Origin of the sequence: Rhabdonatronobacter sediminivivens (assembly GCF_013415485.1) — a bacterium.
GTDB classification, from domain to species: Bacteria; Pseudomonadota; Alphaproteobacteria; order Rhodobacterales; family Rhodobacteraceae; genus Rhabdonatronobacter; species Rhabdonatronobacter sediminivivens.
Genome location: NZ_JACBXS010000026.1, coordinates 1 through 53,291, shown reverse-complemented (window position 1 = coordinate 53,291; position 53,291 = coordinate 1). Strand labels below are relative to the sequence as shown.

General features: G+C 67.0%; 47 protein-coding genes, 3 tRNA genes, 1 pseudogene and 1 riboswitch. Of the genes and pseudogenes, 28 read left to right on the top strand and 23 right to left on the bottom strand.

Annotated features, from left to right (window positions below; translation table 11 throughout):
• Positions 1-485: 485 nt before the first annotated feature.
• Together HUK65_RS12780 and HUK65_RS12775 are read right to left on the bottom strand one after the other, a co-directional pair.
• Positions 486-776, bottom strand: coding sequence for an HU family DNA-binding protein (locus tag HUK65_RS12780; protein WP_179906659.1), 291 nt, complete (start codon positions 774-776; stop codon positions 486-488).
• 147 nt (positions 777-923) lie between these two features.
• Positions 924-2,405, bottom strand: coding sequence for an AMP nucleosidase (locus tag HUK65_RS12775; protein ID WP_179906658.1), 1,482 nt, complete (start codon positions 2,403-2,405; stop codon positions 924-926).
• A gap of 127 nt (positions 2,406-2,532) precedes the next feature.
• On the opposite strand from HUK65_RS12775, the gene HUK65_RS12770 reads away from it, so the two are divergent.
• The 3 genes from HUK65_RS12770 (at position 2,533) to HUK65_RS12760 (ending at position 5,026) form a co-directional block, all read left to right on the top strand.
• The gene (locus tag HUK65_RS12770; protein WP_179906657.1) at positions 2,533-3,411 is read left to right on the top strand and encodes a DMT family transporter; all 879 of its coding nucleotides are present in this window, start codon (positions 2,533-2,535) and stop codon (positions 3,409-3,411) included.
• A 70-nt stretch (positions 3,412-3,481) separates the two neighbouring features.
• Positions 3,482-4,792: an adenylosuccinate lyase gene (purB, locus tag HUK65_RS12765; RefSeq protein ID WP_179906656.1), complete on the top strand. Its 1,311-nt coding sequence runs from the start codon at positions 3,482-3,484 to the stop codon at positions 4,790-4,792.
• A gap of 63 nt (positions 4,793-4,855) precedes the next feature.
• Complete coding sequence (locus tag HUK65_RS12760) at positions 4,856-5,026, top strand: hypothetical protein (RefSeq protein ID WP_179906655.1); 171 nt, start codon at positions 4,856-4,858, stop codon at positions 5,024-5,026.
• A 182-nt stretch (positions 5,027-5,208) separates the two neighbouring features.
• Here HUK65_RS12760 and HUK65_RS12755 read toward each other — a convergent pair whose 3' ends face one another.
• Positions 5,209-5,664: a DUF1499 domain-containing protein gene (locus HUK65_RS12755; RefSeq protein ID WP_179906654.1), complete on the bottom strand. Its 456-nt coding sequence runs from the start codon at positions 5,662-5,664 to the stop codon at positions 5,209-5,211.
• The gene (gene speB / locus HUK65_RS12750) at positions 5,661-6,629 is read right to left on the bottom strand and encodes an agmatinase (protein WP_179906653.1); all 969 of its coding nucleotides are present in this window, start codon (positions 6,627-6,629) and stop codon (positions 5,661-5,663) included. Before speB ends, HUK65_RS12755 begins: the two co-directional genes overlap by 4 nt.
• A gap of 75 nt (positions 6,630-6,704) precedes the next feature.
• On the opposite strand from speB, the gene HUK65_RS12745 reads away from it, so the two are divergent.
• From HUK65_RS12745 to HUK65_RS12695, 11 genes are all read left to right on the top strand, one after another.
• Complete coding sequence (locus HUK65_RS12745) at positions 6,705-8,036, top strand: NAD(P)/FAD-dependent oxidoreductase (RefSeq protein WP_179906652.1); 1,332 nt, start codon at positions 6,705-6,707, stop codon at positions 8,034-8,036.
• 222 nt (positions 8,037-8,258) lie between these two features.
• Positions 8,259-8,361: riboswitch (TPP riboswitch) on the top strand.
• Positions 8,362-8,417: 56 nt separating this feature from the next.
• Positions 8,418-9,236 carry a bifunctional hydroxymethylpyrimidine kinase/phosphomethylpyrimidine kinase gene (gene thiD / locus HUK65_RS12740; RefSeq protein WP_179906651.1) on the top strand — a complete coding sequence of 273 codons (819 nt, stop codon included), beginning with the start codon at positions 8,418-8,420 and terminating at the stop codon, positions 9,234-9,236.
• A complete protein-coding gene (locus HUK65_RS12735; protein WP_179906650.1) occupies positions 9,229-10,197 on the top strand; it encodes an FAD-dependent oxidoreductase in 969 nt (322 codons plus the stop codon). The genes thiD and HUK65_RS12735 overlap by 8 nt, the downstream gene beginning before the upstream one ends.
• Positions 10,187-10,384 (top strand): sulfur carrier protein ThiS, encoded by a 198-nt coding sequence (gene thiS, locus HUK65_RS12730; RefSeq protein WP_179906649.1) that lies wholly within the window; start codon positions 10,187-10,189, stop codon positions 10,382-10,384. The genes HUK65_RS12735 and thiS overlap by 11 nt, the downstream gene beginning before the upstream one ends.
• Positions 10,385-10,387: 3 nt before the next feature.
• Entirely contained in the window at positions 10,388-11,149 is a 762-nt protein-coding gene (locus tag HUK65_RS12725; RefSeq protein WP_179906648.1) for a thiazole synthase, read from the top strand.
• A complete protein-coding gene (locus HUK65_RS12720; RefSeq protein ID WP_179906647.1) occupies positions 11,146-11,742 on the top strand; it encodes a thiamine phosphate synthase in 597 nt (198 codons plus the stop codon). Before HUK65_RS12725 ends, HUK65_RS12720 begins: the two co-directional genes overlap by 4 nt.
• Positions 11,739-12,692, top strand: a complete 954-nt coding sequence (locus tag HUK65_RS12715; protein ID WP_179906646.1) for a HesA/MoeB/ThiF family protein — start codon at positions 11,739-11,741, stop codon at positions 12,690-12,692. Before HUK65_RS12720 ends, HUK65_RS12715 begins: the two co-directional genes overlap by 4 nt.
• A gap of 12 nt (positions 12,693-12,704) precedes the next feature.
• Positions 12,705-13,652, top strand: coding sequence for an ABC transporter substrate-binding protein (locus tag HUK65_RS12710; protein WP_179906645.1), 948 nt, complete (start codon positions 12,705-12,707; stop codon positions 13,650-13,652).
• The gene (locus HUK65_RS12705; protein WP_179906644.1) at positions 13,649-14,323 is read left to right on the top strand and encodes a TenA family protein; all 675 of its coding nucleotides are present in this window, start codon (positions 13,649-13,651) and stop codon (positions 14,321-14,323) included. The genes HUK65_RS12710 and HUK65_RS12705 overlap by 4 nt, the downstream gene beginning before the upstream one ends.
• Positions 14,320-15,054, top strand: a complete 735-nt coding sequence (locus HUK65_RS12700; RefSeq protein ID WP_179906643.1) for an ABC transporter ATP-binding protein — start codon at positions 14,320-14,322, stop codon at positions 15,052-15,054. The genes HUK65_RS12705 and HUK65_RS12700 overlap by 4 nt, the downstream gene beginning before the upstream one ends.
• A complete protein-coding gene (locus HUK65_RS12695) occupies positions 15,051-15,782 on the top strand; it encodes an ABC transporter permease (protein WP_179906642.1) in 732 nt (243 codons plus the stop codon). The genes HUK65_RS12700 and HUK65_RS12695 overlap by 4 nt, the downstream gene beginning before the upstream one ends.
• A 128-nt stretch (positions 15,783-15,910) precedes the next feature.
• On the opposite strand, the gene clpB is transcribed toward HUK65_RS12695, so the two are convergent.
• The 6 genes from clpB to HUK65_RS12660 all read right to left on the bottom strand — a co-directional run bounded on the left by clpB (position 15,911) and on the right by HUK65_RS12660 (position 25,355).
• Positions 15,911-18,532 (bottom strand): ATP-dependent chaperone ClpB, encoded by a 2,622-nt coding sequence (clpB, locus tag HUK65_RS12690; protein WP_179906641.1) that lies wholly within the window; start codon positions 18,530-18,532, stop codon positions 15,911-15,913.
• A gap of 221 nt (positions 18,533-18,753) precedes the next feature.
• Positions 18,754-19,842, bottom strand: coding sequence for an ABC transporter ATP-binding protein (locus tag HUK65_RS12685; protein WP_179906640.1), 1,089 nt, complete (start codon positions 19,840-19,842; stop codon positions 18,754-18,756).
• Between the two features lie 20 nt (positions 19,843-19,862).
• Entirely contained in the window at positions 19,863-21,515 is a 1,653-nt protein-coding gene (locus HUK65_RS12680; RefSeq protein ID WP_179906639.1) for an alpha-glucosidase family protein, read from the bottom strand.
• Positions 21,516-21,529: 14 nt separating this feature from the next.
• Positions 21,530-22,684, bottom strand: a complete 1,155-nt coding sequence (locus HUK65_RS12675; RefSeq protein ID WP_179906638.1) for a carbohydrate ABC transporter permease — start codon at positions 22,682-22,684, stop codon at positions 21,530-21,532.
• 15 nt (positions 22,685-22,699) lie between these two features.
• Positions 22,700-23,881 carry a carbohydrate ABC transporter permease gene (locus tag HUK65_RS12670; RefSeq protein ID WP_235442129.1) on the bottom strand — a complete coding sequence of 394 codons (1,182 nt, stop codon included), beginning with the start codon at positions 23,879-23,881 and terminating at the stop codon, positions 22,700-22,702.
• Between the two features lie 118 nt (positions 23,882-23,999).
• Complete coding sequence (locus tag HUK65_RS12660; RefSeq protein WP_179906637.1) at positions 24,000-25,355, bottom strand: ABC transporter substrate-binding protein; 1,356 nt, start codon at positions 25,353-25,355, stop codon at positions 24,000-24,002.
• Between the two features lie 276 nt (positions 25,356-25,631).
• Here HUK65_RS12660 and HUK65_RS12655 point away from each other — a divergent pair, with 276 nt between their 5' ends.
• The 5 genes from HUK65_RS12655 to HUK65_RS12635 are packed head-to-tail and all read left to right on the top strand — an operon-like array spanning position 25,632 to position 31,653.
• Positions 25,632-26,675 (top strand): substrate-binding domain-containing protein, encoded by a 1,044-nt coding sequence (locus tag HUK65_RS12655; protein ID WP_179906661.1) that lies wholly within the window; start codon positions 25,632-25,634, stop codon positions 26,673-26,675.
• An 8-nt stretch (positions 26,676-26,683) separates the two neighbouring features.
• Positions 26,684-28,000, top strand: a complete 1,317-nt coding sequence (locus tag HUK65_RS12650; protein ID WP_179906660.1) for a GH1 family beta-glucosidase — start codon at positions 26,684-26,686, stop codon at positions 27,998-28,000.
• A gap of 18 nt (positions 28,001-28,018) precedes the next feature.
• Positions 28,019-28,996: a glucokinase gene (locus HUK65_RS12645; protein ID WP_179906636.1), complete on the top strand. Its 978-nt coding sequence runs from the start codon at positions 28,019-28,021 to the stop codon at positions 28,994-28,996.
• 51 nt (positions 28,997-29,047) lie between these two features.
• Entirely contained in the window at positions 29,048-30,280 is a 1,233-nt protein-coding gene (locus tag HUK65_RS12640) for a hypothetical protein (protein ID WP_179906635.1), read from the top strand.
• On the top strand, positions 30,277-31,653 hold the full coding sequence (locus HUK65_RS12635; RefSeq protein WP_179906634.1) for a cytochrome P450: 1,377 nt from the start codon (positions 30,277-30,279) through the stop codon (positions 31,651-31,653). The genes HUK65_RS12640 and HUK65_RS12635 overlap by 4 nt, the downstream gene beginning before the upstream one ends.
• On the opposite strand, the gene mtaB is transcribed toward HUK65_RS12635, so the two are convergent.
• The gene (gene mtaB / locus HUK65_RS12630) at positions 31,642-32,895 is read right to left on the bottom strand and encodes a tRNA (N(6)-L-threonylcarbamoyladenosine(37)-C(2))-methylthiotransferase MtaB (RefSeq protein WP_179906633.1); all 1,254 of its coding nucleotides are present in this window, start codon (positions 32,893-32,895) and stop codon (positions 31,642-31,644) included. The two genes, HUK65_RS12635 and mtaB, sit on opposite strands and share 12 nt — an antisense overlap.
• Positions 32,892-33,722, bottom strand: coding sequence for a diaminopimelate epimerase (dapF, locus tag HUK65_RS12625; protein WP_179906632.1), 831 nt, complete (start codon positions 33,720-33,722; stop codon positions 32,892-32,894). The genes mtaB and dapF overlap by 4 nt, the downstream gene beginning before the upstream one ends.
• A 113-nt stretch (positions 33,723-33,835) precedes the next feature.
• Between dapF and HUK65_RS12620 the strand changes: the two genes are divergently transcribed.
• The 4 genes from HUK65_RS12620 to HUK65_RS12605 all read left to right on the top strand — a co-directional run bounded on the left by HUK65_RS12620 (position 33,836) and on the right by HUK65_RS12605 (position 36,827).
• Positions 33,836-33,910 (top strand) — tRNA-Lys (locus HUK65_RS12620).
• 112 nt (positions 33,911-34,022) lie between these two features.
• Complete coding sequence (coaBC, locus tag HUK65_RS12615) at positions 34,023-35,213, top strand: bifunctional phosphopantothenoylcysteine decarboxylase/phosphopantothenate--cysteine ligase CoaBC (protein WP_179906631.1); 1,191 nt, start codon at positions 34,023-34,025, stop codon at positions 35,211-35,213.
• Positions 35,210-35,674 carry a dUTP diphosphatase gene (gene dut / locus HUK65_RS12610; protein ID WP_179906630.1) on the top strand — a complete coding sequence of 155 codons (465 nt, stop codon included), beginning with the start codon at positions 35,210-35,212 and terminating at the stop codon, positions 35,672-35,674. The genes coaBC and dut overlap by 4 nt, the downstream gene beginning before the upstream one ends.
• A gap of 13 nt (positions 35,675-35,687) precedes the next feature.
• The gene (locus HUK65_RS12605; RefSeq protein WP_179906629.1) at positions 35,688-36,827 is read left to right on the top strand and encodes a HesA/MoeB/ThiF family protein; all 1,140 of its coding nucleotides are present in this window, start codon (positions 35,688-35,690) and stop codon (positions 36,825-36,827) included.
• Positions 36,828-37,111: 284 nt separating this feature from the next.
• On the opposite strand, the gene HUK65_RS12600 is transcribed toward HUK65_RS12605, so the two are convergent.
• The 5 genes from HUK65_RS12600 to tsaD form a co-directional block, all read right to left on the bottom strand.
• The gene (locus tag HUK65_RS12600) at positions 37,112-37,879 is read right to left on the bottom strand and encodes a hypothetical protein (protein ID WP_179906628.1); all 768 of its coding nucleotides are present in this window, start codon (positions 37,877-37,879) and stop codon (positions 37,112-37,114) included.
• A 134-nt stretch (positions 37,880-38,013) separates the two neighbouring features.
• Positions 38,014-38,442, bottom strand: coding sequence for an EVE domain-containing protein (locus HUK65_RS12595; protein WP_179906627.1), 429 nt, complete (start codon positions 38,440-38,442; stop codon positions 38,014-38,016).
• The gene (locus HUK65_RS12590; RefSeq protein WP_179906626.1) at positions 38,442-38,717 is read right to left on the bottom strand and encodes a YciI family protein; all 276 of its coding nucleotides are present in this window, start codon (positions 38,715-38,717) and stop codon (positions 38,442-38,444) included. Before HUK65_RS12590 ends, HUK65_RS12595 begins: the two co-directional genes overlap by 1 nt.
• Before the next feature lies 1 nt (position 38,718).
• Positions 38,719-39,678, bottom strand: coding sequence for an NAD(P)H-dependent glycerol-3-phosphate dehydrogenase (locus HUK65_RS12585; RefSeq protein WP_179906625.1), 960 nt, complete (start codon positions 39,676-39,678; stop codon positions 38,719-38,721).
• Positions 39,675-40,766, bottom strand: a complete 1,092-nt coding sequence (tsaD, locus tag HUK65_RS12580; RefSeq protein WP_179906624.1) for a tRNA (adenosine(37)-N6)-threonylcarbamoyltransferase complex transferase subunit TsaD — start codon at positions 40,764-40,766, stop codon at positions 39,675-39,677. Before tsaD ends, HUK65_RS12585 begins: the two co-directional genes overlap by 4 nt.
• Before the next feature lie 85 nt (positions 40,767-40,851).
• Between tsaD and HUK65_RS12575 the strand changes: the two genes are divergently transcribed.
• From HUK65_RS12575 to HUK65_RS12560, 4 genes are all read left to right on the top strand, one after another.
• On the top strand, positions 40,852-41,604 hold the full coding sequence (locus tag HUK65_RS12575; RefSeq protein WP_179906623.1) for a uroporphyrinogen-III synthase: 753 nt from the start codon (positions 40,852-40,854) through the stop codon (positions 41,602-41,604).
• A gap of 59 nt (positions 41,605-41,663) precedes the next feature.
• Positions 41,664-43,508 (top strand): hypothetical protein, encoded by a 1,845-nt coding sequence (locus tag HUK65_RS12570; protein ID WP_179906622.1) that lies wholly within the window; start codon positions 41,664-41,666, stop codon positions 43,506-43,508.
• A gap of 10 nt (positions 43,509-43,518) precedes the next feature.
• Entirely contained in the window at positions 43,519-44,994 is a 1,476-nt protein-coding gene (locus HUK65_RS12565; RefSeq protein WP_179906621.1) for a heme biosynthesis protein HemY, read from the top strand.
• A 210-nt stretch (positions 44,995-45,204) separates the two neighbouring features.
• Positions 45,205-45,280, top strand: a tRNA-Thr gene (locus HUK65_RS12560).
• A gap of 522 nt (positions 45,281-45,802) precedes the next feature.
• Here the strand turns inward: HUK65_RS12560 and HUK65_RS12555 are convergent.
• The 4 genes from HUK65_RS12555 to HUK65_RS12540 form a co-directional block, all read right to left on the bottom strand.
• Positions 45,803-46,336, bottom strand: coding sequence for an ImmA/IrrE family metallo-endopeptidase (locus HUK65_RS12555; protein WP_179906620.1), 534 nt, complete (start codon positions 46,334-46,336; stop codon positions 45,803-45,805).
• A gap of 35 nt (positions 46,337-46,371) precedes the next feature.
• Entirely contained in the window at positions 46,372-50,022 is a 3,651-nt protein-coding gene (locus tag HUK65_RS12550) for a vitamin B12-dependent ribonucleotide reductase (protein ID WP_179906619.1), read from the bottom strand.
• A gap of 501 nt (positions 50,023-50,523) precedes the next feature.
• Complete coding sequence (fabD, locus tag HUK65_RS12545) at positions 50,524-51,474, bottom strand: ACP S-malonyltransferase (RefSeq protein ID WP_179906618.1); 951 nt, start codon at positions 51,472-51,474, stop codon at positions 50,524-50,526.
• Positions 51,475-51,595: 121 nt separating this feature from the next.
• Entirely contained in the window at positions 51,596-52,459 is an 864-nt protein-coding gene (locus tag HUK65_RS12540; RefSeq protein WP_179906617.1) for a hypothetical protein, read from the bottom strand.
• Positions 52,460-52,579: 120 nt separating this feature from the next.
• On the opposite strand from HUK65_RS12540, the gene HUK65_RS12535 reads away from it, so the two are divergent.
• Positions 52,580-52,669 (top strand) — tRNA-Ser (locus HUK65_RS12535).
• Positions 52,670-52,805: 136 nt separating this feature from the next.
• On the opposite strand, the gene HUK65_RS12530 is transcribed toward HUK65_RS12535, so the two are convergent.
• The gene (locus HUK65_RS12530) at positions 52,806-53,027 is read right to left on the bottom strand and encodes a hypothetical protein (RefSeq protein ID WP_179906616.1); all 222 of its coding nucleotides are present in this window, start codon (positions 53,025-53,027) and stop codon (positions 52,806-52,808) included.
• Positions 53,027-53,291: pseudogene (locus HUK65_RS12525) on the bottom strand (hypothetical protein); the annotation flags it as partial. The gene HUK65_RS12530 and the pseudogene HUK65_RS12525, both read right to left, overlap by 1 nt.

Genomic DNA, 53,291 nt, shown 5'->3' with positions numbered 1-53,291 from the left:
GCCCTTGATTCCGCGCCGGGGAGCGACCGCTCAGGGCTCCAATCCGTCACAGGGCACCTTGTGTCAGGTGGCGAACACTAGCGTTCAGGCAAGGGGCCGGCAAGCTGTTCCTTGGCGCGCGTTCCACAAGCCCTATCCCGGGCCACCAGCGCGGGACGCTTTGCGTCCAACAGGCAGCGATCTGGACGGAGACGGTTTTTTCCTTCCCGCGCGACGTCGCGCGGAATGGGGCTGCGGTGCGGTAATCCCGGGCGAAATCTAAAGCGCTTTCTGTCGGCCAAATCCGAACAGGACCAAGGCCATGCAGTTCCGGCAGCGTTATCGCCGTGCGGGAGAGGGCGGCGAGGCGCGGCGGACTGGCGCCCTGCATTTCGCACCAGGGCCGCTCCGCTTGGGGGCGCTCCGACGCCAATCTGCGGCGCGCGCGGCATCACCGCCCCCAGAGCGCCGGCGGACCCGCAGGTCCGCCGCGCCCCACACCCGGGTCACTCGTTCACGCTGTCCTTCAGCGCCTTGGCGATGGTCATCTTGACGGCCTTGTCGGCGGGCTTGGTCATGGTCTCGCCGGTGGCGGGGTTGCGGACCTGACGCTCGGGGCGGGCGCGGCAGGCGATCTTGCCGATGCCGGGCAGGGTCACGGCGCCGCCGTTGGACACCTCTTCGGTGATGATGTCGGTGATCGCGTCCAGCGCGGCCGAAGCGGTCTTCTTCTCGGTGCCCATCTTCTCGGCGATGGCGGCGACAAGCTGGGTCTTGGTCATCGGTCTGGGGTTCATTCTGTCTCTCCTGGTTGCATCACGCCTTTTTGTCCGGCGTGTTTCATTGCCGCGCGCATCTAGCGACAAGTTGCAGCGGGGCACAATCGCCCAAGCGGCGCTTTTCGGCGATTTCCACAGGAAATGATGCAAAAAAACGCCGCTACCCTACAGAAAGGCAGTCTCGTCAAAGCTGCGCAGCTTGCGGCTGTGGATGCGTTCCAGCGGCATTTCGCGCAACAGTTCCATGGCGCGAATCCCGATCTGCAGGTGCCGCGCCACCTGGGTCTTGTAGAACGCACTGGCCATGCCGGGCAGCTTCAACTCACCGTGCAGCGGCTTGTCGGACACGCACAGAAGCGTCCCATAGGGCACGCGAAAGCGGAACCCGTTGGCGGCGATGGTGGCACTTTCCATGTCCAGCGCGATGGCGCGCGACTGTGACAGCCGCTGCACCGGGCCGGACTGGTCGCGCAATTCCCAGTTGCGGTTGTCGATGGTGGCCACGGTGCCGGTGCGCATGATCTTCTTCAGCTCATAGCCTTCCAGCTGCGTGACCTGCGCCACCGCATCCTGCAGCGCGATCTGGATTTCCGCCAGCGCAGGGATCGGCACCCAGACCGGCAGGTCCGCGTCCAGCACGTTATCCTCGCGCAGATAGGCATGGGCCAGGACGAAATCGCCCAGGGATTGCGAGTTCCTGAGCCCCGCGCAATGGCCCACCATCAGCCAAGCATGGGGGCGCAGCACGGCGATATGGTCGGTCGCCGTCTTGGCGTTCGACGGCCCCACCCCGATATTGACCAGCGTGATCCCCGCATTGCGCCCACGTTTGAGGTGATAGGTCGGCATCTGCGGCAACCGCGCGACACCCGGCAGGGGCGCGTCGGCCTCGGTGATGACCTGATCGCCCGGGCCGACGAATTCGGTATAGCCGCTGTCAGGGTCGGCCAGGGCGGCGCGGGCAAAAGCCTCGAACTCATCCACATAGAACTGATAGTTGGTGAACAGGATGTGATTCTGGAAATGCTCGGCGCTGGTGGCCGTGTAATGGGCCAGCCGCGCCAGCGAATAATCCACCCGCTGCGCCGTGAACGCCGCCAGCGGGGTGGAGCCATCGGTGTTGCGCACGCCCTCGCCGTTGACGATGTCATCATTGGTGGTGGCCAGATCCGGCACGTCGAAGATATCGCGCAGGCTGAGCGTCATCTCGCCGTTTTCAGGCAGGGCCACATCGCCGCGCCCGGCCATGGCGAAATGGATGGGGATCGGCACGGTGGAGCCCTGCACCACCACGGGGACCGAGTGATTCTGCATCAGAAGCCCGATCTGCTGTTCCAGGTAATTGCGGAACAGGTCAGGCCGGGTGATCGTCGCCGCATAGGTGCCGGGCTGGGCCACATGGCCAAAGGCCAGCCGCGAATCGGCCTGGTCATAGCGCGTGGTGGTGATGCGAATTTCCGGGTAGAAGGCGCGGAACCGGGCCTGGGGCACCTCGCCGGCGACCACGGCATTGAAGCGCGCGATCAGAAAGGCCGTCGCCTCGGCATAAAGCGCGTTCAGATGCGCCACGGCGGCGGCGGCATCGGTAAAGCTGCGCGGTTCGGAGGCGGGCGGGGTGACGATGTCAAAGGCGTTGGTCTGGTCCATCTTTGCTCCGATCTTGCAGGCGCTGCACAGTGCCACCGAACCGCGCCCCAAGGCAAGCGCGGGCGGGGTCTGGTATCCCCCTGCTCCAGCGGCTATGGCAAGGGGCCGGAACGCATTGGGGGCAGGTTTGGATTTTCGCGCGATACTCATGGGGTTGGCCTTTGCGCTGATGTGGTCCTCGGCCTTTACCTCGGCGCGGATGATCGTGCTGGACGCCCCGCCCCTGACGGCGCTGGCGATCCGCTTCCTGATCTCGGGGGTGATCGGCATCGCCATTGCCCGCGCGCTGGGACAAAGCTGGGCGCTGACGCCGGCGCAATGGCGGGCAACGGCGCTGTTCGGGGTGTCGCAGAACGCCATGTATCTGGGGCTGAACTTCATGGCCATGCAGACGATCGAGGCCGGGCTGGCCGCGATCATCGCCTCTTCCATGCCGCTGATGGTGGCGGCGGCCAGTTGGGTGTTCCTGCGCGAACGCCTGCGCCCGCTGGCGATGGCGGGGCTGCTGGCGGGGTTTGCAGGGGTCAGCCTGATCATGGGAATGCGGCTGGGCGCGGGGGTGGATCTCTATGGCCTGACGCTCTGCGTGATCGGCGTACTGGCGCTGACGGTGGCAACGCTGTCGGTGCGCACGGCCTCGGCCACGGGCGGGAACCTGTTGATGGTGGTGGGGCTGCAGATGCTGATCGGCGCCGCCGCGCTGGCCGTCCCCGCCGTCCTGTTCGAAAGCTGGGAGGTCACCTGGACCCCGCGCCTGATCGCCGCCTTCACCTATACCACGCTTATCCCCGGGCTGGCCGCCACCTGGGTCTGGTTCCTGCTGGTCGCGCGCATCGGCGCCATCCGCGCGGCGACCTTCCACTTCCTCAACCCGTTCTTTGGCGTGGTCATCGCCGCGATCCTGCTGAACGAGGCTTTGGGCATCTATGACGTGATCGGCGTTCTGGTCATTATGGCGGGGATCCTGGCCGTGCAGATCGCCCGCCGCCCCCAACGCACGGGCTGAGCGCCTTGCAGCCCGCCCGCCCGGGCTTTATGACCGCCGCCAACCCCCGGCTGCCAGAGGACCCGCGCCCATGATCCCCCGCTATTCCCGCCCCGAGATGGTCGCCATCTGGTCGCCCGAGACCAAGTTCCGCATCTGGTATGAGATCGAGGCCCATGCCTGCGATGCCCAGGCTGCCCTTGGCGTGATCCCCGCCGACAGCGCCGCCGCCGTCTGGCGCGCGAAGGACGTGGAATTCGACGTGGCGCGGATCGACGCGATCGAGGCCGTGACCAAACATGACGTCATCGCCTTCCTGACCCACCTGGCCGAGATCATCGGCCATGAGGAAGCCCGCTTCGTCCATCAGGGCATGACCAGTTCCGACGTGCTGGACACCACCTTCAACATCCAGCTTGTCCGCGCCGCTGACCTGCTGCTGGCCGATCTGGACGCGCTGCTGGAGGCCCTGAAGCGCCGCGCGTTCGAGCATAAGGACACCATCCGCATCGGCCGCTCCCACGGCATCCACGCCGAACCCACCACCATGGGCCTGACCTTTGCCCGCTTTTACGCCGAAATGGCCCGCAACCGCACCCGGCTGGAGGCCGCCCGGGCCGAAGTCGCCACCGGCGCGATTTCCGGCGCCGTGGGCACCTTCGCCAATATCGACCCGTCGGTGGAGGCGCATGTCTGCGCCAAACTGGGCCTGAGCCCGGAGCCCATTTCCACCCAGGTCATCCCCCGCGACCGCCACGCCATGTTCTTTGCCACCCTCGGCGTGATCGCCTCCTCGGTCGAAAACATCGCCACCGAAATCCGCCACATGCAACGGACCGAGGTGCTGGAGGCCGAGGAGTTCTTCTCCAAGGGCCAGAAGGGCTCCAGCGCCATGCCGCACAAGCGCAACCCGGTGCTGACCGAAAACCTGACCGGGCTGGCACGGATCGTGCGCGGGATGGTGGTGCCGGCGCTGGAAAACGTGGCGCTCTGGCATGAGCGTGACATCTCGCACAGTTCCGTCGAACGCATGATCGGCCCCGACGCCACCGTGACGCTGGATTTCGCGCTGTCCCGCCTGACCGGCGTGATAGACAAGCTGGTGGTCTATCCGGACGCGATGATCGCCAACATGAACAAGTTCCGCGGGCTGATCCACTCGCAGCGGGTGCTGCTGGCGCTCACGCAAAAGGGCGTCTCGCGCGAGGATGCCTATACCCTGGTCCAGCGCAACGCCATGAAGGTCTGGGAAGAGGGCCGCGATTTCCAGGAGGAACTTCTGGCCGACCCTGACGTCCGCGCCGCCATGTCTGACGCCGAAATCGCCGCAAATTTCGACATTGCGCATCACACAAAGCATGTGGACACAATTTTCGAACGGGTTTTTGGGGGCAACGGGTAATTTTCTTCTGGACAGCCCCCGTCCTGTGCTATGTTCAACGCGGGAGCTAACGGAGGACTGACCATGAAGACCAAGGCAACCCTGGCTGCTCTGGCCCTTGCAATGACCCCCTCGCTGGCACTGGCATGGGGCGGCTGCGGCAGCATGACCCCGCAACAGACCGCCGCCGCCTGCAGCGACGGGCAGGTCTGGGACAGCGACACCAGCAGCTGCATCACCCCGCTCAGCAGCTAAGGCCGCACCACCGGATCTCAGGCCGCGCCCCACACCGGGCGCGGCCTTTTTCATGCCTGTTCTTCGCCGCACAGGTTGCCCCTGTCCGGCGCCCGCGCCGGACAGCGCCCCCGGGCCGCGCAGGGTGGGCGGGTGGGCGCGGCTCGGGGGCGCTTCCCCGGCCCCCCACACGCACCAGCCACTCAGAATATCGCGTCCAGCGCCGCCCTCCAGCGCTCCAGCCGCGCGCGGTTGACCCCCAGATCGGACCGCCCGAACCGCGCCCGCGCAAAGGCCGAAAAACTCGCCCCCTCGCCCACCGGCCCCACCTTGACCGAGGTATAATCCGGATACCCCATGATCGGCGTGCGGGTCACATAGGTCATATGCCCGCTCTCGACCGAGCCAGCCAGCAATTCCGCCCCATCGGCCCGCGCAATCCCGTCCAGGGTCTGCGCCAGAGCCTCGGGGGTGGTGTCATAGACCGGCGCGATCGCATCGCCCCCCACCAACCGGATCAGGTGGTAATTCGGCGTGCCTGGCCGCGCCACCAGGGTCGGATCCTCATGCCAGCGCGCCGGATCATGCGGCGCCAGCCGGATATAGCCCATTACCGCCACCACCACCCCCAGCGCCGCCAGAACCGCCAGCTTGATCATCCCCGCGCCTCCTTGCCCGCGCAATAAAGGCACAGCAGTTCCGTCGCCACATGCGCCCCCGCCACCGCCGTCGCCCCCGTCAGATCATAGGGCGGCGAGACCTCGACCACATCGCCCCCGGTCATCGCCAGCCCCCGCAACCCGCGCAACGTCACCGCCACCTGATTGGGCGTCAACCCGTTCCAGACCGGCGTGCCGGTGCCGGGCGCAAAGGCCGGGTCCAGCGCGTCGATGTCGAAACTGACATAGCAGGGACCCTCGCCCACGATCCTGCGCACCTTGGCCGCCACCGCCTCGGGGCCGTCGCGGTGCATCTCGAACGTGTCGATCACATTGACGCCCAGGTAATCCGGGCATTCCGTCCGGATGCCGATCTGGACCGAGCGTGCCGGGTCCACATAGCCCTGCTTCACCGCCTTGTACATCATGGTGCCATGGTCGATCCGCGCCATGTCATCATCTGCCCAGAGGTCCGAATGGGCATCGAACTGCACCACCGCCATGGGGCCGAACCGCGCCGCATGGGCGCGCAGGATCGGCAGGGTGATGTAATGATCGCCGCCCAGCACCAGCGACCCGGCGCCCGCGTCCAGAATGGTGGCGATATGGGCGCTCAGCGCATCCGGGAAGTCCTGCACGCGGGCATAATCGAAGGCCAGATCGCCATAATCCACGATCCGATGCGTGCTCAGCGGATCGAACCCCCAGCCATAGGGCGGGTCCGCCGCCTGCAGGGTCGAGGCCTCGCGGATCGCCCGCGGCCCAAAGCGCGTGCCGGTGCGATTCGTCACCGCCTGATCGAAACACACCCCCGTCACCGCCAGATCCACCCCGGCCAGATCCTTGCTGTAACTGCGGCGCAAGAAGCTGATCACCCCGCCAAAGGTGTTTTCATAGACCTGGCCACGGCGCACCGGCCCGCTCAGCGCCGCATCGACCTGGTGTTCCGCATCCTGCAATGCCATGGTGTTGCCTCCGGGGGATAATCACGCCAGAATATGATCAAATTCCTCCCCAAGGCAACCACTCCGGCCCGCAGCATGCCCAGACTCTATGAAGCCGAAGCCTATGACACCGCCCACTGGCCGGACAGCCATTGGCGTGCAACCGCGCCACCTGCGCCCGACTGCCCCGCGCTGACCAGCAGCGCCCGGGCCGATATCGCCATCATCGGCGCAGGCTACGCCGGGCTGAACGCCGCGCTGGAACTGGCCGAGGGGTTCGGGCGGGATGTCGCCGTGCTGGAGGCCGGACAGCCCGGCTGGGGCGCCTCGGGCCGCAATGGTGGGTTCGTTTGCGCGGGCAGCAGCAAGCTGTCGGACCGGGCCATCCGCGCCCGTGTCGGCGCCGCAGGCGCGCAGGCGTTCGCCGATTTCCAGGCGGCATCGGTCGCGCGCGTGGCGCATAACCTCACCCGCTACGGCATCGACGCCGACAAGGGCCCCGAGGGCGAGCTGGCCCTCGCCCATTCCCCCCGCGCCTGGACCCGGATGCAGGCCGCCCCCCTGGACCCCGGCGCGCGCCTCCTGCCCCCTGACGCGCTGCGCGAGGCCGGGCTCTACGCCCCCCGCTTCCATGGCGGCGTGCTGGAGCCGCTGGGCTTCTCCATTCATCCGCTGAAATACGCTCTGGGGCTGGCGCAGGCGGCACACTCGGCGGGTGTGCGGACATACGGCAACAGCGCCGTGCGGGACCTGACGCCCCAGGGCGACGGCTGGCTGCTGCGCACCGATCACGGCACCCTGCGGGCGGGCAAGGTGCTGATTGCCACCAATGGCTACACGGACGAACGCCTGCCGCCCTGGCTGGCGCGGCGGGTGCTGCCGGTGCTCTCGAACATCCTGGTCACACGCCCACTCAGCCCCGCCGAGCAATCCGCCCAGGGCTGGACCTCCCGCGTGATGGCCTATGACACCCGGCGGCTGCTGCATTACTTCCGCCTGCTGCCCTGCGGGCGATTCCTGTTCGGAGCGCGCGGGGGCTTTTCGGCCCGCCCGTCTGCGCTCAAGGAGTTTGAAGCGACTGCCCGGGCCGAGTTCGAAATCCTGTTCCCCGGTTTCGCCGCCGCCCGGACCGAACGCAGCTGGTCCGGGCTGGTGTGCCTCACCGGATCGCTGGCCCCCTATGCCGGGTCGGTGCCGGGGGCGGACGGGCTGCACGCGGCGCTGGGCTGGCATGGCAATGGCGTAGCCGCCGCATCCGAGGCCGGGCGCCGGATGGCCGCACTCATGGCCGAGGGCCGCCAGACCCTGCCCGCCCTGCTGCGCCAGGCCCCGCCGCGCATCCCGCTGCCCCGGCGCGCCATGCTGCGCGCGGGCATGGCGGTTTTGCGCGGGCTGGACGGCCCCGTCGCGCGGATCAAACAGGCCTGATTTCGGCGCAAGCCCTGCTGCACGCAACAGCCTGCGCAGGCTGCGGCGTTGTTCATTGCACCCACCGAAAGCCATTCGGAGCGCCCTGCCGCGCCGCCCATGAACTTTATTAATAGACATAATTTCAATATCTTAAATGACACACTTAACCCATCACATCACCGCATGGATTTCCTGCACACCCCCTCTTGCCCCGTCATTCAAACTGTGTATATCTCATACCAACGACCGTTGGGGTGTCCCGTCACGGGACTGAGAGGCCGCGCGCCAACCCATCGAACCTGATCCGGATGATACCGGCGTAGGGAACGGTGCGACCATGGGGAAAACCCCGCCGCAATCCGCCTCTCTGCGTCCGACAAGACGTCCAAGGAGGCGCCCATGACCCCCAAAGCCGCAACGCCCATCGCCCTGACCATAGCTGGGTCGGACTCCGGCGGCGGCGCTGGGATTCAGGCGGATCTCAAGGCGTTCTCCGCGCTCGGGGTCTATGGCGCCAGCGTCATCACCGCCCTGACCGCGCAGAACACCCGCGCCGTGACCCTGGTGGAACCCGCCAGCCCCGCCATGATCGCCGCCCAGATTGCCGCCGTTTTTGACGATCTGGACATCCGCGCCGCAAAGCTGGGCATGCTGGGCGGGGCCGAGGCGATCGAAACCGTCGCCAACGCGCTGCAAGGCCACGATCTGCCGCTGGTGCTGGACCCGGTGATGGTGGCGAAATCCGGCGACCGCCTGCTGCCGGCCGAGGCGCTGGACGCCCTTCGCACCCACCTGCTGCCTCGCGCCACCCTGCTCACCCCCAACCTCCCCGAGGCTGCCGACCTCCTTGGCACCTCCCCCGCCACGTCCGAGGATACCATGGCCGAGCAGGGCCGCGCGCTCTGCGACCTGGGCGCCGGGGCGGTGCTGATGAAGGGCGGGCACGCGCAGGGCGACACCTGCGTGGACCTGCTGATCACCGCCAACGAGATGCTGCGCCTGACCGCCCCGCGCCAGCGCACCCGCAACACCCATGGCACCGGCTGCACCCTCTCGGCTGCCATCGCCGCCGGGCTGGCCAAGGGCGCCCCCCTGCCAAAGGCCGTCACCACGGCCCATGACTACCTCCAGCGCGCCATCGCCGCCGCCGATACGCTGGGCGTCGGCACAGGCCACGGGCCGGTCCACCACTTCCACCAGGTCTGGCGCCATGGCTGATGTCACCGTCATCGGCGCCGGGGTGGCCGGGCTCTGGGCGGCCTGGGCCTGCGCGCAGGCGGGGCTCACCCCGCGCCTGCTCGACCGTACCGGCCCGCCCGGCCCGCATGGGTGTTCGTGGTGGGCGGGAGGCATGCTGGCCCCGTTCTGCGAGGGAGCGGTGGCCGAGCCCGCCATCGTCACCCACGGCCAGACCGCCGCCACCGCCTGGGCCGAAGTGACCGAGGTCACGCATCGCGGCTCTCTCGTGGTGGCGCTGGAGCGCGACCGGGGCGAGCTTGACCGCTTCGCCCGCCGCACCGAAGGGCATGAGACACTCACCAACACCGTGCAGGACCTGGAACCCGACCTACCCGGCCCGCGCAGCGCGCTCCACTTCCCCGCCGAATCCCACCTGGACCCGCGCCGCGCCCTGGCTGACCTTGTGGCCGCACTGGCCGAACGCGGCGTTGCCATCGAACGCACCAGCGCCACGCCCCAGGACATCGCGGGCCCGGTGATCGATGCGCGCGGCCTTGCCGCCGCCCTGCCCGGCCTGCGCGCCGTGCGCGGCGAGATGCTGGTCCTGCGCGCCCCTGATATCCACCTGACGCGCCCCATCCGCCTGCTGCACCCGCGCCACCCGCTGTATATCGTGCCACGCGCGGACAGCGTCTACATGCTGGGCGCCACCCAGATCGAAAGCGCCGACCGGCGCGGGGTCTCGGCCCGGGCGATTCTGGAACTGCTCAGCGCCGCCTATGCGCTGGACCCCCGCTTTGCCGAGGCCGAGGTGCTGGAAACCGGCGCCGACCTGCGCCCGGCCTTTGCCGACAATGTGCCGCGCGTGATCCGGCGCGGGCGGGTGCTGCACCTGAACGGATTGTTCCGCCACGGCTATCTGATGGCGCCCGCGCTGGCGCAGCAGGCCGTGGCCTGTCTGACCACCGGCCAGAAAGGGGACCTGGTCCATGAAGATTGACGTGAATGGAACGGCGCATGACGTCACCGCCACCACGGTGGCCGAGGCCCTCGCCGAACTGGGCTGGGCCGAGGCCCGCGTAGCCACCGCGCTGAACGGCGACTTCCTGCCAAAGGGCGCCCGCGCCACCACCCCGCTGGCCGAGGGCGACCGGCTGGAAATCCTCGCCCCCATGCAGGGGGGCTGAGCCATGCGCAGCTTCTACGGCGTCACGCTGTCCAGCCCGCTGATGCTGGGCACGGCGCAATACCCCTCGCCCGCCGTGCTTCAGGAGGCGTTCCGCGCCTCCGGCGCCTCGGTGGCCACGGTCTCCCTGCGGCGTGAGGGCGGACAGGGGCAGGCCTTCTGGGACATCATCCGCGCCCTGGGCGTGCATATCCTGCCCAACACCGCCGGGTGTCACAGCGCGCGCGAGGCGATCACCACCGCGCAGATGGCGCGCGAGTTGTTCGAAACCAACTGGATCAAGCTGGAGGTCATCGGCCATGCCGACACGCTCCAGCCCGATCCCTTCGGCCTGCTGGAGGCGACCGAGGCGCTGGCCGCCGACGGGTTCGAGGTCTTTCCCTACACCACCGAGGATCAGGTCCTCGCTGCCCGCCTGCTGGAGGCGGGCGCGCAGGTGCTCATGCCCTGGGGCGCGCCCATCGGGTCCGGGCTGGGGCTGAACAACCGCTACGGGCTGCGCACCCTGCGCGCCGCCTTCCCGGATGTGCCCATGGTGATCGATGCGGGCCTCGGCCTGCCCAGTCACGCGGCCGAGGCGCTGGAACTGGGCTTCGACGCCGTGCTGCTGAACACCGCCGTCGCACAAGCTGGGGACCCGGCGGCCATGGCCCGCGCCTTTGGCCTGGCCGCGCAGGCGGGCGCATTGGCGCGCGCAGCCGACCCCATGGCCCCGCGCGACATGGCCCAGCCCTCCACCCCCGTTATCGGAAAGGCCTGGCTATGACCCTGCCGCGCTTCTACCCCATCTTTGATTCCGTGGACTGGCTGGCCCGCGCCCTGCCGCTGGGCGTCCGTTTCGTGCAACTGCGCATCAAGGAGCGTGACCCGGACGCCCTGCGGCTGGACATCCGCACCGGGCTGGCCATGGCGCGCGACCATGGCGCGGCGCTGGTCATCAACGACCACTGGCACCTGGCGCTGGACGAGGGCGCCGAATGGCTGCATCTGGGCCAGGAGGATCTGGACAGCGCCGACCTGCCCGCCATCCGTCGCGCGGGGCTGCGGCTGGGGGTGTCCACCCATGACCATGCCGAACTGGACCGCGCGCTGGCGCTGGACCCGGATTACGTGGCGCTGGGGCCGGTCTATCCCACCATCCTGAAAAAGATGAAATGGCATGAACAGGGGCTGGACCGGGTGTCCGAATGGAAGCACCTGATCGGGGACATTCCCCTCTGCGCCATCGGCGGCATGAGTGTCGAACGCGCCCCCGGCGCATTTGACGCCGGGGCAGACCTGATCGCCGCCGTCACCGACATCACCCTGCACCCGGACCCGGACTCCCGGATGCGGGACTGGCTGAAGGTCTGCGCATGACCCGCTACGCGCGCCAGACGATCCTGCCGCAGGTGGGCGATGCAGGCCAGGCGAAGCTGACGCGCGCCCACGCGCTGGTGGTCGGCGCCGGGGGGCTGGGCGTGCCGGTGTTGCAATATCTGGCAGGCGCGGGCCTGGGCCGGATCACGCTGGTCGATGGCGATCGGGTGGCCGAGAGCAACCTCCATCGTCAGCCGCTCTATCGTATGGACCAGATCGGCACGCCCAAGGCGAAGGCGGCCGCGGCGGCGCTGGCCGCGCTGAACCCGGGCGTGACGGTGGACCCGCGCGCCCACTGGCTGGACCCGGCCAACGCCCCCGCCCTGGTGGCCGATGCCGATGTGGTGCTGGATTGCGCCGACACCTTTGCCGCCAGCCTGACGCTGTCGGATGCCTGCCACGCGGCGGGCAGGCCGCTGATCACGGCCTCGGCCCTGGCGCTTTCGGGCTATGTGGCGGGGTGCTGCGGCACGGCGCCGTCCCTGCGCGCGATCTTCCCCGACCTGCCCGAACGCGGCGCCACCTGCGCCACCGCCGGGGTGATGGGGCCGGTGGTGGGCACCATCGGCGCGCTGCAGGCGCAGATGGCGCTGTCGGTGGTCCTGGGGCTGGCGCCCTCGGCCCTGGGGCAACTCCTGACCTTTGATGCCGCAACCTGGCGCATGGGCGGCTTCCGCTTTGACCGCGCGCCCGAGCCCGAACACCCCCTGCCCTTCGTCGCCCGCAGCCAGCTTCACGCCGATGACCTGCTCATCGATCTGCGGACCGAAGCGCCCCCCTTCAGCCCCGCCGCCCGCCACATCCCCCCCGATGCCATCCACACCCTGACCCCCCCGCCCGATACCCGCGTGGTGCTGGCCTGCGCCACGGGTCTGCGCGCGCATAACGCGGGGCAGGTTCTGCAATCCCTCTGGCCGGGGCGGATCGCCCTGCTGGCCGTCACCGACTGAAAGGAGCCATCCATGAAACGCCTGCTCTGCATTTCGGCGCTTGCCATCACCCTTGCCCTGCCCGCCCAGGCGCAGGACAGGCTCAGCATCATGCTGGACTGGTTCGTGAACCCCAACCATGCGCCGATCATCCTGGCGCAGGAACTGGGCCTGTTCGCCGACGCCGGGCTGGAGGTTGAAACCATCACCCCCGCCGACCCCAATGACCCGCCGCGCATGGCCGCCGCAGGGCGCGTGGATCTGGCCATCAGCTACCAGCCGCAACTGCACCTGAGCCGCCACAACGACCTGCCCCTGCGCCGGGTGGGTACGCTGATTTCCACCCCGCTGACCTGCCTGGTGGTCATGGCCGATGGCCCGGTGCAGGAGTTCGCGGACCTGCGCGGCGGTCAGGTGGGCTTTGCCGTGGCGGGCGTGCAAGAGGTCATGCTGGACGCCATGCTGGCCCATCACGGCATGGAGCCGGACGATGTAGAGCAGATCAACATCGGCTGGTCGATCTCGCCCGCGGTGATGTCCGGGCAGGTGGATGGCGTGATCGGCGCCTTTCGCAACTTTGAACTGAACCAGTTGCAGATCGAAGGCACCGAAGGGCGCTGCTTCTACCCCGAGGCCGAGGGCGTGCCCGCCTATGACGAGCTGATCTATGTGGCCAACCCCGACCGCATGGACCCCGACCTGATCGCCCGCTTCCTGGAGGCCACGGCCCAGGCCACCAATCACATCCTCAACCACCCCGAGGCATCGTGGGAGATCTTCTCGGCCACCGCGTCCGAATTGCAGACCGAGCTGAACATCCGCGCATGGGCGGACACCTGGCCCCGCTTCGCCACCCGCCCCGCCGCGCTGGACGCCGGCCGCTATGCGCGGTTCGAGGCATTCCTGGCCGAGCGCGGCGCCACCCAAGGCGGGCTGGCGGTGGATGCGCTGGCACTGGACGTCACCGCGGTGGCACCATGACCGCGCCGGACTATGGCCAGGCCTTCGCACTGTGGCGCAAGGCCACCCCGGCGTGGCGGGGTTACACCCACCACGCCTTTGTCGAAGGGCTGCGCGACGGGTCGCTCCCGCGCGCGACCTTCCTGCATTACCTGCGGCAGGATTACGTGTTCCTGATCCATTTCGCGCGCGCCTGGGCGCTGGCCGCAGCCAAGGCCGATACGCTGGCCGAAATGCAGGCCGCCGCCGCCACGGTCCATGCGCTGGTGCATACCGAAATGCCCCTGCATGTGGAAATCTGCGCGCGCGAGGGTATCGATGCGGCGGCGCTGGAAGCGACCGAGGAAGCACCCGGCAACCTCGCCTATACCCGCTATGTGCTAGAGGCTGGCTATTCCGGCGATTTCCTGGACCTGATGGCGGCGCTGGCGCCCTGCGTCCTGGGCTATGGCGAGATCGGCGCCCGGCTGCAGGGCAGCGGCGGCCCCTATGGCGAATGGATCGCAACCTATGGCGGGGATGACTACCAGGGGCTTTGCCGCGATGTGGGCGCGCTGATCGACGGCGCGCTGGCGCATCGGCTGGGGGCGGGCTGGGCGCAATCACCCCGGTTTGCGCGCCTGTCCGAGCGCTTCGCCACCGCCACCCGGCTGGAGGTCGGTTTCTGGGACATGGGGCTGGCCGGGCCATGACCGACCAGGCGCCGGGGCTGCATCTGCGGGGCGATCTGCTGCTGGACGGCGATGTGCTGCTGCCAGGGCTGGCGCTGGAGGTGCCGCCCGGGGCATGGGGCTGCCTGCTGGGGCCTTCGGGGGTGGGGAAATCCACCATCGGGCGGCTGGTTGCGGGGTTGCCCGGGCCGCAGGGGCTGCGCGGCAGGTTCGGCACCAGCGATGGGCACGGGACGGCCGGGCGCGTGGCGCTGATGGCGCAGGAGGGGCAGCTTCTGCCCTGGGCCTCGGTGCTGGAAAACGTTGTAATCGGCGCGCGGCTGCGCGGGCAGCGCCCCGAGCGTGATCGCGCGCGCGCATTGCTGGCCGATCTGGGGCTGGGCGGGATGGAGCGGCGCCGGCCTGGGGCGCTTTCGGGCGGGCAGCGGCAGCGCGTGGCGCTGGCGCGCACGCTGATGGAGGACGCGCCGATCGTCATTCTGGACGAGCCATTTTCCGCGTTGGATGCCGCGACCCGGCTGGCCATGCAGGATCTGGCCGCGCGGGCGCTGGCCGGGCGCACGGTGCTGCTGATCACCCACGACCCGCTGGAGGCAGTGCGTCTGGCGCATCACTGTTGGCTGCTGGGCCAGGGCGGCGCCATTGCGCTGGACCTGCCCCCGGCGGCGCCCCTGCGCGCGCATGACGACCCGCAGACGCTTGCCGCGCAGGCGGCGCTGCTGACCCGCCTGCAAGGGGCGGCTGCGGCATGAGCGCGGCGCGGAGCCTGTTGCGCGGGGTTCTGGCGCTGGGGGTCGCATTGGCGCTGTGGCAGGGCGTGGTCTGGGCCAGCGGGGTGCCGCCCTTCATCCTGCCCGGGCCGGGGCGCGTGGGCGCGACGCTTTGGGACAATGCCGCGATGCTGGGCGAGCACGCGCGCTTCACGGCCGTGAACCTGCTGAGTGGGTTGGCGGCGGGGGTTGCGCTGGGGGTGGTCACGGCGCTGAACCTGGCGATGTCCCCCGGGGCGCGGCTGTTGCTGCGGCCCATGCTGATCTTTGCCCAGGCGATCCCGGTCTTTGCGCTGGCGCCGATCATCACCCTGTGGCTGGGCTATGGCGCGGCGTCCAAGGTGGTGATGGTGATGCTGGTGGTGTATTTCCCGGTGACATCGGCGTTTTTTGACGGGTTGATGCGCCTGCCCCCGGCGATGGAGGACATGGCGCGGCTGATGCGGGCGCGGCCCTTGCGTCGGCTGGTCCTGTTGCAACTGCCCACCGCGCTGCCGGCGCTGGCCTCGGGGTTGCGGCTGGCGATCATCTATGCGCCCTTTGCGGTGGTCATCGGCGAATGGGTCGGATCATCGCGGGGGTTGGGATATCTGATGCTGATGGCCAATGGGCGCGGGCAGACGGATCTGATGTTCGCGGCCCTGATTGTGCTGGCGGGGCTGAGCCTGTCACTGTTTCTGGCGTTCGAGACAACTTTGCGACGCAAGTAAAGCGGAGCGCGCAGAGCGCGCAAGCTTATGTGCCTGCCCCAAGGGGCAGGCGCGTTGGGGGCGCTGCCCCCGCCCAGCCCCGCATGGGGCTGGGCTCCCCCGGAGTATTTGGCGCAAGAAAATGACGATCAGTGCAGCACCGTGTCCGGACGGTTGTCGGCGTCGCGCTGAGAGGCCGACAGGCGCGCGCCGATCATCAGCCCGTCCGGCCCGGCGGTGACCGGGACGGTGGCGCCATCCGTGACCTCGCCCGCCAGCAGCATTTCGGCCAGCGGGTCCTGGACCGCGCGCTGGATCACGCGCTTCAGGGGGCGGGCGCCGAAGACCGGGTCATAGCCTTCATCGGCCAGCCAGGTGCGGGCGCTGTCGTCCAGCTCCAGCGTGATCTTGCGCGCCATGAGGCGTTTGAGGAGGCGGCCCATCTGGATGTCCACGATGGCGTCCATATCCTCGCGCCGCAGCCGGTCAAAGATCACGGTTTCATCGAGCCGGTTCAGGAACTCGGGGCGGAAATGGTTGCGCACGGCCTCCATCACCTCGGCCCGCGCCTGGGCGCTGTCGGTCCCTTCGGGCAGGCGTGAGAGCGCCTGCGAACCGAGGTTCGAGGTCAGCACGATCATCGTCTGCTTGAAATCCACCGTGCGGCCATGGCCATCGGTCAGCACCCCGTCATCGAGCACCTGCAGGAGCACGTTGAAGACTTCGGGGTGGGCCTTTTCGACCTCATCGAACAGGATCACCTGATAGGGGCGGCGGCGGACGGCTTCGGTCAGCACCCCGCCTTCTTCGTAACCGACATAGCCCGGAGGCGCGCCGATCAGCCGGGCCACGGCGTGTTTCTCCATGAATTCGGACATGTCGATGCGGACCATGGCCTGGTCATCATCGAAGAGATAGGCCGCCACGGCCTTGGTGAGTTCGGTCTTGCCCACCCCGGTGGGGCCGAGGAACAGGAAGCTGCCGAGGGGGCGGTTTTCATCATTCAGCCCGGCGCGGGCGCGGCGCACGGCGTTGGCCACCGCGCGCACCGCCGTGTGCTGGCCGACCACGCGCTTGTGCAGTTCTTCTTCCATGCGCAGGAGTTTCTCACGCTCGCCTTCGAGCATCTTGGAGGTCGGAATGCCGGTCCAGCGTTCGACCACCTGGGCGATCTGTTCGGGCCGCACCGCTTCGGCGACCATCTCGGCGCCCTCGCGGTCCTCGGCCTCGGCCAGTTGCTTTTCCAGCCCCGGGATGATGCCGTAGGACAGCTCGCCTGCGCGGGCCAGGTTGCCGTCGCGCTTGGCGGCGTCCAGTTCGGCGCGGGCGCGGTCCAGCTGTTCCTTCAGGTCGCGGGCCGAGGCCAGCTTGTCGCGTTCAGCCTGCCATGTGGCCGTCATCTCGGCGCTGCGCTGTTGGAGGTCGGACAGTTCCTTTTCCAGCCGTTCCAGCCGGTCGCGGGACGCAGCGTCGTCCTCCTTCTTCAACGCCTCGGCCTCGATCTGCTTTTGCAGGATCTCGCGGTCCAGCGCGTCCAGTTCCTCGGGCTTGCTGTCCACCTCCATGCGTAGGCGGGAGGCGGCCTCGTCCATCAGGTCGATGGCCTTGTCCGGCAGGAAGCGGTCGGTGATGTAGCGGTGGCTGAGCGTGGCGGCCGAGACCAGCGCGCTGTCGGTGATGCGCACGCCGTGGTGGAGTTCATACTTCTCCTTGATGCCGCGCAGAATGGAGATCGTGTCTTCGACGGTCGGTTCTTCGACCAGCACAGGCTGGAAGCGGCGGGCAAGGGCTGCGTCCTTCTCCACATGCTTGCGGTATTCATCCAGCGTGGTGGCGCCGACGCAGTGAAGCTCGCCGCGCGCCAGGGCGGGCTTGATCAGGTTCGCGGCATCCATGGCGCCTTCGGATTTGCCGGCGCCGACCAGCGTGTGCATCTCGTCGATGAAGAGGATGATTTCCCCGGCGGCGGCGGTGATTTCGGACAGGATGGATTTCAGCCGCTCCTCAAACTCGCCACGGTATTTCGCGCCCGCGATCAGCGCGCCCATGTCCAGCGCCATCAACCGCTTGTTGCGCAGGGATTCCGGCACGTCACCATCGATGATGCGCAGTGCGAGGCCCTCGGCGATGGCGGTCTTGCCCACGCCGGGTTCACCAATCAGAACTGGGTTGTTCTTGGTCCGGCGCGAGAGCACCTGCATCGAGCGGCGGATCTCCTCATCCCGGCCGATGATGGGATCGATCTTGCCTTCGCGGGCGGCTTCGGTCAGGTCGCGGGCGTATTTCTTGAGTGCTTCATAGCCTTCTTCGGCCGACGCACTGTCGGCGGTGCGGCCCTTGCGCAGGTCCTCGATCGCGGCGTTGAGGCTTTGCGCGTTCACCGCGCCCGCATCCAGTGCATCCTTGGCCTCGGACTTGACCAGCGCCAGCGCGGTCAGCAGCCGTTCGACAGCGACAAAGCTGTCGCCGGCCTTCTGCGCCAGTTTCTCGGCCTGATCCAGCACCTTGGCGGTCTGGGCGTCCATATAGACCTGCCCTTGCCCGCCCTGCACCTGCGGCAGCTTGGCCAGCGCGATGTCATTGGCCTGGGCCACACGGTCCGGCGCACCACCGGCGCGTTTGATCAGGTTGGCGGCCATGCCTTCGGGGTCATCCAGCAGCGCCTTGAGCAGATGCCCCGGCACCAGCCGCTGGTGATCCTCGCGCAGGGCGATGGTTTGTGCGGCCTGCAGAAACCCGCGGGCGCGTTCGGTAAATTTCTCGATATTCATGGCCTGTCACTCCTTTGCAAGCGCCCGGGCAATCGGGCGCCCGCTTTGTGCGGCACGCCCCTGATCCGGGCCTCATCCCTTACTTGGGGAGTGGGCAGGACTGTTGCAAGATGGCACCGCCGCTGAAAGGGGCGCTTCAGGGACATCCTGCAAAATCATCATTATTCAGTATTTTAAAAGGCGCTTCTAGTGCAGTGCATGAACTGCAGGCGCCCGCTGCATCACCGATACAGCAGAGATCTCCCGTTGTGGAACAGATGCACCTTCGCCGGATCCGCCACCAGCTTGACAGTCTGGCCGCGCATTTCGGCATGGGTTCCGGGCAGTTTCGCCAGAAACGGTTTTTCCCGCCCGTCAGGCTTGAAATACAGCACGGTCAATTCGCCCAGAGCCTCGACGATCTCGACCTCGCCGCGATAGAGGAAGTCTTCGCCATCGGTGGCGGTGACATCCTCGGGGCGCACACCCAGATTGACCTTCATCCCCTTGTCTGCGCCGGTGGTGGGAATGTCGGCGCGCGCGGTGCCGCCGCCTTCAAGCCTGATCACGGTTTGCGCGCCGGTCTCCACCACCTCACCCGGCACCATGTTCATGGCCGGAGAGCCGATGAACTGGGCCACGAATTCGTTTTCAGGGCGGTTGTACAGCTCCAGCGGGCTGCCCACCTGGCTGATGCCGCCGCCTGCCAGCACCACGATGCGGGTCGCCAGGGTCATGGCTTCGACCTGGTCATGGGTCACATAGATCATCGTCGAATCGGGCATGGACTCCTTCAACTGCGCAATTTCGATCCGCGTGGCGACCCGCAGCGCAGCGTCCAGGTTCGAGAGCGGCTCGTCGAACAGATAGACCTTGGGGTCGCGCACGATCGACCGCCCGATCGCCACCCGCTGGCGCTGGCCACCGGAAAGCGCGCGCGGAAGGCGGTCAAGGTATTGGTCCAGTTGCAGGATCTTTGCCGCGCGGTTCACCGCCGCGTCAATCTCCTGCTTCGACTTCTTGGCGATCTTCAGCGCGAAAGCCATGTTCTCGCGCACGGTCATGTGCGGATAAAGCGCGTAGGACTGGAACACCATCGCAATGCCGCGCTGCGCGGGCGGGATGTCGTTGACCACCATGCCGTCGATCTGCAACTCTCCGCCGGTGATCCGCTCCAGCCCCGCGATCATCCGCAGCAGGGTGGACTTGCCGCAGCCCGAGGGGCCGACAAAGACGATCAACTCACCCTTCTTGATGTCCAGGTTGATGTTGCTGAGCACCTTGACATCGCCATAGGCCTTTTCGACATCCGTCAGCTTCAGGTCAGCCATTGGCCCCTCCCTCCCCCGTGTTACCGTTTCTGCACCAGGCAGGGCTGCCAGGGCCCCAGATGCACCAGACCGTCCTCCCCCGGGCCCGAACTGTTGAGTTCCTGCCCCACGGTGACCCAATGCCCTTCGGGCAGATGCAGGGTCACCGGCTCATGGCCCAGGTTGAAGGCGCAAAACAGGGTTTCGCCCTCGGTCTTGCGGAGGAAGGACAAGGTGTCGCCCGCCACATGCAGATCGCGCAGGCTGCCCCGCACCAGCGCCTTGTGCGCGCGGCGAAAGGCGATGGCGCGGCGGTAATGGTGCAGCAGCGCATCCGGCGCGCGCTCCTGGTCATCCACCGCCATATGGACATGTTCCCGCGCCACCGGCAGCCAGGGAATCCCGCGCGAAAACCCGCCGTTGAGTTCCTTGGCGGACCAGACAATGGGCGTGCGGCAGCCGTCCCTCCCCTTGAACTCCGGCCAGAAGCGGATGCCGTAAGGGTCCTGCAGGTCCTCGAACCGCAACTCGGCCTCAGGCAGGCCCAGTTCCTCGCCCTGATAGAGGCAGACAGAGCCGCGCAGGCACAACAGCAGTGTGGCATAGGCACGGGTGGCCGCAGGTGTCAGATCCCAGCGCGAGACATGGCGCACCACGTCATGGTTGGAAAACGCCCAACAGGCCCAGCCCTCGGGCGCGGAATAGTCCAGATGGCGCAGCACGGCGGCAATGCGTGGCGCCGAGGGCGCATCTGGGGACAGGAACTCGAACGCGTAGCACATCTGCACCTTGTCCCCGCCCGAGGTATACTCGCCCAGAATCTCCAGCCCCCGCTGGGCGTCGCCGACCTCACCCACCGCAGCGGCGCCATAGAGGTCCAGCAGGGCACGGAAGCGGCGCAGAAATTCCAGGTTCTCGGGCTGGTTCTTGTCGAACAGATGCTCCTGATAATTATAGGGGTTCACCGCCGGTGCGATGGAGGCATTGCGCTGTTCGGGTGGCAGGGGCGGGTTGTCGCGCAATTCCCGGTCGTGGACGTAGAAATTGATCGTATCCAGCCGGAAGCCATTCACGCCGCGGTCCAGCCAGAACCTGGCCACGCCCAGAAGCTCCTCCTGCACGGCCGGTTCGTGGAAGTTCAGATCCGGCTGCGTGTCCAGGAAGTTGTGCAGGAAATACTGGCAGCGCGTGGTGTCCCAGGCCCAGGCCGAGCCGCCAAAGATCGACAGCCAGTTGTTGGGCGGCGTGCCATCGGGCTTGGCATCGGCCCAGACATACCAGTTGGCGCGCGGGTTGTCCTTGCTGGACCGGCTTTCGACAAACCATGGATGCTGGTCCGAGGAATGCGACAGGACCAGATCGATCAGCACCTTCAGCCCCAGCTTGTGCGCGGTGGCCACCAGCATGTCGAAATCCGCGAGTGAGCCGAACATCGGGTCCACATCGCAGTAATCCGACACGTCATAGCCGAAATCCTTCATCGGTGAGGTGAAGAAAGGCGACACCCAGATCGCATCCACGCCCAGGCTGGCGATATAGGGCAGGCGTTCGACAATCCCCAGCAGATCGCCGATCCCGTCGCCATTGCTGTCCTGATAGCTGCGCGGATAGATCTGATAGATCACCGCCCCGCGCCACCATTGGGGATCATTCTGAACGGCGGTATCCGCGCGAAGTATCGATTGTGCGGGCATGTCTTTCATCTTTGTTATTTCACCGAGCCGGCCAGCAGGCCGCGCACCAGGAAGCGTTGCATTGTAAAGAACACCACCAGCGGCACAGCCAGCGACACAAACGCCGCCCCCGCCAGGATGCCCCAATCCCCGCCGCGTGACCCCAGAAGGTCATCGGCGATCTTGACCGTCATCACCTGGCTGGCCGCGCCCGAGGGCAGGAACACCTTGGCCACCAGCAGGTCATTCCAGGTCCACAAGAACTGGAAGATTGCAAAGCTGGCCAGCGCCGGGAAGCTCAGCGGCAGGATTATGCGCACGAATATCTGGAAATCAGTCGCCCCGTCCACCTTGGCGCTTTCGATGATGTCACGCGGCAGGCCGACCATGTAGTTGCGCAAGAGATATATGGCCAGGGGCAAGCCGAAGCCCGTATGCGCCAGCCAGATGCCAAGGAAACTCTGCCCGATGCCGATGCTTGTGTGCAGCGACAGAAGCGGCACCAGCGCCAGTTGCAGCGGCACCACCAGCAGCCCCACCACCGCGGCGATCAGCAACCCCCGGCCCGGGAAATCCATCCAGGCCAGCGCATAGGCGGCAAAGGCCGCGATCAGGATGGGGATCACCGTGGCCGGGATCGTCACCGTCAGCGTGTTGATGAAGGCGCGGTCCATGCCATCGGCGCGCAGGACGGTGTTGTAATTCGCCAGCGTGAATTGCGGCGGGGTGCGGGCCTCGAAATAGATCAGGGGACCGCGCGCGCCGAAACTTTCGTCCGCCTCCAGTCGGAAACTGCCGTCCTCCATCACGGTCAACAGCGCCCCGCTGCGCAATTCGGCTGTGGTGCCGACGGTGAATTCGCCTGGCGCCACCGCGCGGCCCCCGAAGGCGGCTACCCGCCCCGTGGCATCAGGAAAGCGGCTGGCCAGCGCGGGATCGGCAAAGACATTGCCCTCGATGACGAAGCTGCCGTTCACCTCGCGCTCATCATCGGTGTCGGCGCGGGTGCGGAAGTTCAGGTCGACCGCCATGGGCGCCTGCCACCAGCCGGAGTTCGAAATCTGGTCCCGGTCCCGGAACGAGGACACGAACAGCCCGATGGTCGGCAGCAGCCACAGCAGAACCAGCACCACCACGGTGATGTTGACGACGATGGAAAGGCCCGATTTCTGTCCGGCGATATTGTCCATGATCCCTGCCCCCCCTCAGCGCATTTCTTTGTTGGCTTGCCGGATGTTCCAGATCATCACCGGCAGCACCAGGATCATGATGACAAAGGCCACCGCCGTCGCCCGCCCGTCATCGCGGAACATATAGGTCATCATGTAACTGGGCAGGATGTGGGTGCCGAAATTGCCGCCGGTCATGGTGTAGACGATGTCAAACACCTTGAGCACCAGAATGGTGATGGTGGTCCAGACCACCACGATTGTGCCCATGATCTGCGGCACCTTGATGGAGAAAAACACCTGGAACGGATTGGCCCCGTCGATGATGGCGGCCTCGATGGTTTCCTCGGGGATGCCGCGCAGCGCCGCCGAGAGGATCACCATGGCAAAGCCGGTCTGGATCCAGACCAGGATGAACATCAGGAAGAAGTTGTTCCAGAACGGGATCTGCACCGGGTCCACGGGTGCCATGCCGAAGAAATCGCGCGTGGCGTTGATGATGCCGATATCCGGGTTGGCGGAATAGACGAATTTCCAGATCAAGGAGGCGCCGACAAAGCTGATCGCCATGGGCATGAAGATCAGCGATTTGGCGATATTGCCCCATTTCAGCCGGTCCGTCAGCTGCGCCACCAGCAGCCCGAAGAAGGTCGCCATGGCCGGGACCACCAGCACCCACATCAGGTTGTTGAACACCGCCGTGCGGAATGAGGACCCGGCGAACAGGTCCATGTAATTTCCGAACCCGATGAAATTGGCACCCGAGCGGTCAAAGAGCGAGCGCCAGAACGAGCCCACCACCGGGTAGGCCAGATAGAGCCCCAGCGCAAACATGGCCGGGAACAGAAACAGCCACGGGCGCACCTTGTTCGCGCGGTTGATGTTGTCGCCGGGCGACACGGTGTCCACCGGGAACGCCCACAGGGCGAACTTGAGCAGGTAATAGGCCAGCATCGCCGTCACCGCCACGGCGAACACCGCCGATATCATCGACGCCTCGCCGGCCAGGGCCTGAAGCACCAGCGGCCCCGCATAGCCGAGGACAAGCGCAAGGGTCGGCAGGCCGAACACAACGGGCAACCCGATTGTCCTGTTGGGCCGGGTTTCGCGTGCCGGGAAGATCACCTTGTCCAGGATCATGTTGGAAAAATAGAAATATCCGACACACCCACCGACACCGATCACGATGGTAAGCACACCCTGAATCACCGGATGCATGGCCGTCTCCTCCCGTCCGAGGCAAGGGATCGGCAGCCCGGCACGGGGCACGCCGAAAGGGGTCTTTGAGCGCCCGCGCGCGGCTCCTCCACTGCGCGCGGGCTCCGCCGGTCACAGTTCAACGCATGGCGTCCCAGCGGTCCTGGACGGCATCCGCCACATCCGCGGCGCTGGTGCCGGTGACGAAGTCCACCATCCCGGTCCAGAACGCGCCCGCGCCGATTTCCCCCGGCATGACGTCCGAGGCATCGAAGCGGAAAGTCGTGGCATCCAGCAGGATCTGGTTCATGGCCCGCAGCGAGTCATCACCGAAGGTGTCCAGGTTCACGCCCTCATGCGGGGTCAGGAAGCCCGATTGCGCCATCCAGACCTCATGCGCGATCGGGGTCTTGAAGAATTCGATCAGCCCCCGCGCGGCCTCGCTGTCCTGAGTGATTGCGAACTGGGTGCCCGCCCCCATCACCGGGTCACCAAGATCCTTGTCGGCGAAGGACGGGAAGTAGAAGAAATCGAAATCCACGCCGAACTCGGACCCTTCGGGAAAGAAGGACGGGATGAAGGAGGCCTGCTTGTGCATGAAGCAATCGGGCGGGATCTGGAACAGGCCCGCCGGGCTGTCGCGGAAATCGGTGGTGGCCACCGCCTGCGGGCCGCCCTGCGCCCAGCCATCGCTGTGCACGAAGGTGCCAAAGGTTTCGATGGCCTCGATCACCTCGGGGGAGTTGAAGGCCAGCTCATTGGTGATCCACTGGTCGTAAAGCTCGGGCTCATGCAGGCGCAGCATGATGTCTTCGACCCAGTCAGTCGCGGGCCAGCCGGTGGCCGCGCCAGACCCCAGACCGATGCACCAGGGCGTGCCGCCGTCATCAACCATCATCTGCGACAGTTCCAGCAGCTCTTCCATGGTCTCGGGGATGTCGTAGCCCATTTCATCGAAGGCGTCAGGGCTGTACCAGACCAGCGATTTCACATCGACCTTGTAGAAGAAGCCGAACATCTCTTCGTCGCCATCGGGGTTGGGGAAGGTACCCAGATCAACCCAGGACTGCCCGGCGGCATAGTTGTCCAACATCCACTCGGCGGTGTCGGACCCCAGCGGCGCCAGCGCGCCCCGCGCGGCCATGTCGGCGGCCAGGCCCGGCTGCGGGAACACGGCGATATTGGGCGCCGAATTCGCCTGAATCGCAATCACGATATCCTGCTCGAAGCTGTCCGAGCCGCTGTATTCCACGGTCGCGCCCGTCGCGGCCTCGAAATAGGCCATGACATTGCGCACCATCTCGGCGTCCACGCTCAGCCAGGGACCGGTGATGGTCAGGGTCTGGCCGCTGAAGTCATGGGCGTCGCTGAAGTCCTCGAAACTGTCCCAGTTGAAACGGTCATCGCTGCCCGGTTCGATAATCAGATTCTGGGCCGATGCCCCGCCCGCCACAAGGGCAAGCGCCGCCGCACCGGCATAAAGTCTGGCTTTCATGGTCTACCTCCCAATGTTCATTGCGTTCCACGTCCGTGGGGCAACGCGCAGGTCACCCAATACAGGGCCGGGAATCGCTTTTCCCAAACCGTTTTGGATACTCGGACCGTTACCGATATCATGGAACCTGTCAATCGCAGAAGCCTGCAATACCCGGTTTTTCCTTGGCCTTTTCGCAGCTGCAGAAAACCTGTCTGTCGAAAGCCCCTTTTCATCGGCTTTGTTTCGCGCATAGTATCAAGGCACGGTTGAATGCGGTTTGGGCGCGAAATGGGCATAACTCTCAGGGAACTGGCGCAAGATCTGGGGCTGTCGCCGACCACCGTCAGCCGGGCGCTGAACGGCTACCCCGAGGTGGCCGAGGACACCCGCTGGCGGGTCATGGAAGCCGCGCGCAGGTTGAACTACCGCCCCAACACCCGCGCCAAGAGCCTGGCCACAGGCCGCGCCCAGGCCATTGGCCATGTCATCCCGGTCAGCGCCAAACATCAGATCGTGAACCCCGTCTTTGCCGATTTCATCGCCGGTGCCGGGGAAAGCTATGCCCGCGCGGGTTATGACATGGTGCTGACCGTGGTCGCCGATGATGACGAAGCGCAGGCCTATCGCGATCTGGTGGGCCGCGGCACGGTGGACGGGATGATCGTTCACGGCCCGCGCCAGCATGACCCGCGCATTCCGCTGCTACGGGAGCTGGACATTCCCTTTCTGGTCCATGGCCGGTCCAGCGGGATCACCGCGCCCTATTCCTGGCTGGACATCAACAACCGGCGCGGTTTCACGCGGGCCACCGATGCGCTGCTGGATATGGGCCACCGCCGGATCGCCCTGATCAACGGGCTGGAAGACATGGATTTCGCCATCCGTCGGCGCGAAGGGTATCTGGATGCCCTGCAGGCGCGCGCCGTGCGCGCGGACCCCGCGCTGATGGTCGCCGCCGAGATGACCGAAACCAACGGCTACCGCGCCGCCTGCCGGATGCTGGAGATGGACAATCCGCCCAGCGCGTTCCTGGTGTCCTCGATTCTGCTGGCCATCGGCGTGCGCCATGCGCTGTGGGATGCCGGGATGCATCTGGGGCGCGATGTGTCGGTGATCACCCATGATGATGACCTGTCCTATCTGAAAAACGGGGATGCGGTGCCGCTGTTTACCGCCACCCGGTCTTCGGTGCGCGAGGCTGGGCGGCTGGCCGCCGACATGCTGCTGGATCTGGTGGCCGATCCCGCCAGCGGCCCTGTCACCCGGCTGCTGGAGGTTGACCTGATCGTCGGGCGCTCCACCGGCCCCTGCCCCGCGAGCACAAGGAAATCCGCATGACCACCGATCTGCCCTTCACCCGCGCCGATTTCCCGCCCGGGTTTCTGTTCGGCGCCGCCACCTCGGCCTATCAGATCGAGGGCCACGCCCAGGGCGGCGCGGGCTCTACCCACTGGGACACATTCGCCGCCACCCCGGGCAATGTGGTCCGCGCCGAAGATGGTGCGCGGGCCTGCGATCACCTCAACCGGATGGAGGGCGATCTGGATCTGGTCGCCGGGGCCAATCTGGATGTCTACCGCTTTTCGGCCAGTTGGGCGCGGGTGCTGCCCGAAGGGCGCGGGACGGTGAACGCCGAAGGCCTGGATTTCTACGACCGGCTGGTGGACGGGCTGCTGGCGCGCGGGCTGAAACCTGCGCTGACGCTCTATCACTGGGAGCTGCCCTCGGCGCTGGCCGATCTGGGCGGCTGGCGCAACCGCGATATCGCGGACTGGTTCGCTGACTACACGCAGGTTCTGTGCAGCCGCATCGGCGACCGCCTCTGGTCCGCCGCGCCCATCAACGAACCCTGGTGCGTGGCCTGGATGAGCCATTTCATGGGCCACCACGCCCCGGGGATGCGTGACATCCGCGCCGCCGCGCGTGCCATGCACCATGTGGGTCTGGCCCATGGCCGCGCCATTGCCGCCATGCGCGCGCTGGGCATGACCAACCTGGGCGCGGTGTGCAATTTCGAATATGCTGAACCCGCCGAAGACACGCCCGAAGCCCGCGCGAGCGCCCGCCGCTATGACGGGATCTACAATCGCTGGTTCCTGGGCGGCATGTTCCACGGCGTCTGGCCTGCCGATGTTCTGGAAGGGCTGGAGCCGCACATGCCCGAACGCTGGCAAGATGACATGGAAACCATCAAGGCCCCCGTGGACTGGCTGGGCATCAACTACTACACCCGCAAGCGGATCGCCCCCGCCCCCGGCCCCTGGCCTGCCCTGACCGATATTGATGGCCCCCTGCCAAAGACCCAGATGGGGTGGGAGATCTACCCCGAGGGCCTTTATCACTTCCTGCGCTTCGCCCATGACCATTACACCCGGGGCATTCCCATCCATGTCACCGAAAACGGCATGGCCAACCCCGATGTGCCGGGCCAACCGGACCTGCCGCGCATCGCCTATATCGGCGCGCATCTGGAACAGGTCCGCCGCGCCATCGCCGACGGGGTGCCGGTCGGGGGTTATTACGTCTGGTCGCTCCTGGACAATTACGAATGGTCCTTCGGCTACGAAAAGCGCTTCGGGCTGGTGCATGTGGATTTCGACAGCTTGCAGCGGCGGCCAAAGGCATCCTATGACGCGCTGACCCGCGCCCTTGCGCGCGACTGACCCCACAGGGATAGTGCCATGACCGCCCCCCTGCCGCCTGTCCTGGTCGCCGATGTCGGTGGCACCAATACCCGCGTGGCGCTGGCCCATGGCGGGTCGGTGGACCGTACCAGCATCCGCCGCCTCCGCAATGCCGAATTCCCGCGGCTGGAGGATGCGCTGCGCCGCTATCTGGACGTGGCCGCACCGCCGGGCGGCATCGGCGGCGCTTGCGTGGCGCTGGCCGGGCCGGTGCGCAACGGCGCGGCGCGGATGACCAATCTGGGCTGGGCGCTGACGCTGGATGATCTGGCCCGCGCCACCGGGGCGCCGACGGGCCGGGTGGCGCTGCTCAATGACCTGCAGGCGCAGGGGCAGGCGCTGGACCAGATCGCGCGCGACAACCTGATCCCCCTGCGGCGCGGCCAGCCGGACTGCGGCGGCGCGCGGCTGGTGATCGGCTTTGGCACCGGGGTCAATGCCGCCCCCGTGCAGCCCCTGCCCGGCGGCGGCTGGCTGGTCCCGGCGGCCGAGGCCGGGCATATCCACCTGCCCATCGCCGATGACGAGGATGCCGCCCTTGCCCACTGGCTGCGGGGCGAACAGGGCTTCGCCTCGGCCGAGGATGTGCTGGCGGGCAGCGGGCTGGAGCGGCTCTATCGCTTCCACGCCCGGCGCGCAGGGGTCGAAGACCGCCTGCCAGCCGCGCAGATCATGGAACAGATCGCCGAAGGCGCCCCGCTGGCGCAGGCCACAGGGCGCCATTACATCCGCCTGATGGCCCGCTATGCCGCCGCGCTGGCGCTGGTGCATCTGCCCTTTGGCGGGATCGCCTTCATCGGCGGGGTGGCCCGGGCCATGGCCCCCTATGCCGAGGCCTTCGGCTTCGATGCCGCCTTCTGCCAGATGGGCCGGTTTTCCGAATTTGTGGCGGATTTCGCGGTGGATGTGGTCACAGATGACTACGCCGCCCTGACCGGCTGCGCGCAATACCTCAGCACCCCTGTCCGGGCTTAATTCCGCCCGGATTCCGCGCTACGATGTCCGCCAACGGGCAAGAGGCACCCCATGACAGAGGCGCGCGCAGAAACGGTCAGGCAACGGCGGATGTTCTACATCCCCGGCTATGACCCGTTCCCCCCCCGCCGCTACCGCGAGCTGTACCGCAGCGAGGGCGCCGCCCAGGCCGCGATTTCCGGCTACAGCCTGCGGCAGAAACCGCTCAAGGACGATGGCCCCTATGGCTGGCGGGTAGAGGCCGAGATCGACGGCCAGACCACCCACACCCAGATCCGCGTGCTGGAATGGTCCGATATCGTGCGCGATTCGATGCAGGCCGGGGTGGCGGCGACCTACCTGCTGCTGGCGCGCACGGCCTGGACCTATATCTCCACCGGGGCGATCTTTCGGCTGTTCCGGCTGCGCGCGGCACCGGGGATCGCGGCCATGTATCCGGTGGTGATGTTGCTGGGGCAACTGGCGCTGGCGCTGGCGGTGGCGGCGGGGCTTGGCTGGGGGCTGACCTTCGTGCTGCCGGGCTGGGCGGCCTATCTGCTGGGCCTGGGCGTGGTGCCGCCGATCCTGAGCGCCTTTCGCCGGCTGGACGGGCGGTTCTTCGTCTATTACCTGCTGCTGGATTTCAGCTTCACCGCCCGCCACCGGGGCCGCAACCCGCCCGCGCTGGAGGCGCGGCTGGCCGAGTTCACCCGCCATATCGCCGCCGCCCTGGCCGACCCGGAGGTGGACGAGGTGCTGGTGGTCGGCCATTCCTCGGGCGTGCATCTGGGGGTGTCGGTGCTGGCCGATGTGATCCGCCAGGGTGCTGCGGGACGCGCGGCGCTGTCCTTCCTGTCGCTGGGCCATGCGGTGCCCATGCAATCCTACCTGCCCGAGGCCACGCGCCTGCGCGCCGACCTCCATTACCTGTCCCAACGCCCCGAGATCTTCTGGCTGGATGTGACCGCGCCGGGCGATGGCTGCACCTATGCCCTGTGCGATCCGGTCAGTTGCAGCGGCGCGGCGCCCGAAAGCGGCAAGCTCTGGCCGCTGGTGATCTCGGCCGCATTTCGCCAGACGCTGTCCCCCCAGACCTTCGCAAAATACCGCCGCCGCTATTTCCGGCTGCATTTCCAATACCTTTGCGCCTTTGACCGGCCCAAGGATTACGACTATTTCCGCATCACCGCCGGGCCGCAGACGCTGGCGGCGCGGTTTGCCGGGCGCAAGCCCTCGGCCAGTGCAACGCAGGACAGCTTCAACCGCTTCACCACCCGTGACCCCGAACCCCGGCAGGCCGTATGACCCGCCCCCCAATGCCGGATCACCGCCCCGACCGGGTGCCGCTGTGGCGCCATCTGGCCATGTTCCGGCGTGACATCCTGTCCACGCAACCGGCGAAGCTTTACCGCGCGCGGATGGCCGAATTTCGCCTGCCCTTCCTGCGGTCGTTCATGGTGAACGAACCTGATCTGGTGCGGCTGGTCCTGCAGGAGCGCCCGCAGGATTTCCCAAAATCCGCCCGCGTGGCCGAAGGGCTGCGCCTGCTGCTGGGCAACTCCGTGTTCCTGACCAATGGCGCCACCTGGGCCCGCCAGCGCCGGATGATCGACCCGGCCTTCGAGGGCGGGCGCCTGCGCCAGACCTTCCCCGCCATGTGGGACGCCGCCCTGTCCACGGCCGCGCGCCTCTCCCCCGGCCCGCTGGACGCCGAGGCCGCCATGAGCCACGCCGCCGCCGATGTGATCTTTCGCACCCTGTTTTCCGTGCCGATCGAGGATGCCACCGCCGCCCGGGTCTACCATGGCTTTCGCGCCCATCAGGCGGCGCAACCCCTGATGAACCTGGGCGCGCTGCTGCCCCTGCCCCGCTGGATGCCGCGCTTTCACACCCGCCGCGCCCGCGCCACCGCCCGCCACATCCGCGCGCTGATAACCGAGATGACCGCCGCCCGCGCGCAGGCGATTGCCGAAGGCACCGCGCCCGATGATCTGGCCACCAAGATCATGACCACCACCGACCCCGAAACCGGCGCGCGGTTCGATACCGCCGAGATGGTCGATCAGGTGGCGATCTTCTTTCTGGCCGGGCATGAGACGAGCGCCTCGGCCCTGGCCTGGGCGCTCTATCTGCTGGCCACCCATCCGCAGGTGCAGGAGGATCTGGCCGCCGAGGCCGCCGCCCTGGACCCCTGGCTGCAAGGCGGCACCGCCGCCCCCGGTTTCAGCATCCTGTCGAAGCTGCCCCGCACCCGCGATGCCTTCCGCGAGACGCTGCGCCTTTACCCCCCCGTGCCCATGCTGGTGCGCGAGGCTTCCCGCCCGGAGGCGTTTCGCGGCCGCCCCGTCCCCCCCGGCGCGCAGGTCATCGTCAGCCCCTGGCACATGGGCCGGAACGAACGCATCTGGCCGGACCCGCATGACTTCCGCCCCACCCGCTGGGCCGACCCGGCCACCCGCGCCCAGGCCCGCGATGGCTATCTGCCGTTTTCCGCCGGGCCACGCGTCTGCACCGGCGCGGGCTTCGCCATGGCCGAGGGCGTGCTGATCCTGGCCGTCCTGCTGCGCCGCTTCCGCTTCGCCCCCCATGGCCCGGCGCCGGTGCCGGTGGCGCATCTGACCGTGCGGTCCGGCACCGGGATCACGCTGGAGGTCACGCCGCGCGGCTCAGGCCAGTAGCTGCGCCCCGTCATGGCCACGGATGGTGGCGGGGATGATCGCGCCCTCGGGCTGGTCGGTGTCGAACCTGACTTCGGTGAATTGCGCGGTCCGGCCCATGCGCGGGTTCTCCATCAGCACAAGGTGGTGCTGACCCACCTGGCCCTGCAGATGCGCCGCCACCCGCGCCGCACCCGCCGCGCGCAGCCGGGCCGCACGTTCGCGCACCGCAGCGCCGTTCACCTGCGGCATCCGGGCGGCGGGCGTGCCCTTGCGCGGGCTGAAGGGAAAGACATGCAGCCAGGTCAACCCGCAGTCTTCAACCAGCCGCAGCGAGTTCTGGAACATGGCTTCACTCTCGGTCGGAAACCCGGCAATGATATCGGCGCCAAAGACCATGTCCGGGCGCAGGCGGCGGGCTTCTTCGCAGAACGCGATGGCATCGTCGCGCAAGTGGCGGCGCTTCATGCGCTTCAGGGTCAGGTCATCGCCCGCCTGCAAGGACAGATGCAGATGCGGCATCAGGCGCGGCTCGGTGGCGATGGCCTCCATAAGCGCGGGGTCGGCCTCGATCGAATCGATGGAGCTGATGCGCAGGCGCGGCAGGTCCGGCACCAGCTTCAGGATGCGCCGCACCAGATCGCCCAGCCGCGGCTGCGCAGGCAGATCGGCGCCCCACGAGGTCAGATCCACCCCGGTCAGCACCACCTCGTTGAACCCGCGCCCCACAAGGCGCTTGATCTGCTCCACCACCACGCCCGCCGGAACCGACCGTGAATTGCCCCGGCCATAGGGGATGATGCAGAAGGTGCAGCGATGATCGCAACCGTTCTGCACCTGCACATAGGCGCGGCTTCGCGTGCCGAACCCGTCGATCAGGTGACTGGCGGTTTCACGCACGGACATGATGTCATCCACCTGCACCCGCTCGGTCTGGCCGATCAGGTCGGGGACCATGGCGGCCCATGTCTCGGGCGCCATCTTATCAGCATTGCCGATGACGCGGGTGACCTCGGGCATGGCGGCGAAGGTCTGGGGTTCGGTCTGGGCGGCGCAGCCGGTGACGATGATGGGGGCGTCGGGGTTGTCACGGCGCAGGCGGCGGATTTCCTGGCGGGCCTTGCGCACGGCCTCGGCGGTGACGGCGCAGGTGTTGACCACCAGCGCATCCTGCACCCCGGCCTCGGCGGCCAGGCGCTTCATGGCCTCGGTCTCATAGGCATTGAGCCGGCAGCCCAGCGTGGTGAAGCGCGGGGCGGTCATGCCAGCGCCATCACTTCGGGCGAAAGCACCGCGTCAAATACATGCGCCACCGGGCCGGTCAACCAGACGCCATCCGCGCGCCAGTCCACCGCCAGATCGCCCCCGTCGGCGCGGATGGTGACCTGCCGCCCCGTCAGCCCCCGCAGATGCGCCGCCACCGCCGTGGCACACGCGCCCGAGCCACAGGCCAGCGTGATCCCCGTGCCGCGTTCCCATACCCGCAGGCGCAGATGGTCGGGGGCAATCACGCTGGCAAATTCCACATTCGTGGCCTGCGGGAACAGCGGATCATTCTCGACCGCTGCACCACGGCGGGCCACATCCTCGGCCTCGGCATCCGTGACGAAAAACACGCAATGCGGGTTGCCCATGCCCACCGCCACAGGGTCACCCGGCAGCGGCAGGTGGCGCGGGTCAACCCCCGGCGCCAGCGGAATATCCACCGGATCAAGGAGCGGAGCGCCCATGTTGACCCAGATGACACCTTCGCGCCGCTCAGCCCAGAGGTCCCCGCGCGCAGTGACGATATGCAGCCGGTCCACCCCCCGTTCGGTCATCAACAGATGGGCGACGCAGCGTGTCGCATTGCCGCAGGCACCGGCGCGGCTGCCATCGGCATTCCAGAAGCGGATCTCGATATCCGCCTGACCATGGTCATGCAGTTCCGCCAACTGGTCGAAGCCCACGCCCCGGTGCCGGTCGCCCACCGCGCGCACCAGCGCAGGCGTCAGTGCCGCCGCCCCGCTGCGGGCGTCGATGATGACAAAGTCATTGCCCGCCCCGTGCATCTTGCAAAAGGGCAGACCGGATGAACGGCGCGATTCCATGCGCGCGATATAGGCCTTTCACGCCTTGCCCGCCAGTGCGCTGAACAGTGCCAATTTCGAATGATTTCGCACTTGACCCCCGGACGGCTTCTATCTAGTTAGCGGCCTCGAGCGGGCCCGTAGCTCAGTGGTAGAGCAGTTGACTTTTAATCAATTGGTCGAAGGTTCGAATCCTTCCGGGCTCACCAGTTCCCTTCCAGTCAGATGAAACTGCAGGCAGATGAAACCGGATGATGGCGGTTTCTTTCCGCGCGCTTTCGCTTTAGATCAACCCTGAGCAAGCGAAGGACGGGGCAGGCCATGCTGGCGGGGCGGCGCATCACTCTGATCATCGGCGGCGGGATCGCGGCCTATAAATGCCTGGAGCTGATCCGGCTTCTGCGCGGGGCCGGGGCTTCGGTCACGCCGGTGCTGACAGCCGGGGGCGCGCAATTCGTCACGCCGCTTTCGCTGGCCGCACTGGCCGGGGAGCAGGTGTTTCAGAACCTGTTCGACCTGAAGGACGAGGCCGAGATGGGCCATATCCAGCTTTCGCGTGCCTCCGATCTGGTGGTGGTGGCTCCGTGCACCGCTGATCTGATGGCAAGGATGGCGGGCGGCCATGCCGATGATCTGGCCACCACGCTGCTGATGGCCACGGACAAGCGCGTGCTGATTGCGCCTGCCATGAACGTGCGCATGTGGGAGCACCCGGCCACGCAGCGCAACCTGGCCGTGCTGCAGGGCGATGGGGTGCTGCGCATCGGCCCTGACGAAGGTGACATGGCCTGCGGCGAATTTGGCCCCGGGCGCATGGCCGAACCGGCGGAAATCCTGGCCGCCATCACCGCCACGCTGGGGGATGGGCCGCTGAAGGGGCGTCATGTGCTGGTGACCTCGGGGCCGACGCATGAACCGATCGACCCTGTGCGCTATATCGCCAACCGGTCCTCGGGGGCGCAGGGGGCGGCGCTGGCTGCGGCCCTGCGCGATCTGGGCGCGCGGGTCAGCTTTGTGACCGGCCCGGCCAGCGTGCCCCCCCCGCCGGGGGTGGAGGTGCACCGGGTAGAGACCGCGCAGCAGATGCTTGACGCCGCCCTGGCCGCCCTGCCCGCCGATGCCGCCATCTGTGCCGCCGCCGTGGCTGACTGGCGCGTGGCCAATGCCGGGGCGCAGAAAATGAAGAAAGGCGCCAGCGGCCTGCCGGTGCTGGAGTTTGCCGAGAACCCCGATATCCTTGCCACGCTCTCCGCCCACGCCCGGCGCCCCGCCCTGGTCGTGGGCTTCGCCGCCGAGACCGAGACCGTCGAAGCCCATGCCACGGCCAAGCGCGCGCGCAAGGGCTGCGACTGGATCGTGGCCAATGATGTCTCGGCCCATACCGGCATCATGGGCGGGGCTGAAAACGCCGTGACCCTGATCACCGAAGAAGGCGCAGACCCCTGGCCCCGCCTGCCCAAGACCGAGGTCGCCCGCCGTCTGGCCCTGCGCATTGCCGAGGCCTTCGCATGACAACCATCCGCTTCCAGCGCGAGGATTGGGCTGACCCGGCCATCGCCCTGCCCGCCTATGCCAGCCCGGGCGCGGCTGGGATGGACCTGCGCGCCAACCTGCCCCCGGCCGAACGCGCAGCCGGCATCACCCTGGCGCCCGGTGCGCGGGCGCTGGTGCCGACGGGGTTGCGCATGGCCCTGCCCGAAGGGACCGAGCTGCAGATCCGGCCCCGCTCCGGCATGGCGCTGCATCGTGGGGTGACGGTGCTGAACGCCCCGGGCACGGTGGATGCCGATTACCGCGGCCCCGTGGGCGTGGTGCTGGTGAACCTGGGCGACGCGCCCTTTGCGGTTGCCCATGGCGACCGGATTGCCCAGGCGGTGCTGGCCCCGGTGCTTCAGGCCACGATCGCCCTATCTGACCGGCTGGAGGACACGGCGCGCGGCGCGGGCGGTTTCGGCTCGACCGGGCAGGGATGAAGGAACGCGGCTGATGGGGTTCGTGCTGTTTCTGATGCTGGCGCTCTGGGTGCTGGGGCACTGGATGAAGGCTCCGGTGCGGGCGCGGCTGGTCATGATCGGGCTGCTCTATGTGGCGGTGCTGTCGGCGCAACTGGTCCTGCCACCCGAGGCCGAACTGCGCCGCGCCACCGGCGGCGCCCCCGAACCCTGGCTGGCGCTGGGCGGTGTGGCGCTGGTTGCAGGGGGCTATGCGCTGGGTCTGCGCCGCCTGCGCCAGCGCGCCACCCCAGCACCGGACCCCGCCCCCGCCCGGGATGCCCCCTTCCGCGAGGCAGAGCTTAACCGCTACGCCCGCCATATTGTCCTGCGCGAAATCGGCGGCGCAGGCCAGCGCAAGCTGAAATCCGCCCGCGTGCTGGTGGTGGGCGCGGGGGGGCTGGGCTCACCGGTGATGCTGTATCTGGCCGCCGCCGGGGTGGGCACCATCGGTGTGATCGATGACGATGACGTGGACGGGTCCAACCTGCAGCGTCAGGTCATCCATGCCGATGCGCGGATCGGCATGCCCAAGGTGTTTTCGGCCCAGGCAGCGATGGAGGCACTCAACCCCTTCATCACCGTGCGCCCCTATCACCGGCGGCTGGATGCGGACACCGCCGCGGCACTTTTTGCCGATTATGACCTGATCCTGGACGGCACCGACAATTTCGACACCCGCTATCTGGTCAACCGCGCCGCCGTGGCGGCGGGCAAACCGCTGATTTCGGCGGCCATCACCCAGTGGGAGGGCCAGATCAGCCTTTATGATCCCGCCCGCGGCGCGCCCTGTTTCGAATGCGTCTTTCCCGAACGCCCGGCCCCGGGACTAGCCCCCGCCTGCGCCGAGGCTGGTGTGATCGCCCCCCTTCCCGGCGTGCTGGGCAGCATGATGGCGGTCGAAGCGATGAAGGAGATCACCGATGCCGGAACGGGGTTGCGTGGGCGACTGGTGATACATGATGCGCTGCACGCCGAAACCCGCAGCATCCGCGTGGCCCGGCGCGCGGGCTGTGCCTGTTGCGGGGCGCAGGGCGGGGCGAGTGACGGCTCAGCCCCAAACACAACCACCCTCGGCACCCGGTCGGGGGGTGACAGTGCGCACCATGCCACCGGCGAGGACGGTGTGAGCTGAAACTAGTTGTGAAGACCGGCGGGCATGGCCCTCGCCAGGGGCTGTCACTGGCGCGCAGCCAAGGCGCTGGCGATCTGCAGGCCGGAGCCGCGCAGCATTGGGCGCTGTCGGCTTTCATCCCGCCGCCAGAAATCGGCAGACCCCCAAGCGACCCGGGTCATGGGAACCCACCGGCGTCAGTGCGAAATCGGCCCGTTTCTGCGTGAATGATCCTTGGGACCCCTTGCGCCCATGCGCATGACATTGCCGCGCCCGGTGTGCCGGGCGCGGCAAGGGGCGGCGCGCTACCAGCGCCAGCGCGACAGGCTGGGCTTGGAGGCGGGCTGTTGCTCCGGGTCAGCAGCGCTGTCAGAGGCAGGGTCCAGACTGCCCTTCTCGGTGCTGGCCGCGTCTTCCTCGGGGCTGTGCGTGGTGCTACCCTCGGAGGCAGACTGATCCTTTTCGGTGTCCGTGCTGGTGGTTTCCGCATGCTCGGTCACGGCAGCGGAGGCCGCGGCGGCAGGGGCCGTCAGGGGGGGTGGCAGGGCATCCTCGGACGGGTGCGGATCAGACGGATCGGCTTCTGCGGGGTCAGCAACAGGGGAGGCATCGACAGCAGGGTCAGCGGCAGAAACGTCATCCGCATCTGCGGGGGTGCTCTCCGCACCGCCCGTATCCACCCGCCCCGCAATGGCATCGCCCGCCTGCGCGGCGTCACGTGCCTCCGGGCTGTCGGCCACGGCCCCATCCCCGCCCGCCGCGGGGGGCGCAGGGTCGCCTGTGGCAGTCATCTGGTCCGGGGGTGTCGCCTCGGGCGTGGGGTCGGTGCCGGGCGGGTCCTTGTCCGCGGTGGCGGGGGATGAGGCAGGCTCTTCTTCCGCCTCGGCCTCGGCCTTTTCGGGGGCGGGCTCGGGGGTGGTGTCCGGCGCGGAACCGGCGGCCTCGGCCCCGTCATCATCGTAAAGCGCCAGCAGGCGCTTGGCTTCCTCGATCCGGCGCCAGGTCAGCGATGCGCGCAATTCGGCTTCCAGATCCGCGATTTCGGACCGAAGATAATGGGCAAAATTCTTCATGTCTGATGCTCCTTCAGGCTGGCAGGGGCGCCGGAAGCATGGCCGTGCCATCCCCGTTACGCAACCTTAACCGTGAAGCATGAATGCGGCATAAACATGCGAGCGGTGCGGCGCAATTCCGGCCCCGGGGCCTGTCACCCTGCTGTATCGGCGATACCGCCCAGTTCGCAGATCACCTGCCATTCGGCCCGGGTCACCGGCTGGACCGACAGGCGCGAATTGTTGACCAGCACCATATCGGCCAGGCGCGGGTCGGCCTTGCACATTTCCAGCGTCACCGGCTGCGCAAAGGGCCGGAGCGCGCGGACATCCACACAGTCCCAGCGCGGATCATCGCTGGTGCTGTCGGGATGGGCCTCGGCGATCACCTCGCAGATGCCGACCACGGCCTTTTCGCTGCGCGAGTGGTAGAAAAAGGCCTGTTCGCCCGGCTTCATGGCGCGCATGTTGTTGCGGGCCTGGTAGTTGCGCACGCCGTCCCATTCCTCACCCGCGTCGCCCCTGGCGACCAGATCCTCCCAGGAGAACACATCGGGTTCGGATTTCATCAGCCAGAAAGCCATCAGCCGATCACCTTCTTCCAGCGTTCGACGCTGACACTTTCGAACAGCCCGGCCTGGAAATAGGGGTCATTGCCGCCCCAGGCGCGGGCGGCCTCGATGTCCGGGACGTCCAGTATCAGCAACGAGCCGCACATCTGTTCATCATCGTCCAGCAGGGGTCCGGCCTGTTCGACCACGCCGGTTTCGGCGATATAGGCCAGATGCGCATCGCGGGTTTGCTGGCGCAGCGCCAGATGGCCGGGCTTGTCGCGGCAGATCATCATGAAACGGGGCATGTCATTCCTCCTTCAGCGGGCGGGCCAGAAGTGCATCGCGCGCCTGGTCCACGGTCAGTTTGCCGTCGATCACGGCGGAAATCATGGTGGTGATGGGCATGTCCACGCCTTCGGCGGCAGCGCTGCGGGCCAGCGCGCGGGCGGTGGCGACCCCTTCGACAGTGGTGCCCGCATCGAATTCCTGCTGCGCGCCCAGGGCCAGACCAAAGCGGAAGTTGCGCGATTTCTCGGATGTGCAGGTCAGCACCAGATCCCCAAGCCCCGAAAGCCCCGCCAAGGTTTCCGCCATTGCCCCGCGCGCGGCCGCAAACCGCAGCATCTCCGCATAGCCGCGCGACATGATGGCGGCGCGGGCGCTGTCGCCCAGCCCCGCACCGATGCAGACCCCGGCGGCAATGGCGATCACGTTCTTCAGCGCCCCGCCCAGTTCCGCCCCGGCCACATCATGGGTGCGGTAAAGCCGCAGCGCAGGGGCGGACAGGGCGTGCTGAAGCGCCGCGCCCGCCTCGGTGTCGGCGCAGGCCAGCGTCAGCGCCGTGGGCAGCCCACGCCCGATATCGGCGGCAAAGCTGGGCCCGGTCAGCACGGCGACCGTGGCCTGAGGCAGCGCATCGGCAATCACCCGCGCCGGGCCGCGCCCGGTGGCCAGGTCCACGCCCTTGGAGCAGACCACCAATGCGCGGCCCTGCAGCATTTCCTGGTGGTCGGTGACAAACCCGGCCAGTTTCTGCATGGGCATGGCCAGCAACAGCACAGGGGCCATGGCATCACCCAGTTCGGATGTCACCATCACCGTATCGCGCAGGGTGACCCCTGGCAGGCGGCGGGCGTTCTCGCGCGTGGTGCGCATGGCCTCGGCTGCGGCAGGGTCGCGCGCCCAAAGCGTCACCACCCGGTCCGACAGCGCACAGGCCAGCGCCGTGCCGAAAGCCCCTGCACCCAGGATGGAAACCTCGCTCATGCCTTTGCCCCCTTGCGGCCCGCACCGATCAGCGCGGGGCTTTGTGTGTCCAGCGGCCAGCGCGGCCGCGCGACCAGATCCGCATCGCGCGGAACCCCGGCGCGGAAACGTTCGATCCCCGCCCAGGCGATCATCGCCGCGTTGTCGGTGCACAGCGCCAGCGGCGGCGCCACGAATCGCGCGCCCGCCTGCGCTGCCACCCCTTCCAGCGCCGCGCGCAGGGTCTGGTTCGCAGCCACGCCCCCGGCCACGGCAAAAGCCGGCTGTGCGGGCGCCAGGGCCATATAGGTCGCCAGCGCCCGGCGGGCCTTTTCCGCCAGCACATCGGTCACCGCGGCCTGAAAGCTGGCACAGAGGTCGGCACGGTCGGCACGGGGCAGCCCGGCATGGGCAGCCACCAGCGCATCGCGGGCGCGCAGCACTGCGGTTTTCAACCCCGAAAACGACAGATCACAGCCGGGCCGGTCCAGCAACGGGCGCGGCAGGGAGAAGCGCGCGGGGTCGCCGGTGGCGGCCGTCGCCTCGACCGAGGGGCCGCCGGGTTGCGGCAGGGCCAGCAGGCGGGCGACCTTGTCGAAGGCCTCGCCGGGCGCGTCATCGATGGTGCCGCCCAGGCGGACGTAGTCATCCACCCCGCGCACCACCAGAAACTGGCAATGCCCCCCCGAAACCAGCAGCATCAGATAGGGAAAGGCCAGCCCGTCGGTCAGGCGCGGCGTCAGCGCGTGCCCAGCCAGATGGTTCACGCCCATCAGCGGCAGCCCCGTGGCCGCCGCCAGCCCCCGGGCCAGCATCACCCCGGCCAGCACACCGCCGATCAGACCGGGCCCGGAGGTCACCGCAATCCCGTCCAGCGCGCGCAGCTCCAGCCCGGCCTCGGCCAGGGCGGCCTCAACCACCAGATCCAGCTTTTCGGCATGGGCACGGGCGGCGATCTCCGGCACTACACCGCCATAGGCGGCATGCAAGGCGCCCTGCCCCATCACCACATTCGACAGGATCTGCGGCGTCTGCCCTTCGACATCACGCACAATTGCGGCGGCGGTGTCATCGCAGCTGCTTTCGATACCAAGAACGGTCAGGGGCATGGCGGGTCCGGTTGCCAAGGGGGCGCTCTTCCAGCTACCACCGTGGGCGCGGCCAGACAATGCCGCCCGGACCCGGACCCCGTCAATGCCGCCACCTGCCCGCTCTGTGCCGCATCTGCTGCTGACCCGCCCACGCGCGCAGGCAGAGCGCCTTGCCACGCAGATCCGCGCGCGCTGGCCCGGCCTGGGCGTGACCATTTCCCCGCTGCTGGAGATCGCCCTGCATCCCCCCCGCCCGGATGTCGCCGACGAGGCCGCCGGGCTGATCTTCACCTCGGAAAACGGGGTGGCGGGATTCGCGGCCGGGTGTCCGGAGCGCGCCCTGCCCGCATGGTGCGTGGGGCCGCGCACGGCGCAGGCGGCCCGTGACGCGGGGTTCACCACGCTGCATGTGGCCGGGGGCGATGCCCAGTCCCTGCTGGCGCTTTTGCAGCGCATGGCCTCGCCCGGGCCGCTTCTGCATCTGCGCGGCCAGCATGCCGCCCGCGCCATTGCCAGCGACCTGCGCGCGGCAGGGATCGCCGCGCGGGAACAGGTCGTCTATGATCAGGAGGCCCGGCCCCTGGACCCTGCAGCCCAGGCGCTGCTGGAACGCCCCGGCGATGTGATTGCGCCGCTGTTTTCCCCCAGAACTGCGCGGCTTTTCGCCGCTGCGCTGCACAGGATTGCCGTGCAGGCGCGTCTGCATCCGGTCGCCATCAGCGCCGCCGCCGCACAACCGCTGGAAGAAACGCACCCCGAAACGCTTAAAATTGCGGCAAAACCGGATGCACAGGCCGTGATCGCACGGATTGCAGAGGTCATACACGCGCTTGAGACTGATCCGAACCCACGATAAGCTGCCTCTGGCAAATTGTCGGATTAATCTCCGCACCCAGAATCGGCAGGAGCGTCTCAGTGGCCCGAAAGACCAGACCGACACGGCAGTCGAGCAGGAACAATCAGACGGCAAAAGGCGACACGGCCCCGCCCGAAGACGCCGCCAAGGATACCAAGGACCCGACCGCCCCGGCTCTGGAACAGGACACGCCACACCCCGGGAGCGACGCCCCGCCCCCTGCGCCCGAAAGCAGCGCGACCGACGAGGCGCCCAAGCCTGAGGACACGACACCCGCGGACACCGCACCCGAGGGCACGACACCCGGAGACACGGCACCCGGGGAGGCTACGCCAGAGGGCGCGGCACCCGAGGAGGCTGCACCCGAGCACGCGGCGCCGGAAGACAGCGGGAACAGCACCGCAGACACGGCCACGGAGACGCCCTCCCCCCCGGATGAGATCGCCGCGCCGATGGCGGCAAGTGCCGATGAAACGCTGTCTGCCGAGGTCGCTGGCACCACACCCGAGGGTGACGCGCCCGAAGCGAAGGGCACCGCAGCCGAGACCGCCGAGGCCCTGCCGGAACCCGAAGATACCGCCATAACCGACGATGCCGCTGCAGGCGACGCAACCCACAGCGACGACGCCGACACGGAAACCCGGAGCGATGCACTTATGGCAGCCGCCGTCCCCGCCGCTGCCGGGATGGCGGCTGCGGGCGCGGCGACCGCCACCGCCTCGCCCCAGTCCACGGGGACATCCGCCAGCGACGCCCCCCCGCCGCGCGACAGCGCCCCCACCGCGCCGCCGCCCCGGCGCAGCGCCTTTCCGATGTTCCTCGGCGGCATTGTCGCTGCAGGTCTGGGCGCCGGCGCCACCTGGTATGCCGCCGATCAGGGCTGGATCGACATGGGCCCCGAGGTTGACCTGAGCGCGCAGGACGCCCGTCTTGACTCCCTGCGTGCCGATCTGGCCACGCTGCAAGAACAACTCGCCGCCGAGGCCGACCGGGAGAGTGTTGCCCCGGAAGAATTCTCCACCGCCATCGACAGCCTGCAGACCCAGATCGCCGAGACCGCTGACGGTTTCGAGGATCTGCGCGCCTCGGTCAGCGACAATCTGGCCGAACTGGACGCCGCGCGCGGCGAAGCGCGCGAGATCGGGCAGGCCATGGGAAGCCTGTTGCAACGGCTGGAACGGGCCGAGGAGTCGATTGCCGGGCTGGACACGGCGACCGACAGTCTGGCCGCACAGGGTGAAACGATGGACCAGTCATTGTCCGCGCTTTCGGTCCGGGTGGCCGCAATTCAGGCCGCCCAGGAAGCCCTGCAGGCCGATATCGACGATGTCCGCGCCCTTGCCGACGCCCGGATCGAGGATGTTCAGGCCGCCGCTGCAGCCGCTGCAGCCGAGGCGGACCAGCGCGCCGCACGCGCCGAGGCGATTGCCGCCCTCGATACGATCGAAGCCGCCCTGCAATCAGGCAGCAGCTACGCGGCAGCGCTGGCGCGGGTCGAAGCGGTCGCCGATGACATCCCCGCGGCATTGCATGCGGGTGCCGCAGACGGCATTGCCACCCTGACCGAGCTGCAGGAGGATTTCGGCAGCGCATCACGCGCCGGGCTGCGCGCCGCGTTGCAGGGCATGGATTACGAAGGGACAACCGACCGGATCGGCAGCTTCCTGCGCAGCCAGATCGGCGCCCGCTCCCTGGCCCCGCGCGCGGGCGATGACCCGGATGCCGTGATGTCCCGCGCCACGCATGCGGTCGAAACAGGCGATCTGAACGCGGCCCTCCAGGAACTGGAGGCCCTGCCCGAAGCAGGCCGGGCGGCCATGTCGGACTGGATCTCCGCGGCGCGCACGCGCTTGGACGCGATTGCCGGGCTCGACGCGCTGAAGCAAACCATGACCGCCGGATAAGGGATAAACAATGTTCTGGACGCTTTTGAAAATCCTGGTTTTTGTCCTGCTGGTGGTCGCTATCGCCTTTGGCGCGGGCGAGCTCATGGACTCGGGTCAGACCGTGGGTCTGCGGCTAGCAGCGATGGAGTTCGAGCTGGGGCCGGTTCAGGCGGCGATTGCGCTGCTGGTCTTCATTTTCGCGCTGTGGCTGTTCATCAAGGTGATGGCCTTCCTGATGGCGACACTTCGGTTTCTGAATGGCGATGAAACGGCGATAAGCCGGTTCTTCATGATCAACCGCGAAAAGCGCGGGATCGAAGCCACCATCGACGGGCTGCTGGCCCTGGCCGAAGGCGACGGCAAACGCGCGGTGGCCAAGGCGCAGAAAGCGGAAAAGCTGCTCAACAAGCCGGTGCTGACCAACCTTCTGATCGCCCAGGCCTCGGAGTTGAAGGGCAACCGCGACCAGGCCAAGGAGTACTACAAGCGCCTGGTGACCGATGAGCGCGGCCGTTTTGCCGGGGTGCGCGGCCTGCTGCGCCAGAAGATCGAGGAAGGCGACACCGACACCGCGCTGAAACTGGCGCAAAAGGCCTTTGCCCTGCGACCGACCCATGCGGATACCCAGGATACCCTTCTGAAACTGCAGAACCAGACCGGCGACTGGCGTGGGGCGCGCAAGACGCTTCAGGAAAAGACCCGTGCCGGAACCCTCCCGCGTGATGTCTACAAGCGCCGCGATGCCGTGCTGGCCCTGCAGGAGGCCCGCGCCCATGCCGCCAGCGGCAATGAAATCCGCATGCGCGAGGCTGCCATCGAGGCCAACCGCCTGTCGCCGGACCTGATCCCCGCCGCCGCCATGGCCGCCCGGGCCAAGATCGCCGAAAACAGCGCCCGCGCCGCCGCCAAGGTGATTAAGAAGGCCTGGGCCGTGCAGCCGCATCCCGAACTGGCCGCCGCCTATGCCGAGATCGAACCGAAGGAAACTCCGGCGCAGCGCGTGAAGCGTTTCGAGGCGCTGTTCTCGGCCAACTCGGACCATGACGAAACCCGCCTGACCAAGGCAGAGCTGCTGATCGCCGCCGAGGATTTCCCCGGCGCCCGCCGCGCTCTGGGGGATCTGGCCGAGGCCCGCCCCACCGCGCGCGCCATGACCATCATGGCCGCCATCGAGCGCGGCGAAGGGTCGGATGACGCCGTGGTTCGCGGCTGGCTGACCCGGGCGCTCACGGTTTCGCGCGGGCCGCAATGGGTCTGCTCGAACTGTCAGCATATCCACGGCACCTGGGTGGCCATCTGCGACAATTGCGACGGGTTTGACACCGTGGCATGGGACACGCCGCCAGACAGCTCTGGCAGTTCCCCGACCCGAACGGAAATGCTGCCCCTGATCGTCGGCACCCCGTCGAAACCCGCCGAGGACCAGGCGCCTGACAGCACCACGGATGCCGAGGTGATCGATATCACCGAAGACGGCAAGGAAGACGAGAAAGCCGAGAAATGACCCTGCCCCTCCCCCTGCCCGGGGGAGGGCATTCGCCCCGGGCGCCGCATTGTTGTTGGCCTGACTGTCAAGATCAGCCGGAAAACACGCGGGCCATCATCTGCATCGACGGCCCCTGGCTTCGGGACAAAGCCGAATGAACTCCATGCATTGGATAGGGGCTTGTGCAACTCGAAGCGCCATAGTAGAGCCTCGCTCGGAAGAAGGATTGCCGCTGTAGCTCAGCTGGTAGAGCACGTCATTCGTAATGATGGGGTCGGGGGTTCGAGTCCCTTCAGCGGCACCAGTCTTCTTCAACCCCCTCCCTAGAGTACCCTTCCCGCATAGCTCGCTGCCGCTCTGAGGCGTCGGACATGTGCATTCGGACAGAGGCCTGCGCGTCCTGCAGCGGGGAGCGCCAAAGGCACAGGTGTCGTTCGATTCGGTACCAGCCCAGTTGGATGCCGGCCTGAACGATGACCCGCCTGCGGCCATGACAGTGCCTGAGGTAGCAGGATGTCCAATCCCGCCCGGCCGACATGCGCGGTCGACCACAGGCAGGCACGCCGATCCAAGCATGGGGGGCCGAGCGGACTCAATGCCTTTCAACCGGATCTGATCACAACCAAAGTCCCCCGAGACAAACGCACTGGTTGCCTCGGGGGACCTCTGCTGCCGGATGGTTTCGTCAGAGCGACATCCGCCGGACATTGCCCGGCGACCTGTCCCTGGCTTCACCTACACCCACTCGTTGACCCGCAGGTGTTGCACTTCATGCAGGTGCCGTTGCGTACCAGCGTGTAGTTGCCGCATTCGCCGCCGCCACAGGTCAGGGCAGCTTTTGCAACGCAATATTCAAAGGCATGGGGTTAACGCCAAAATGCCGACAAAGGGATCTTTCATCGCGCCCGTACAAACCAATCGCACCGTCCAATGCTCCCTCTCCAAAAACGATGGCTTCAACGACCAAATTTGCTTCTCGTTCTTCTCGGCGCTCTTCTTCATCGTAGAAATGCACGAAGCCCGCTCGATACTTTGGGCCAGCAAGCAGGTTATCACTCTGATGTAGGTAAGCGTGGGCGATCTCATGCAATACAGTCCATCGGCGCGTACATACGTCGTCGCTCTGATTGACCTCAATCAAATAACCATTGCGGGAGAAAGGATCGCGGACAAGTCTCCCCCGATCCTTTTGGCGCATTTGAACTTCTGCGATGTCGAAACCGAGGGAAAGTGCCAGCTCTCGAACCGAAGGCGGCGCCTCGCGACCACACATCCCAAAATTAAAGTTTCGAAACTGCTTTCGATGAGATTCGGGGAGTCGGGCACGCTCAAAGAACCGATTAAGCGATAATATCGTCATGGCTTGGTTCCCTCCAAACGCACCCGACTTTCTCCTCAGCTACACCCGCTCGTTGACCCGCAGGTGTTGCACTTCATGCAGGTGCCGTTGCGCACCAGCGTGTAGTTGCCGCATTCGCCGCAGGGGTCGCCTTCATAGCCTTGCATCCGGGCCTTGGCGCGGGGGTCCAGGGTTGCGACACTGAGGGTCTCGCTCACCTCGGTCGCGGCGGCGACCTTGTAGGTGGCGGCGCCCTCGCTGAAGAAACCGGCGGCCTGGCCGCCCTGCAGCACCATCAGCTCCTGCGGCATCCGCTTGCGCAGATAGCCCGAGGAGCTGATCTGGCGCAGCACTTCCAGCCCGCGGTTGGCAGCCTCGTCGCTGACATCGGCCACGTTGCGCTGGCCCTCCTTCTCGCCCGCGCCCAGGTCGTCGAAGCTGGTGCCGGTGGGTTTGACATGGGCCAGATCGGTGCGGTCCAGATAGCTCACCGCCAGTTCGCGGAAGATGTAATCCAGGATCGAGGTGGCGTTCTTGATGCTGTCATTCCCCTGCACCATCCCCGCCGGTTCGAACCGGGTGAAGGTGAAGGCGTCCACGAATTCCTCCAGCGGCACGCCATATTGCAGGCCCATGGACACGGCGATGGCGAAATTGTTCATCATCGCGCGGAAGCCCGCACCTTCCTTGTGCATGTCGATGAAGATCTCGCCCAGCTTGCCGTCGCCATATTCGCCGGTGCGCAGATAGACCTTGTGGCCGCCGACGATGGCTTTCTGGGTGTAGCCCTTGCGCCGTTCGGGCAGCTTGTCACGGTGGCGGCGGACGACCTCCTTGACGATGACCTTCTCCACGATCTTCTCGGCCAGCACCTGCGCCTTTTCCTGTGGCGTGCCGGTCTCGAAGATCTCTTCGGCCTCCTCGTCATCCTCGATCAGGGCGGCGGCCAGCGGCTGCGACAGTTTGGACCCGTCGCGGTAAAGCGCGTTGGCCTTGATCCCCAGCGAGTGGCTGAGTTCGTACGCGGCCAGCGTTTCTTCGATCGAAGCCGAATTCGGCATGTTGATCGTCTTGGAGATCGCCCCCGAGATGAAGCTCTGCGCCGCGGCCATCATGTGGATGTGGCTGTCCACCGACAGAAAGCGCGTGCCCTTCTTGCCGCAGGGGTTGGCGCAGTCGAAGACGCTGTAATGTTCGGGCTTCAGGTGTGGTGCGCCTTCCAGGGTCATGGTGCCGCAGACATGGTCGTTGGCGGCCTCGACCTGGGCGCGGGTGAAGCCCAGATGGCGCAGCAGGTCAAAGCCCGGATCATCCAGCTGCGCCGCCGGGATGCCCAGCGTGTCGCGGCAGAAATCCTCACCCAGGGTCCACTGGTTGAAGACGAAGCGGATGTCGAAGGCGGCGGGCAGGGCAGCCTCGACCTTCTTCAGCTCCTCGGGGCCGAAGCCGTGGCCCACCAGCGATGTGTGGTTGATCCCCGGCGCCTGGCCCAGGCTGCCATGGCCCACGGCATGAGCGATGATCTCGGCGATCTCGGCTTCGGGGTAGCCCATCTTGCGCAGGGCGGCGGGGACCGACTGGTTGATGATCTTGAAATAGCCGCCGCCGGCCAGTTTCTTGAACTTCACCAGCGCGAAGTCAGGTTCGATCCCGGTGGTGTCGCAATCCATGACCAGCCCGATGGTGCCGGTGGGCGCGATCACCGTGGCCTGCGCGTTGCGGTAGCCATGCGCCTCGCCCAGCGAGAGCGCCTCATCCCAGGCGGCGCGGGCCATGTTCACCAGAAGCGCGTCGGGGCAGTGGGCGGCATCCAGCGCCACGGGGGGGACGTTGACGCCCTCATAGTCGGTGGCGCCGTGGGCGGCGCGGCGATGGTTGCGGATCACGCGCAGCATGTGATCGGCGTTCCTGGCATAGCCCGGGAAGGCGCCCAGTTCGCCCGCCATCTCGGCCGAGGTGGCATAGCTCACCCCGGTCATCAGCGCGGTCAGCGCCCCGCAGAGCGCGCGGCCCTCGGGCGAATCGTAGCCCAGCCCCATGTTCATCAGCAGTCCGCCGATATTGGCATAGCCAAGCCCAAGGGTGCGGAACTCGTAAGAGCGCCGCGCGATCTCCTTCGATGGGAACTGCGCCATCATCACGCTGATTTCCAGCGTCACGGTCCAGAGCCGGGTGGCGTGGGTATAGGCTTCGCCGTCAAACGCCTTGCCATCATAGAATTTCAACAGGTTCATCGAGGCCAGGTTGCAGGCCGTGTCATCCAGGAACATGTATTCGCTGCAGGGGTTGGAGCCGCGGATGGCGCCATCCGCCGGGCAGGTGTGCCAGGCGTTCACCGTATCATGGAACTGGATGCCGGGGTCAGCGCAGGCCCAGGCGGCGTGGCCGACCTGATCCCACAGCTCGCGCGCCTTGACGGTCTTGGCGACCTTGCCATCGGTGCGGCGCAGCAGCTCCCAATCCGCATCCTCCTTGACCGCCTGCAGGAAGGCATCCGTCACCCGGACCGAGTTGTTGGAGTTCTGCCCCGAAACGGTCACATAGGCCTCGGAGTCCCAATCGGTGTCATAGGTGGGAAATTCAATGCTGTCATAGCCTTGCCGGGCGTATTGCAGCACGCGGCCGACATAGGTTTCGGGGATCATGGCCTTCTTGGCGGCCTTGATCGCGGCTTTCAGCGCGGGGTTCTTCGTCGGATCAACGGCATCCTCCGTGCTGCCATCCCATGCCCGGATCGCGCCGAATATCTCGTTCAGGCGCGCTTCGTGCAGTTTGGAGCCGGCAACAAGAGAGGCGACCTTTTGTTCTTCGATCACCTTCCAGTTGATGAATTCCTCGATATCGGGATGGTCCATGTCACAAATGACCATCTTGGCCGCGCGGCGCGTGGTCCCGCCCGACTTGATCGCGCCAGCAGCCCGATCACCGATCTTCAGGAAACCCATCAACCCGGAGGATTTACCGCCGCCCGACAGTTTCTCACCTTCACCACGCAGTGAGCTGAAATTGGTCCCGGTGCCGGAACCATACTTGAACAGGCGCGCCTCGCGCACCCAGAGGTCCATGATGCCGCCGTCATTGACCAGATCATCGCTGACGCTCTGGATGAAACAGGCATGCGGCTGGGGGTGCTCATAGGCGGATTTCGAGGCCACAAGCTTGTGGGTGAACGGGTCCACGTAGAAATGCCCCTGCCCCGGCCCGTCGATGCCATAGGCCCAGTGCAGCCCGGTGTTGAACCACTGCGGGCTGTTGGGGGCCGCCATCTGCGCGGCCAGCATGTAGCGCATCTCGTCGAAATAGGCGCGGGCATCGGATTCGTCGGTGAAATACCCACCCTTCCAGCCCCAATAGGCCCAGGCACCGGCCAGCCGGTCGAACACTTGCCGGGCCGAGCTTTCGCCCGTGCTGCGCGCGTCCTCAGGCAGTTCGGCCAGCGCAGCCTCATCCGCGACCGAGCGCCACAGGAACTCTGGCACGCCCTTCTCGCGCACCTTTTTCAGCCGCGCGGGCACACCGGCCTTGCGAAAATACTTCTGCGCAATCACGTCCGAAGCCACTTGGCTCCAGCCCTTGGGCACTTCCACGGCATCGTTGCGGAAAACCACTGTGCCGTCCGGGTTGCGGATTTCCGATACGGTGGTGGTGAATTCCAGCGCCGCATATGCGTCCTGGCCTGCGGTGGTGAATCTGCGCTCGATCTTCACGTTCCTGTCCCCTTCTGCCTGTGCCGGGCCTGTCCGGCGTTCTTGACGTCCCGCGCAACGCAGGCCGGTCACAGGGTCAGCAGAAACGGACGCGCCACAGTTGCCTGTGGCGCATGGGCAGCGCGCTGCGAAAGCGCCCTGTCATCTTGTGGGTTGCTGTCTCCCTGCCCCGGCGGGTCACGAACTACATCTAGTGTGACCCCCTGCGGCGCCATACTAATTGGGGGATTTTGCACGCGGTCGTCAATCTCTTTTTTACGAGTCTGCCCCTGATATTGGGCTTGACCTCCGGGCAGTCATCCCGGCACCACACCGCGCCGGAACACCCTGCGCGCGCCCGGCCCCGCGCCGCGAAACCGAATTTTCCCCATGCGAAAGAGAGATGCCCCCGCATCCTGACAAAGTGGTTAAAGGGGCATAAACAGGCCCCGGCGCACGGAGTTGAGCCGTGCGCCGTTACCTTCATGTCACAGTCAAGGCGCCAGGCAGGGGTCCCGGGAATCAGGCACTGTCCCCGGACAGGGAGTCCATGGCCCCGGCGACATCTTCGGGGCTGGCGATGGCGCGGGTCTCGGCCCCCTTGGCCACGCGCTTGATCATGCCCGAAAGCGCCTTGCCCGCGCCGACCTCCCAGAACTGCGTCACGCCCTGCCCGGTCATCCAGACCATCGATTCGCGCCAGCGCACCGATCCTGTCACCTGCTCCACCAGCAGGCGGCGAATCGTATCCGGGTCGCTCACGGCCTCGGCCCGGACATTGGCCACCAGCGGCACGGCGGGGGCCTTTACGGCAACATCGGCGAGCGCCGCGGCCATGGCATCGGCGGCGGGTTGCATCAGGGCGCAATGGAAGGGGGCGGACACCGGCAGCAGCACCGCTCGCCGCGCGCCCCGGGCCTTGGCCAGTTCCACCGCACGTTCGACCGCCGCCTTGTCACCCGAGACCACCACCTGGGCGGGATCGTTGTCATTGGCCGCCTGGCAGATCTGACCCTGCGCCGCTTCGGCGGCGATTTCGCTGGCAGAGCCGAAATCCAGCCCCAGCAGCGCCGCCATGGCGCCCTGCCCCACGGGCACAGCCTCCTGCATGGCGCGGCCACGGATGCGCAACAGACGCGCCGTGTCGCCAAGGCTCAGCGCACCGGCCGCGGCCAGGGCCGAGTATTCGCCCAGCGAATGCCCGGCCACGAATGCCGCCTGCCGGATGTCGAAACCCTCGGCCTCCAGCGCGCGCAGGGTCGCCATGCTGGTCGCCATCAACGCAGGCTGGGCATTGGCGGTCAGGGTCAGTTCGGCGATATCACCCTTCCAGATAAGGGCCGAGAGCGCCTCACCCAGGGCATCATCGACCTCCTGAAACACCGCCCGCGCGGCGGGGCTGCTATCGGCCAGCGCCCGCCCCATGCCGATGGTCTGTGCCCCCTGCCCCGGAAATACCAATGCCAGGCTCATTCTGTCCCCTCCTTGCGGCGATGATCCCCGCCCAGGCGCGGGCGGCGGTTGCAGCTATAGCGCCCCGAAGGCGGCGCGGAAACCCGCTTTGCCAGTCCTGCGATCCCCCGCGGCGGTGCCGCTAAAGCTCGCGCATCTGCAGCGCACGCCCGACGGCGCTCCCCAACGCCTCGGACAATTCGGCAAAGGTCACTTCATAGGCGCGGAACATGGCTGTGTTGAAGGCATCCCCCTCGGCCGAACGCGCATGCGCCATCAACGCCGCACGCGCCTCGTCGCTGAGCGTGGAATAGGCGCGCAGAAGGTAGCCTTCAAGCCAGTCAACGGTTTCCGCGCGAATCTCTTCTTCCTGCCCCCAGACCTCGGCGGCGATCTGACCCTCCGAAAGCCCCATGCCCGGCGGCGCTGCCGCCATGAACCCGCTGAAATAGGCCAGCGACCCGTTCAACCCCAGCGAGACATTCTGCTCTATCAGGTTGTTCACCCGGATCCGCTCACGCACGAAGGCCAGATCGGCGCTTTCGTTGCGGCGTGCCTGCTCAAGGGCCGCCTGCATCGCTTGTTCCGCGCCTTCGGCACGAAGCTCGACACGGACGCGGAGTTCGGTGGTAATGACTGCGGCACCCTCGGGCCGAAGCGCGAACTCCATGGCTGCAAGATGCACCTCGGCGCGGTCTTCTAGGTCCGCGTGAAGCACGCCCAGGAAGCGCTCCAGCATGCGGTCGGGATCATAGAGATCATCGATCGCCCGCCTCCACGAGGCCCCACCCTGCCCCTGCAAAACCTCCTCGGAAATGGCGTCGGCCGCATCGCGCCCCTCCAGCGCGATCGCCTCGAAAAGTGCAGGCAGGCGATAGGCCGAGGACAGGGCTTCGATGTCCAGCCGCTCATCGCTCCGCGCCATCGAGGCTGCCATGAGCAGCAGCACGAAGCCAAGAGCCAAGGTCAGCGCAGTTGCCCGGCTACCTCCCCTGATGCATCCCATGGCGTGCGCCTCCAGTCTCGCCAAACCCAGGGCCTCAGAGTAGGACCTGCGTTGCGCCGAAGGAACCTGCAAAATTCCCCTTGCACCCGGACCGGTTCCCATTTATCGACGCGCCGGATCGGAGAGGTGCCGGAGTGGTCGAACGGGGCGGTCTCGAAAACCGTTGACCCTTTACGGGGTCCCAGGGTTCGAATCCCTGTCTCTCCGCCATTTCGGTGTCCTAACCACTTGCTTTCATTGCAAAAGCTGAAAATCTTGCCCCCAACATATCCCCCACCTCGACAAGGCTTGTCTCGGAATCAGGCGGACGTGGACGGAAGCTAGAGCGTGTTGCGCTCAATCGGTTTCATAACCCGCCGCCTTGAAGAAGTTGTAGCATTCCTCTTCGGTGAAGAGATCGCAGACATGCCCGCGGCGCGCCATAGATCGTCGTGCGATAGGCGAGAAGATCAATATCCGGAACATTGCCTGCCAAAGTGTTCGCGACAATGCCGCACCGCCCAAGCTCTGCCACGACAAGGCTCTCGCCGATCTGCCCTGCAAGCTGAGTCTTGAAGTTGCGCGCCATCACCCCTCGCGCCGGTCACGGGCTTCACCGATCAATCTCTTGAACAGATCCGTGTGCGTCTTGAGGTCCTTATCGGTCACGCGGATACGGTAGCGCGCCCAGCGCGTGCTGTATTCGAGTGTTTCAATGCCCGCATCCTCCAGCAAGGCGTCGGTTTCGTCGGTGCGTGGCAGCCTGATTTCGAACAGGGAATGTCCCGGTCGATGTTGAACTTTTTGGGATGAAGGGTGGCGTTGCTCTCCCTGAGCCGTAGGCTCGGGGTGT

What these genes read in the sequence shown, in the direction of transcription:
- HUK65_RS12745 (WP_179906652.1), top strand. Translation starts at nt 6,705, where the DNA reads ATGCCCAGACTCTATGAAGCCGAAGCCTATGACACCGCCCACTGGCCG.
- HUK65_RS12735 (WP_179906650.1), top strand. Translation starts at nt 9,229, where the DNA reads ATGGCTGATGTCACCGTCATCGGCGCCGGGGTGGCCGGGCTCTGGGCG.
- purB (WP_179906656.1), top strand. Translation starts at nt 3,482, where the DNA reads ATGATCCCCCGCTATTCCCGCCCCGAGATGGTCGCCATCTGGTCGCCC.
- HUK65_RS12715 (WP_179906646.1), top strand. Translation starts at nt 11,739, where the DNA reads ATGACCCGCTACGCGCGCCAGACGATCCTGCCGCAGGTGGGCGATGCA.
- HUK65_RS12645 (WP_179906636.1), top strand. Translation starts at nt 28,019, where the DNA reads ATGACCGCCCCCCTGCCGCCTGTCCTGGTCGCCGATGTCGGTGGCACC.
- HUK65_RS12595 (WP_179906627.1), bottom strand. Translation starts at nt 38,442, where the DNA reads ATGGCTTTCTGGCTGATGAAATCCGAACCCGATGTGTTCTCCTGGGAG.
- HUK65_RS12585 (WP_179906625.1), bottom strand. Translation starts at nt 39,678, where the DNA reads ATGAGCGAGGTTTCCATCCTGGGTGCAGGGGCTTTCGGCACGGCGCTG.
- HUK65_RS12540 (WP_179906617.1), bottom strand. Translation starts at nt 52,459, where the DNA reads ATGGGATGCATCAGGGGAGGTAGCCGGGCAACTGCGCTGACCTTGGCT.
- HUK65_RS12725 (WP_179906648.1), top strand. Translation starts at nt 10,388, where the DNA reads ATGCGCAGCTTCTACGGCGTCACGCTGTCCAGCCCGCTGATGCTGGGC.
- HUK65_RS12555 (WP_179906620.1), bottom strand. Translation starts at nt 46,336, where the DNA reads ATGACGATATTATCGCTTAATCGGTTCTTTGAGCGTGCCCGACTCCCC.
- thiS (WP_179906649.1), top strand. Translation starts at nt 10,187, where the DNA reads ATGAAGATTGACGTGAATGGAACGGCGCATGACGTCACCGCCACCACG.
- tsaD (WP_179906624.1), bottom strand. Translation starts at nt 40,766, where the DNA reads ATGCCCCTGACCGTTCTTGGTATCGAAAGCAGCTGCGATGACACCGCC.
- HUK65_RS12660 (WP_179906637.1), bottom strand. Translation starts at nt 25,355, where the DNA reads ATGAAAGCCAGACTTTATGCCGGTGCGGCGGCGCTTGCCCTTGTGGCG.
- HUK65_RS12780 (WP_179906659.1), bottom strand. Translation starts at nt 776, where the DNA reads ATGAACCCCAGACCGATGACCAAGACCCAGCTTGTCGCCGCCATCGCC.
- dut (WP_179906630.1), top strand. Translation starts at nt 35,210, where the DNA reads ATGACAACCATCCGCTTCCAGCGCGAGGATTGGGCTGACCCGGCCATC.
- HUK65_RS12600 (WP_179906628.1), bottom strand. Translation starts at nt 37,879, where the DNA reads ATGAAGAATTTTGCCCATTATCTTCGGTCCGAAATCGCGGATCTGGAA.
- HUK65_RS12590 (WP_179906626.1), bottom strand. Translation starts at nt 38,717, where the DNA reads ATGCCCCGTTTCATGATGATCTGCCGCGACAAGCCCGGCCATCTGGCG.
- coaBC (WP_179906631.1), top strand. Translation starts at nt 34,023, where the DNA reads ATGCTGGCGGGGCGGCGCATCACTCTGATCATCGGCGGCGGGATCGCG.
- HUK65_RS12710 (WP_179906645.1), top strand. Translation starts at nt 12,705, where the DNA reads ATGAAACGCCTGCTCTGCATTTCGGCGCTTGCCATCACCCTTGCCCTG.
- thiD (WP_179906651.1), top strand. Translation starts at nt 8,418, where the DNA reads ATGACCCCCAAAGCCGCAACGCCCATCGCCCTGACCATAGCTGGGTCG.
- HUK65_RS12720 (WP_179906647.1), top strand. Translation starts at nt 11,146, where the DNA reads ATGACCCTGCCGCGCTTCTACCCCATCTTTGATTCCGTGGACTGGCTG.
- speB (WP_179906653.1), bottom strand. Translation starts at nt 6,629, where the DNA reads ATGGCATTGCAGGATGCGGAACACCAGGTCGATGCGGCGCTGAGCGGG.
- HUK65_RS12760 (WP_179906655.1), top strand. Translation starts at nt 4,856, where the DNA reads ATGAAGACCAAGGCAACCCTGGCTGCTCTGGCCCTTGCAATGACCCCC.
- clpB (WP_179906641.1), bottom strand. Translation starts at nt 18,532, where the DNA reads ATGAATATCGAGAAATTTACCGAACGCGCCCGCGGGTTTCTGCAGGCC.
- HUK65_RS12635 (WP_179906634.1), top strand. Translation starts at nt 30,277, where the DNA reads ATGACCCGCCCCCCAATGCCGGATCACCGCCCCGACCGGGTGCCGCTG.
- HUK65_RS12755 (WP_179906654.1), bottom strand. Translation starts at nt 5,664, where the DNA reads ATGATCAAGCTGGCGGTTCTGGCGGCGCTGGGGGTGGTGGTGGCGGTA.
- fabD (WP_179906618.1), bottom strand. Translation starts at nt 51,474, where the DNA reads ATGAGCCTGGCATTGGTATTTCCGGGGCAGGGGGCACAGACCATCGGC.
- HUK65_RS12640 (WP_179906635.1), top strand. Translation starts at nt 29,048, where the DNA reads ATGACAGAGGCGCGCGCAGAAACGGTCAGGCAACGGCGGATGTTCTAC.
- HUK65_RS12705 (WP_179906644.1), top strand. Translation starts at nt 13,649, where the DNA reads ATGACCGCGCCGGACTATGGCCAGGCCTTCGCACTGTGGCGCAAGGCC.
- mtaB (WP_179906633.1), bottom strand. Translation starts at nt 32,895, where the DNA reads ATGACCGCCCCGCGCTTCACCACGCTGGGCTGCCGGCTCAATGCCTAT.
- HUK65_RS12680 (WP_179906639.1), bottom strand. Translation starts at nt 21,515, where the DNA reads ATGCCCGCACAATCGATACTTCGCGCGGATACCGCCGTTCAGAATGAT.
- HUK65_RS12565 (WP_179906621.1), top strand. Translation starts at nt 43,519, where the DNA reads ATGTTCTGGACGCTTTTGAAAATCCTGGTTTTTGTCCTGCTGGTGGTC.
- dapF (WP_179906632.1), bottom strand. Translation starts at nt 33,722, where the DNA reads ATGGAATCGCGCCGTTCATCCGGTCTGCCCTTTTGCAAGATGCACGGG.
- HUK65_RS12670 (WP_235442129.1), bottom strand. Translation starts at nt 23,881, where the DNA reads ATGCATCCGGTGATTCAGGGTGTGCTTACCATCGTGATCGGTGTCGGT.
- HUK65_RS12575 (WP_179906623.1), top strand. Translation starts at nt 40,852, where the DNA reads ATGCCGCCACCTGCCCGCTCTGTGCCGCATCTGCTGCTGACCCGCCCA.
- HUK65_RS12605 (WP_179906629.1), top strand. Translation starts at nt 35,688, where the DNA reads ATGGGGTTCGTGCTGTTTCTGATGCTGGCGCTCTGGGTGCTGGGGCAC.
- HUK65_RS12775 (WP_179906658.1), bottom strand. Translation starts at nt 2,405, where the DNA reads ATGGACCAGACCAACGCCTTTGACATCGTCACCCCGCCCGCCTCCGAA.
- HUK65_RS12695 (WP_179906642.1), top strand. Translation starts at nt 15,051, where the DNA reads ATGAGCGCGGCGCGGAGCCTGTTGCGCGGGGTTCTGGCGCTGGGGGTC.
- HUK65_RS12530 (WP_179906616.1), bottom strand. Translation starts at nt 53,027, where the DNA reads ATGGCGCGCAACTTCAAGACTCAGCTTGCAGGGCAGATCGGCGAGAGC.
- HUK65_RS12675 (WP_179906638.1), bottom strand. Translation starts at nt 22,684, where the DNA reads ATGGACAATATCGCCGGACAGAAATCGGGCCTTTCCATCGTCGTCAAC.
- HUK65_RS12700 (WP_179906643.1), top strand. Translation starts at nt 14,320, where the DNA reads ATGACCGACCAGGCGCCGGGGCTGCATCTGCGGGGCGATCTGCTGCTG.
- HUK65_RS12685 (WP_179906640.1), bottom strand. Translation starts at nt 19,842, where the DNA reads ATGGCTGACCTGAAGCTGACGGATGTCGAAAAGGCCTATGGCGATGTC.